Consider the following 57,671-nt stretch of genomic DNA (forward strand, 5'->3'; position numbering starts at 1 on the left):
GCTTGCACAATGCCGCTTGTCCCCCCAGTGCCATCAGCCCCTGACGACAAAGCTTTTTCAACATCGGCAGCACTAGATATACCAGCTGCCTGCAGAATTAGGATTTCTGGATCAATTTCACGAACAACACGATTTGTTTCCGTCATGTATTGAAGATCACTGGTTTGTCCTGTCCCAATTAGTTCTGTTGGCTCGCAAACCATCACATCGGGTTTTAGGGAAGCTGCGGCTCTTGCTTCAGTCAATGAATTCGCACAAACAATTGTTAAAATTCCCAATTCATTTGAGCGTTGCATCGCTTTAGTCAGTTCTTGCAATGTCATGGGGTGTTCAGCATGGTTTAAAAAGGTAGCTTCAGCACCGGCTTCTGCCACTGCTTCGGGTAAAACATAACCCATTCCTCGACCGATTTCGATTCCGTCTAAATGTTGAACAGTGATGAATAAATGTGTTGTTGCCTGTTTAATTAGAGAAACGTCTGCTTGTTGCACAGTAAATAGAATGTCGATGTCATATAAAGACGACAACTCATCAGCAGCTTTTGCCAATGCCAATGCTTGTTTTCCATAAAGATAGGCTTTGGGATTGACGACAAAGAATGGCGTTCTTAAAGTTCTTTTTTTCATTAGCTTTCTCCTTCACGATAAGATTTGGTATGAAAGACTGTAAAATAGTGCTCGAGTGTCTTGGACATTCCATTGCTTGCTGAGTGAAGTAGATCGAAATAGTCATTTGGTTGATTTTTGTGAATTTCATTCATAGCAGCAGTGACGAAGTCCGTAAAAATATTTATTTTACGGATACCTTCTAAGGCACATTTTTCAAGGTTTTCATCGCCAGAAGAGGATCCGCCATGCAGAACAAGAGGAACATTGACGGCATGGTGTATTTCATTTAAAACGTCAAAATTTATTTTGGGTATCCCTTGATAATGTCCGTGAGAGGTGCCAATAGAAACTGCCAACGAATCAACACCGGTTAATTTGGCAAATGCAACAGCCTCAGAAGGTTCTGTGTAAATAGATTGACTATTTAGGGCTGATTCCAGACTGTTTTCCGACCCAACGTGCCCGATTTCCGCTTCAACAACGACACCATTTTTATGAGCGTAATCGGCGATCTCCTTTGACCGACGGACATTTTCTTCGAATGACTCCTCAGAAGCGTCAATCATTACGGAAGTAAAACCTAAATGAATGGCTCTTTTGATGACCTCTTCATCGGTACCGTGATCTAGGTGCAGAGCGATAGGTGTAGTGCTTTTTTTTGCTAAAAATTTTCCAATCATGGCAGCCTCTTCTAAAGTCAACATGTTCATATGGGATTGAGCGAAGGCCAATATCAAAGGTTTGTTCAAACTTTCAGCAGTTTCCGCGTATGTTCTTGCACTAGTTAAGTCGAAAAAATTTGCTGCGGGTAATGCATAGTTGTGTTTTTCTGCATGTGCGAATAGTTCTTTTGTTGTGACCAACATAGGGCATTCTCCTTACTCTTTGATTTTCTTTTCGATTTCCGCGTACATCTCTTCTGTACCAATCCCTGTTAAGAGCGGTAGCCCCATAATTACACGATCTTTGATTGAGTCTGGAACAACCGTTGTACTCACCACGATGTCATAGTTATCAATTTTATTCATCTCATCTGCCACTTTGGATTGATACAGTTTCACTTGATCAGTTAATCCTTTTTCTTTCAGCCATTCTTTTACCTTATTTGTTACAATCGTTGAAGTTGCAACACCTGTGCCACACATAATCAGTAATTTTTTCATTATCATTTCCTCCTATTATTTCGATGTTTGTTTCTTGGGACGAATTTTATTTACATAAATCAATCCAAACAAAACAGAGACGCCAATTATGGCTAAACCGCCCCAGCTTAATATTTTGGTTAAGCCGACATAAAGGAATGTGGTCCATAAACCACCTTCAGCCATAGCAGTGATCATAGAGTTTCCTTGTAGATCAAAGTTTGCGGATCGAGCAGCAGTAGTGACAAGCGGTGCTGCCCACGAAGTAATATATAGAATGCTTACCATATAAATCGTTCCAGCAATTACTGTTCGAATGATGTTTCCTCCAAAAATAGCAGCCATCAAGCAAATCAGAAAGGGAATAGTTGCTAAATCACCAAAAGGCAAGGTCGTATTGCCTGGTAGAACTACGGCTAACAAAATAGTGATCGGAACTAAAAGCAATGAGGAAGATAGGACAGCTGGATGACCAACCGATAATGCTGCATCCATACCGATGTAAAGCTCTCTTCCAGGAAACCGTTTTTTGACGAATTCATTTGCAGATTCAGAAATAGGCGTTAGACCTTCCATCAGTAAAGCCACCATTTTGGGCATCAAAACCATCACAGCGCCTGTTTGGACGGCTAATTGGCCGACCCCTGCTGTGTCATATCCGGCAAGTATTCCCATGATGAGACCAATCAAAAAGCCCATAACAGTAGAGTCGCCAAAGACACCAAATTTTTTCTGAATGGTTTCTGGATCTGCTTTCCAATCTTTTAGTCCTGGAATATGATCAAAGAGCCAATTCATCGGTAGTGCAAAGATGAATCCTGGTGCGGCGGTACCATGAGGAAAAGTAATATTAGGAAACCCGTAGAACTTATTAATGATCGGACCTAAAATATCTCCCATTAAAAGAATCATCATCAAATAGATGACGGTCGCCGCGATCCCCATTGCAAAATCTCCAGTGAGGGCATAAATCAGAGAAGAGATGAAGGCTGCGTGCCAAATATTCCAAATATCTACATTCAATACTTTAGTCAGCCCTAAAATGATGAGTAGAACATTTAGGACCACACCAATCGGAATCGCAAGACTTCCTAAAATCGTCCCGTAAGAAATTGCCGCTGCGGCAGGCCATCCGACATCAATCGTTGTCAAATTTAATCCTAAACGTTCGACCATATGCTGTGCTGCGGGACCCAAACTGCTGCTTAGAAGGTCAATCACCAAATTCAATCCAACAAACCCAACACCAACAGTTAAAGCTGAAGTAAAGGCTTTGCTAGGTTTTGTCCCCAAAATTATTCCAAAAATAAAAATTAAAATCGGCAAAACAACGATTGAACCTAGATCAACGAACCACTGTAATGCATTTAACATAATTGTTCCTCCTTTTTATTGCAGTCCATTTTTTTCAATAATCGAAAGATACGCTTCTTTAGTCGTTACTGAGGATAGGGCTTCCAAAACCCCTGGTGTTTGAAACATAGAGATAAGATTTTGCAGCATACCCAATTGCTCATGTGGTTCCTTCAGTGCAAGCATGAACAACAGGGATACATCGATTTTCTTTTCTTGTGAACCCATTTCAATAAATGAAAGGGGAGAGGCAAGTGACATAAAAGCGACTTGGGATCGTAAAACAAATTTGCTGTCCGTGTGTGGGATCGCTACCCCAATGCCGTTGATTTTTAAACCTGTAGGAAAGGTTTCTTCTCGCTGTACGATATTTTGATAGAACTGATCATTTACACAATGAGTTTTGATGAGTTCGTCTGCTAATAGTCGAAAAGCTTCCTCTTTTGTTTTAGAATCTTTTTCAAGTAACACGATTTGGTGATCAAAAAACATGATCAATTTCCTCCTCTTAACAATCTTTGATACAGTTCTTCTTGCGTTTGACTATTAACGATCCATTGAATTTCTTCGGCTGAGTTAAACAATCCGTAAATCGAAGCGATCAACTCTTTTGCCTCGATCATGTTTTCTTCAGCAATCGCAAGCAAAACAATTAGTTGGATTTTTGTGTCTCCCCAAGTAATTGGCGCATCGAGGGTGAGAAAAGCAAGTTTTGTTTCTTTCACTGTATGTGGATCAGCATGTGGAATGGCTACTCCCGTCTTTAATCCAGTGCTTCCTAGTTCCTCTCGTTCAAATAGAGAATGCTTAAATTTTGTTGTAACAAGCTTTTTTTTCAGATAATCATCTGCTAAAAAATCCAGTACATCTTTTTTTGTTCGAAACTTTTTTTTGACAAAAAGGAAAGTAGGATCTAAATATTTTTGTAATAAAGTCGTTTTCTGGTATTTTTTTGAGTAAAAATTTTTCTCATTCTCATTAAGATTAGATATCTTTGCTGAGATTCTTCCTATTTCTTCGGTAGTAGGAAGCGGCGAAATATAAATAACTGGCGGTGCTGTAATGTCCAATGGAATAGTTGATATGATCAGATCAACAGTCTCAAGAGATGTACTGGCCAGTTTACTTAAAGGAATGATCTCCAATACGGTATCAGCAGCGATCGTCTGTTTGATACGGTTAAAAATCAACTCCGATGTAGCAAAACCTGATTGGCAAACAATTAGTATATGGTTAGTAATTTTTATCTTTTCAAAGGCTAACTGAAAATGGATCGTCAGAAAAGAGACTTCGTCTTCTGTTAATAAGATTTGAAATCGCTCCTCCAAATCTCCAATTGCATATTTGGTCAATGTATACATTGTTGAGTATTGTTTTTTGATACTTTTTATCAGTGGGTTTTTCAATAAAATGCCTGTCTTTGATCGATGGATCATGGGAACGATATGAGCCAATAATGTTTGCAGTAATAATTTATCTTGTGTCAGATCTGCGTTTAACATATGTGACATTTTTTGAATAATTTGTTTCGTACAATTTGTGATAATAGATTCGTGAGGCTCATCCATTTGTCCAAAAGGTTCGATACCGTGTGCTAATAACAGGGAACATACATATTGAATATCTGTATCACTAAATTGAACAGGTAGTTGCTGTTGGATCATTTCAGAAAAATCGACCGCGATCATATAGAATTTCATTCGTCTAAGTTCGTCAAATACTAGATGCTCTTGTTTTTCAATGTGTTTATCTATAAGAAGTCTTGAAAGAAAAATTCGCAATGAAAGCTTCAAGGATTCAATAGAATAATTATTGACTGGATGACCGATTGTTTGAGTCATATCTGAGACAAATTTCTTCGTTAATTCAAGTACCTTAGAGTCAAAGAGATTGCTCACCAAAAGATTTTCACTGGCTTTGGCGTCGGTATACTGCTCTAAAAAAGATTTGAATACGTTTTGAGTAGCAGATTCAACTGAGGTTAGCTTGAGTCCACTAGTAGTCATTTTTGTAGATACGTGATGGAATCGACAGAAAGCAACGATTTCATCAACATCTTTCTTTATTGACTGGTTGCTAATATAAAAATATTCAGAGAATTCCTGATAGTGCATTGGCTTTACTGAAAACAGATAGTTAGCGAAAATAAAGATTTTACGATAATTAGGTGAAAATAGTTCGAGTTTAGTCTCTTTTTTTGCTAACAATCGATAACCATTCTGTTTCGCTGATTCAAAACCAGATAAAAAGATTCCTTTTCTTGGTACTTTTTTGATAGCTAGTCCCGAATCTTTTAGTTTCTTTTCTAAAGTCGTTAAATTGTTATAAACCGTTTTTTGGGATACATTTAACTGCTTTTGAAAAAAAGATGCAGGGCGAAACTCCTTTTGTTCTAATAGCAATTGCAACAGTAGCTGTTCTCGATTACTTAAAATCATTGGTTCACCTCCGGAAGCGCTTCCTTAATTGTATTCTAGTGAAATTATATGGTGGCGTAAATAACATTTCATTACCACATTAATGTGGTAAATACGATTGTCGTATATCAATTTATATTTTGTAAAAAGTAGTCATTTGTTGCTATTTATTTGAAACGAAAACTAGGCGGGGATCTATCATGGAGTTAAAGTTGCTTTATTCTGTTACATAGAGCAAAGATTTATCAAAAATAAAGAAGAATACATAGAATAAGGTATTTGATTAATAAGAAGAATGGACGAATTCAGCGATTATTTCGTTGTAATTCTAAACAATTTTGGATTGTTTTTAACCCTCTTTTCCCGAAAATCATTAAAGTTTCTAAATTTTTTGTGAATGCTCATGGACAATCCTTTCTTTTCTCCTCAATTATCACTATAATGGATAAAGATTCTACAGAAGAGAGTGTGGACATGGAAAATTCACGAATAAAAACGAACGATAATCGAATTGACTACGGTGTGATTCTACCCGTATTTTTATTATGTCTGATTGGTTTGGCGTCCCTGTATGTGGCGCTGACACACGATCCGAATAACCCGAATATGCTGCGAATGTTAGGGTTTCAAGCTTTATGGTATGTGTTAGGCGTTGTTGCCGTGATCATTATCATGCAGATCAAATCAAAATGGCTCTGGAAATTGACGCCCTATATTTATGGGGCTGGGCTAGCCGTTATGCTGGCGCTGCTGAAATTTTACAACCGGACGATGGCTGCCTCGACAGGGTCGAAAAACTGGTTTAGTTTTGGTCCTTTTACCTTGCAGCCTTCAGAATTGATGAAGATCGCCTATATCATGATGTTGGCGTTAGTCGTCACGCAGCACAATGTCAAGCATCGGGAACGGGATCTGAAAACAGATGGGTTACTGATTGCAAAAATGTTGGCCGTCACGATCCCAGTCCTGATCCTGATCACCTTACAAAATGACTTTGGTACGATGTTGGTCTTTCTAGCGATTTTCGGTGGGGTCTTCTTGATGTCAGGAATCTCATGGCGAATCATCGTGCCAGTGATTGCGGCATTTGTGATTCTCGGCGGTGGAACGATTTTCTTAGTGACTACCGATGTTGGTCGCGAGTTTTTGTACAATACAGGAATCTTTAAAGAATACCAATTCGCCCGTATCGATTCGTGGCTAGATCCTTTTCATGATACCCAAGGGCAATCCTTCCAATTGGCGTATGCTCTGATGGCGATCGCCTCTGGTGGGATGTTCGGGAAAGGATTTAATGTCAGCGATGTGTATGTACCAGTCCGAGAATCCGATATGATTTTTTCGGTGATCGGTGAGAATTTTGGGTTTATTGGCAGCGCGTTTGTCATTTTATTGTATTTTATTTTGATCTATCGAATGATCCGCGTATGTTTCGATACCAACAATGAATTTTATGCCTACTTGGCAACTGGGATCATTATGATGATTCTCTTCCATGTGTTTGAAAACATTGGCGCAAACATCGGTCTCTTACCGTTGACGGGGATTCCACTGCCGTTTATCAGCCAAGGAGGATCTGCCCTATTAAGCAATATGATTGGGATCGGTTTGATTTTATCGATGCGCTATCAAGCTGAGACCGCACCAAAAACACTTTAAGGAGTTCACATGATTACATTTTATTGGTACCCAAAATGCAGTACATGCCGAAATGCGAAGCGTTGGTTAGAAGAGCACGAGATTCCCTTTGAAGCGATCGATATGGTAGCTACACCGCCTCAACCGGAACAATTGCTGGCTTGGATCCAATCAAGCGAAGCACCGTTAACCCGTTTCTTTAACACAAGCGGCATGAAATACCGTGAATTACAATTAAAAGAAAAAGTGCCGACCATGACTGCCCAAGACGCAGCCGATGTGCTGGCAACCGATGGTATGTTGATCAAGCGCCCACTGCTGGTTAGCGGCGACCGCTTTTTGATTAATGGATTTAAAGAAAATGAATATGAAGGAGTCTTACTAGAATCATGGAAAAGAAATGCTTAAGAAAAAAAGATAATTTGTGGGTTTTGTTTAACGGGAAAGAATATTGTGTCGGTTTAACAAAAGAAGCGCAAGAAGAACTTGGTGCGGTCACGTTTGCTTCGATTCAAAAAGCAGGAACTGCTTTAAAACAAGGAGAGACCCTTGTTGAGCTGGAAGCGGAAAAAGCAGTCAGTGAATTTCCAAGTCCTTTGACGGGCGTGATTTCTTCCGTAAATGAAAAAATCGATCAATCGATTGATACCTTAAATGATGAAGACGAAATGAACGCTTGGCTGGTCAGCTTCAAAGAGGTTGACCCAAGTCAATTTGAAGCCTTGTAAGTCAAAGCTGTAAAAACGACTATTTTTTCAAAAAGAATTGACAGTCGGATAAGACGTTGCTATAATTTGCTCAATAAATGAATGCTTTGAAAAGAAGAGTACATGTTCTTAACGTACACAGAGAGCCCTGTTTGGTGCAAATGGGCAACGGAGAGAGGATGGAAGATGGTCTTTGAGCATGATAGGTGAGTGGAAACAAGCCTATCACGGGAGGCACCCGTTACAGTGCAGCAGTATGCGAAGCAATTCAAGTACTGAGCGAGGCTGTTGATGCGAATCGACAGTAAATCAAGGTGGTAACGCGGAAGTTGTGCTTTCGTCCTTTGTAACAGTATAATGTACAGAGGATGAAAGCTTTTTTTGTGTTTAACCAACCAAAGAGGAAAGATGGGAATAACATGGCATTAATCGAATTGTCGCATGTAAAAAAGTCATTCGGCAAAAAGCAAACGGCTGTCCACGCCGTCAATGATGTTTCACTGCAAGTGGAAAAAGGCGATATCTACGGAATCGTCGGTTACTCTGGTGCTGGGAAAAGTACATTAGTACGTTTGTTGAACGGCCTAGAATTGCCGACAGCAGGAGATGTAGTCATTAACGGTCAAAACATTTTGGCATTGAAAAATAAAGAATTGAGAAACTTCCGCAAAAAAATCGGCATGATTTTTCAGCACTTTAATCTTTTATGGTCTCGAACGGTGGCGGAAAACATTGAATTGCCATTGGAGTTGGCTGGCGTTGAAAAAGCAAAACGCCGTCAACGAGCGCAAGAGCTGATTAAATTAGTTGGGTTGGAAGGACGGGAGAATGCCTATCCGGCACAATTGTCTGGCGGACAAAAGCAAAGAGTCGGGATTGCTCGTGCACTAGCGAATGAACCAGAAATTTTGCTGTGTGATGAAGCAACGAGTGCGTTAGATCCACAAACAACAGAAGAAGTGTTGGATCTCTTGCTTTCCATCAATAAAAAATTGCATTTGACGATCGTCCTGATTACCCATGAAATGAACGTCATTCGCAAAATCTGCAATAAGGTCGCGGTGATGGAGCATGGGCAGATCGTGGAAGAAGGGTCAGTGCAATCGGTTTTCCGTAACCCACAGCAGGAAGTGACCAAACGTTTTGTTCAGCAAGATTTGGAGCCAGAAGAAGATGCTGAAGAATTACGGCAAGCCTTCCTACGAGAAAATCCGCAAGGGCATTTAGTGACCTTGACTTTTACACAAGACAACGCCAATGAACCAGTGATTTCACAAGCAATCCGTCGCTTCCAGATCGATGTCAATGTCGTTTACGGAAAGATCCAACAAACCAATGAGGGATCCTTTGGCGGCTTGACGGTTTTATTGACAGGTGAAGCAAGTGAGATCGAAAAAGCGATCGCCTTTTTCAAAGAGCAGCAAGTAGGCGTGGAGGTGATTGAACGTGGATAAGTCATTTGTAGAAACCTATTTTAATTTTGAAAAGGTCGACTGGACCAATATGCAGCAAGCAACCCTAGACACCTTGTTTATGACTTTCTTCTCCATGGTTTTAGTGGTCGTGATCGGTTTGCTTCTGGGATTGGCGCTTTATTCACTAGGGCGTAAACAAACAGCGGGAGCCAACATTTTCTATAACGTGGTTTCCATCATCAGTAACGCCTTTCGTTCAACGCCATTCATGATTTTGATGGTCTTGATCATTCCGTTTACAACATTATTAGTCGGTTCATTCCTAGGGGCAAAAGCAGCGATCCCAGCATTAGTTTTATCTGCGGCACCGTTTTATGCTCGGATGGTGGAAATTGCTTTTCGTGAAGTCAATCCTGGTGTGATTGAAGCAGCGGAAGCGATGGGTGCTAGTTACTGGGAGATCATCTACAAGATCGTGATTCCCGAAAGTGTTCCAGCATTGATTTCAGGACTGACGGTCACAACGATCTCAATGATTGGTTATACTGCCATGGCAGGCGCGATCGGTGCCGGTGGGCTAGGCGCTTTGGCTTGGCAAGAAGGATTTCAACGTGGGAATTACACTGTTACGCTTGTTGCAACAGTGATTATTTTAATTATCGTTTTCATTATCCAAGGAATCGGCGATTTCCTTGCGAAAGCCACCGATAAACGGTAAATGAAACGAAGAACAAAAAGTGGAAAATATGGGAGGAAATGGATATGAAAAAGATTTTTGGTATTGCAACAACCTTATTGTTAACTGCCGCTTTAGCAGCTTGTGGGACAGGCTCAAATTCAGGAAGCTCTGACTCATCTGCGGCTGAGGGAGAATCAACAAAATTAGTGATCGGTGCATCAGTTACGCCTCATGCGGAAATTTTAGAACAAGCCAAACCTTTACTAGCAGAAGAAGGCATTGATCTTGAAATCAAAACCTTCGATGATTATGTGTTGCCAAACAAAGCATTGGAAAATGGCGATATCGATGCCAATTACTTCCAACACATTCCTTACTTGAACAAACAAATCGCAGACAATGGCTATGATTTTGTCAATGCTGGTGCGATCCATATCGAGCCAATGGGTCTTTACTCAAAACGAATCTCTGATATTTCAGAACTAGAAGATGGTGCAACGGTTCTTACTTCCACTTCTGAATCTGACTGGGGTCGTATCCTAACGATTTTACAAGATGCTGACTTGATCACTTTAAAAGACGGCGTTGATACAGAAACGGCAACCTTTGATGATATTGCTGAAAATCCGAAAAACTTAGAATTTAAACATGACGTCGATCCATCTCTTTTGGCGACTGCTTATCAAAACGACGAAGCAGACCTAATTGCCATCAATGCGAACTTCGCATTCGGGATCGATTTGAACCCAGCGGATGATTCTGTTTTATTAGAAGCGGATAATTCGCCTTATGTCAACGTGATCGCTGTCCGCAGTGGTGACGAAGATAGCGACAAAATCAAGAAATTGATCGAAGTGCTGCATTCAGACGAAATCAAAGACTTTGTGGAAGAACAATGGCAAGGTTCAGTGAAAATCGTTGATGCTGACGCTAAATAATTCACTGCCAACTAAATGAACCTCAAAAGAGCGTGTCGCTACTGAAGCGGACGCTCTTTTTTTTGCGGAAAGGCAATGATCGGTTGGAAAAAAGAGAGCTCTTGCCAAATGCATTCATAGAGTAAGGGTAACTCGGGATGCTTTTTTAAGAGTTTTTCGTAATGGGGAAGCTGAGTCAAAAAAGCCTGGACCAAGCGTTGGGAACGTTCAGATAGGCAAGAATTTAGTGGCGGATAGACAAATAAATTGCCTTCCAGTAAGGCGCCCAAAAGATGGGCTTGGAAAATTTTCGACAAAAGCACTTCTAATGGCTGCTGGAGCGGATGCTCCGACAAAATCGGCGTGATGATTCGTCGCAAAAGGAAGGCTTCTTCTGTTGGCACATAAAAAGGCTCCAGTGCTAGCAGCTGTTGCCACAAAAATAAATAGCTGCGTTCACCAACTAAATAAAAACGCGGCACAAAACATGTTGGATAAACTTGCTGAGTAAACGTGGCGGGGGTGTTGGGATAAAAAGCGTTTGCCCGCAACTGATGAATCTGCTTCAGTTCTTGAAACGCTTGATTAGAAGAAAGCGTCGGGCTTGCTAAGAGGGTGAGTCGAAAAATCACATAGCGCTGCTGTTGCCGTTCATTACCAGTAATCAAAGGAAAACTGCGACGGTCGATCCTTAGATGATAAGGTGCCAAAAAAAAAGAAAAGGACAAAAAGCGCCGATGCAAACTGGAGGGGCTCAGGTAATACCGCTTGTGGAGGTCTGCAAAGGAAATGGTCGGCATTTTTAACAGTAACAAGAGCAACTGATAGTTTGTACTTTTATTAAACAATGCAGCAAGCATTTCTGTATGGGGGAAGTTTTTGCTGGCTAGGGGCTGCTGCAAATCATGAAAGGCACGAATGTGTCCTTGCTGCACATCATAATGGAAGGAAGGGTCCTCGTTTAAACAACTGGACAGTAGCCGACGGAACGTTTTGACGGAAAGATTTTGATCGGCAGCAGCTTTATTCAAAGGAAGGGGATTTTCGCTCAAGAGCATCGTGGACAGACGCAGCATTTGCATAATATCTTTTTCAAGGATATTTTTCAAAACTAGGCACCTCTTTCAGCTGAATTTTGCAACTGTCCTTATTATAAGGGAACTTCACACGTTATTTTAACACACAAAAAATAGTCAATAAAACGTAATAAAAAACGGGGGATTCATTGGTTGCTTGCTCGAACCCTGTATAATATAGAATTAAATGAGAGGAAGGAATCAAAAAAAACCACCTTTTAAAATAAAAAGGGTGGTTTTTTATGTAAGTATCGTTATAAAAAGAGAAACACGAAGCGCTGTTAACGAGTCTCGCTAGGCAATAAAATCGTTTGCCGCTGCCCATCGTCATACACATAGACTTTTTGGGGATAGAGGTCGGAATAACGGTAAGGCAGATCAACGCCGAGTTCGATTTGACTTTGTGCTTGAGAAAAAAGCAGTGTGACACGACCGTGATTGTTTTGGACTTCAAAGGTGAGCAGATTTGTCAACGGAATAAACCCTTTTAAATCGAGATCGATGATTAACCAAATACTATCGATCAGTTCGCCAGGCAGTGTTTGAACAATCCCGCCAGAAGCGTAGCGGCTGCGGTGATCATCAAATGTTTCAAACATAAAAACCCCTCCTTCAAGTAGGCTTGCCAATAACATCAAATTTGTCTATTTATCATAATGAAGAACCGTCAAAAATGCAACTACTTCTGCTTTTCTTTTTGGGCAGCGACGCATTTTAACTATTTTCTTAAAAATTTGTTGGGTTGGCTGGACCAAGCTTTCCCATGGCGTCTTTCAGTGGAAAATAGTCAGTTGCAGCTCACCAGCTCTTCGTAAGAATGAAAAAGACTCTTAAAGGAAAAGCCCTTCAAGAGTCTTGCATTTCTTAGAAGTGTCTGTTGATTGAAGACGCGATCTTAAGAACGATGTTCTATGATTATTCTTCGTCTTCACCGATAACTGCTGGTTCAGCAGCTTCGCCAGCTTCTTCATCTTCAGAGATTTCTTGTGGTTCAGTAACCGCAACGATTTGTTCTTCTGGATCGGTCACGATCGTGTACTCGTCGTTCTTAGGCAGATCAGCCACTGTTAATGAATCGCCGATCTCTAATGACGTTACATCGATCTCAACACGTTCAGGCAATTTGTCTGGTGTTGCTGATACAACGACTGTATACAAGTTTTGTGCTAGAACACCACCAGCTTTGACACCAGCAGATTCGCCAATTAAGGTTACTTCTGCTTCTACTTCTGTTTCTTCATTCATATCGACAGATAGGAATTCAACGTGGGTTAAATTGCGTGTGAAGGTATCTGATTGATACTCTTTGATCAGTGTATTGACTTTTTTGCCTTCTAAACTGATCGTGATTACGGTATTCAATCCATTTTCACGCAAGATTTTTTCTAATTCTGCTGCATTGACAGCAATCGGTGTGCTTTCTACTTTGTACCCATTGACAATTGCAGGTACTTTTCCTTCGTGGCGCAACTTGTTCCGTAAAGAACGTGGGCGAACTTCTCTTTTCGTAACTTCTAATGATACTGACATAACTCAATTCCTCCTAAAATTTTCTCGTTAATAACGAGATTTTTTAAGCAAATTTTGTTAACTCTGCACATTAAGTGGTACGTGAGTGAAAACACGCAAAAGGGCAGTTGTGTACACAACTGCCCCAGAAAGTTTTGGTTCAACTTTTCTCCACCAGGTCATAACGCTGTGTATGAGAAACTATATTTACTTTACTCTTTAACCTTACGCAAAAAGACAAAGAAAGTCAAATCATTTGAAATCCTGGCAGTTTTCTTTCGCTAGATCCTGAGCTATAATAGCCACTATGGAGAAAAATTTATGCGTTTAGATAAAGTGATCGAGCAACAATTGAATACTTCTCGTAAAGAGATGAAACGGTTGTTTCAGCAAGGAAAAGTCCTCGTGGATCAAAGGATTGAAGGGCGACCTGAGCGCAATGTCGATAGCGCCATCCATCAAATCATCGTTGCGGGACGTCAGTTGGAGACGCAGGAACGCTATTATATCGTCAACAAGCCCAATGGTGTCGTTACAGCGAATGTTGATCAACAGCACCAGACAGTGATCGATTTGATTGCACCAAAGGACCAGCACCCAGATCTTTATGCCGTCGGTCGATTGGATCGGGACACGGAAGGGTTGGTATTAGTTACGACGAATGGTCAGTTAGGCTATGACTTGCTGCATCCTACGAAAAAGGTGACCAAGCGATATGAAGTGGTGGTCAATGACTTGGTGACTCCTGAAGATGTGGCGGCATTTGCCACAGGGATCACCTTTCATGGTGGTGTCACTTGCAAACCAGCTGCCCTAACGATCATCGATGCCCGAGCGGCTCGTTCCTTTGTTTCGTTAGAAATTGCTGAAGGCAAGTTCCATCAAGTGAAAAAGATGTTTTTAGCCCGAGGGAAAAAAGTCATTCAGCTGAAACGAACAGCGATGGGTTCGCTGGTTCTACCAGATGATTTAGCAGTGGGGAGTTATCGCTCGCTGACGCAAGAAGAATTAAAAGGACTGGCGGCGCATTTCCGCTGAGAAAGAGGGAGAAAATGAAGTATAAAACATTATTATTTGATGTCGATGACACGATCCTCGATTTTCAAGATACCGAAGATCAAGCCTTAAAAGCACTATTTGAAGCTCATGGCTTGGAAATGACCCCAGAGCGCAAACAAAGCTATCAAACGATCAATCATGATTTGTGGCAGCAGTTTGAGCAAGGGAAAATCACGAGAGACCAAGTCATCAATGAGCGTTTCGGTTTGTTTTTTGAAACGCAAGGCATTCAGGTCGATAGTCCAGCAGTTGAATTGGCCTATCGGGAATTTCTAAATGAAGGACATAAACTGTTAGACAACAGTGATGAGATCTTAGCGGAGTTGGCGCAGCATTTTGACCTATATGTGGTGACGAACGGGGTTTCTGAAACCCAATATCGCCGCTTGGAAGATGCCAAATTAAAGCCGTATTTCCGTGATATTTTTGTTTCAGAAGATACAGGGTATCAAAAACCAATGAAAGAATATTTTGACTATGTGTTTGCTCGCATACCAAACGTTAAAAAACAAGAAACAGTCATCATTGGCGATTCACTGACTTCAGATATCTTAGGCGGACAACTGGCAGGGATCGATACGATTTGGTTCAATCCAAAGAAAAAAAACAGTGGTGAGATTCAGCCTACTTATGAGATCGAACGTTTGCAGCAATTACTTCCTTTATTGCAGCACTGATTCTACAGAAACAGTAGTAATTTGCCGAATTTTCGCTATAATAGAACCAGTGTGAATTTTTTAAGATGAAAGAGGTTAATTGAATGACGAATGGCAAGCCCATTATTATTGGTGTGACAGGTGGATCAGGTAGTGGAAAAACAAGCGTGAGTCGGGCGATCTTTAATCATTTCCCCAACCATTCTATTATGATGCTTGAACAAGATTCCTACTATAAAGACCAAAGTGATCTGAGCTTTGAAGAACGGTTGAACACCAACTATGACCATCCTTTTGCATTTGATACTGATTTGTTGATCGATCACTTGCAACAGCTGCTTGCATATCAAACGATCGAAAAACCCGTCTATGATTATGTTGCGCATACCCGCAGCGAAGCAACGATCATTCAAGAACCCAAAGAAGTCATTATCTTGGAAGGGATCTTGATTCTAGAAGATGAGCGATTGCGTAATTTAATGGATATTAAACTTTATGTTGATACAGACGATGATATTCGAATCATTCGCCGAATCAAACGTGACATGGAAGAACGTGGCCGGACATTGGATTCTGTGATCGAACAATACTTGACGGTGGTAAAACCGATGTATCATCAATTCATCGAACCGACCAAACGGTATGCCGATGTCATCGTACCAGAAGGCGGCGAAAACCACGTAGCCATCGATTTGATTACGACCAAAGTAGCGACCTTCTTATCCTAAGTTTTTTTATCCATCAATTGGAATGTTTCTATTTGAAAAGTAACAATTGATTCATGAAAAACTGCTGATAGGCACTCTTTCTTGAGAAATGCTTATCAGCAGTTTTAATTTTATAAAAAACAGTAGTATTCCGACTAAATTTATGGTAAAGTAATCCTCATGCGACGAGTCGAGAAGGTCTAGCATTAGCTGACCAGATTGATAGCAGAGGCACACCGCGTAAGCAACCTACCGGATTTGTAGGGTGTCGGAATATTCCTTTTGTGGAGATAGGGTATTCTACTAGCAATAGTACTGTGAGTGAAGAAAGCTGTGAACATTTTTGTTCACAGCTTTTTTTTGTTCATTTAGGTGAGAGAACAGCGATAGATGGTGGAAGACTCTCCCCAAGGATGGTAGCCTGTTCCGATCGGTTCAAAAGCAAATTTCTCATAAAAAGTAGAAAGATCCGTACATAGATACAGAGAATCAAAACCAGCTCCAGCAGCACGTTGCTTGGCTGTTTCGATCAAAAGGCGGGCACCGCCTTGGCCACGCCACAAAGGGTCCACATACAAGGCGCAAAGCCAAGGGGTCAAATCCATCCGACTGATGAAGTCGTTGGGGATCAAGCCACCGCAGCCGATGATTTGATAACGTCCGTCTGCTGCGATTTCTTCGTTGACCAGCAGCAGCCATTGCGGCAAAGGATTTGCTGAAAAACTATGGGTCAGGCTATCCTCATAAACCATGAGGGAGTCGGGACCAGCCCACTGTTTTTGGAAGTAACGAATGGCTTCTGCTAAGTAGTCAGGGTGTTCTTTAAGGGTGATGACCTGCATTTGTTTTTCTCCTTTATCCTTCTTTAGGTAAACGAATCTGAAAAATAACCCCTCGTGGCTGCAAATCTTTGACCTGGATTTGTCCCTTGTGCTCTTCAACGATTTGCTTGGCGATCGCTAAGCCTAAACCATAGCCGCCGGTCTCTTTGGAGCGGGAACGATCCTCGCGGTAGAAGCGGTCAAAGATACGGGCTTTTTCTTCATCGGAAATGGCTGGTCCTGTGTTTTTGACCTCGATCAGCCATTGCTTGTTAGAAATCTCCGATAAGAGGGTGATTTTATCACCACTGCTGGTATATTTTAAGGCATTATCTAGGAGGATCACGAGGACTTGATGGATTTTCTTTTGGTCAAAGCAAGCGGTCGTTTTGGCAAAGTTTTCGACAACAAAGTGTTTTTGATCCAATTCGGCAATTTCTTTGAAAGGTTTGACTAAGTCATCGATAAAAGGAGCTAGCTCGATGGTTTCTTTTGTCAAAAGCAATTGATTGGAATCACTGCGGGCGATCGTCAGCAAATCCGCCGTTAATCCAGTCAGCCGCCGAGTTTCCGCTAACGCTTGTGCGATGCTTTCAGATTCTTCAATGATCGTATGATTGGGCTTGGTAAACAGGCGTTCCAGACTGTTTTGAATGATCGTCAATGGTGTGCGCAGCTCATGGGATGCATTTTCGACAAATTCCTGCTGTTTTTTCCAGGAGGCTAAAATGGGGCGCATGTTCAAGCTGGAAAGCAAATAGCTGATCCCGATCGAAAGAATCCAGAAAAAGATCATCGATAAAATCAAAATCGTTTGGAAATTGTTCATCGCATTTTTGATTTGGTTAGTGTTCGCCAAGACTTGGATATAGCCGACACCAGCATCATTTGTTGGTGCTTTGGTGGTGATCGAACGAAACAAAAGGGTCTCTTCTTCCTCTGACAAGGACTGATCCACCACTGAAAAAGATGTGATACTGTCTAAGTGGCTTGTATCTAAAGATAAACTTGCCAGTTGTGAAAAGCGGCCGCCCAAGGTCTGCTTGTTTAATATCTCACCGTCTTCAGACCAGAGAATCAACTGGGTATTGAAGCGATTGGTCCCAGGGATCTTTGGCATGGCACTATCTGGTGGCAATACCTCTAGATTGGATTGCGAAGCGCTGATCTCTGCTTGGATCAAGCGGGTATCTTTGACTGCTTGTTCCAAAGAAATGTCGGTTTGCCGATAAGCCGATTGGTTGAACAATTGGAGGACGATGGTTCCTAAAAGTAAGAAAACCAACGCAAAGGCACTGACATTTAGGAGAAAGGAGTGCAGCCGTTGTCTCTTAGAGCGTTCTTTATTCATAGACTAGGCTCCTTGCATAATATAGCCGACATTTCGCAACGTACGGATCTCTTTGTCGATCCCTGTCTGGCGCAAGTGTTTCCGCAGATTGCTCATATAGACTTCGACGACAGTCAAGGTCGTTTCTGAATCAAATCCCCAGATGCGATCAAAAATCTGTTCCTTAGTCAAAATAATGTTTCTATTTTGTAGAAAATACAGCAGCAGCTCAAATTCTTTCCCTTGGATCGGCAAAAGCTGCCCTTGGTAACTGACCTCATTGGTGCCAAGGTTGCACAGCAATCCGTTATATTCCAGGGTATTTTCATTGAACAAACCTAAGGAGCGTTTTAGCAACGCTTTGATCCGCATCAATAATTCTTCCCGATAAAAAGGCTTGGTCAAATAATCATCTGCCCCTTTTTGAAAACCAGTCACTTTGTCTTCTAAGCCGTCTTTGGCTGTTAAAATCAGGACGGGTGTTTGGAGTCCTTTTTTTCTTAGGGCAGAAAGCACCTCATAACCGTTCATCTCTGGCATCATTAAGTCGAGAATAATCAAATCATAGATCCCCGTTTCTGCCTCGTATAAGCCTTCACTGCCATCATAGGCTTGTGTGACGTCACCGATCTCGCTAACGATTTCTTTCATATTATCAGATAATGTTTTGTCATCTTCGATCACTAATAGTTTAATCATGTTCCCACCTCTTTAAGGATAAGAATAGCACGAATAGCATAAAAAATGCTTAAAAAAACTGTTTTGCCTTAAGCTGCATTTAAGATAGCTGCCGTAAATTCAGTGCATGGATTTCAAGGGAGGAATATTTTTATGAAATTGAAAAAAGTCTTTCAAAGAAAAGAGACAAAATATTTAATAGCCAAGGAGCAATTTCCTGCATTTCTTGCTGAGCTGCAGCAAAGAATGGCGATCGATGAATATGGGCAGCACACGATTATGTCCTTGTATTACGATACCCACGATTACCGCTTTATTCGTCATTCGATGGACAAACCGAAATACAAAGAAAAATTTCGGGTCCGCAGCTATGGCATACCGACAGAGCAGCAGTTGATTTTTTTAGAGATCAAAAAGAAAGTCAATGGCGTGGTCTACAAACGCCGAGTCCCGCTGCCCTATGCTGACTATTGTCGCTGGTTGCAAACAGGGGGCTTGCCGTCAATGGCAGAAGCACCGCAAATCGCTGCAGAGATCCACTGGCTATTTAAGCAAAACCCAGACTTGCTGCCGAAAGTGTTGATTGCCTATGATCGCTTGTCGCTGTTTATTGATGATGATAGTGAATTTCGCGTGACATTCGACCAAAACATTCGCTTTCGCACCTATGATCTTATGTTCGGTTCTGGCAGTGAGGGGGCGCTGGTAGCACCTGAAATCGGGGTGTTGATGGAAGTGAAAGCCCTCGGCGCTTATCCGTTATGGTTTGTGGAGCTGTTGAACAAATACAGCGTGCGCAAAGGTAGCTTTTCGAAATATGCCCAAACGTATCAACGGCATTTGTTCAAGAAGGAGGAATGGTTACATGTTATCTAGTCTATTTTCTGGCGATACGAGCACTCTGGAATGGCGTAGCTTATTGATCTGTATCGCCGCCTCATTGCTTTTAGGAATATTGGTAGCTGCGATCCATATGATCCGCAATGTCTACACAAAAAACTTCGTCATTACCTTGGCGGTCTTACCGATCCTCGTTCAATCCGTGATCATGCTAGTCAACGGCAATCTTGGCACAGGTGTGGCGATCTTAGGCGCCTTCAGTTTGATTCGTTTCCGCTCGGTTCCAGGAGGGTCTAGAGAGATCACCAGCGTCTTTTGGTCGATGGGGATCGGTCTGGCAACTGGGATGGGCTATGTCGGCTATGTCGTGATTTTTTCCATCATCGTGGCGCTTTTCTTGACCCTTTTATACACGGTACCCTTTGGCGATCGCCAAGCCACGAGTGAACGAGAACTGAAAGTCACGATTCCAGAAGATTTGGATTATCCGCAACTATTCGATGATCTCTTTGAAAAATATACGCATTCTGCCAAACTGACATCGGTTCGAACGACCACGATGGGGAGCTTATATGAGTTGCGTTATCAGTTGCTGTTAAAAGACCAAGCGCAAGAAAAACAAATCATTGATGAAGTTCGGGTTCGTAATGGCAATTTACCCGTTGTTTTAGGCAAGCTCACCGCTAACCGCGATGAGCTGTAGAAGGAGGAACCTCTTATGAAAAAACTCATTTATCCGCTCTTACTCTCATCGCTGCTCCTAGGCGCTTGTGGGCAAACCGATAGTAGTAGCACGAGCAGCAGCTCCAGTTCTGCAGCGGCTGTTTCAGGTTCTGCCGCAGTGACCAACGTTGCAACGACTCTTGATGATGCTACGGACTATTATGGCAGTTACGAAGAAGAAGACGTGGATGCCTCCTACGATGAGGCGACCGCCACGCAACTTGAATTGAATGACGGCGATACGACGGCTGTTGATGGCGTTGCAGTGGAAGACCAAACGGTGACGATCACGCAAGCTGGTACCTATGTCGTCAGCGGTTCCTTAAGTAATGGTCAACTGGTTGTCAACGTCAATAAAGAAGAAAAAGTCCATCTGATCTTTGCGGGTGTCACGATCACCAATGAAGACGGGGCGGCAGTCGTCATCGAACAAGCAGAAAAAGTCATCACGACCTTAGCCAGTGATACGACAAATACTCTGATAGATGGCAGCAGCTACACCTTGGCGGAAGGTGAGACGGAACCAAATGCCGCTTTTTATAGTAAAGAAGATTTGTCCATCAACGGTGATGGAACGTTGGTGATCACAGGAAATTACAGCAACGGGCTGCGCAGCAAAGATGATTTGGTTTTAGCTGGTGGCACGATTGAGATCACAGCGAAAAACAATGCCATCAAAGGAAAAGATTCCGTGTCGATCTTGGCAGGGAACTACACACTGAACACCACTGAAGGAGATGGCATCCAAGCGAATAATTCGGAAGATGCGGAAAAAGGCTACGTTGCGATCGATGGCGGTACCTTTACGATCCAAAGTGGGCGTGATGGCATCCAAGCAGAAACAAATTTAAGCATCCAATCAGCCGATCTCACGATCAAAACGGCTGACGGGGCACAAAGTCAGTCGCTAGTGACGGATGAAAGCTACAAAGGATTGAAAGCTGGCGGTGTTATGACCATCAGCAGCGGTACCTTTGCGATCGATAGTGCAGATGATAGCCTGCATGCCAACGATACCATCAACATCACAGGTGGTACGATCACTGCCAACAGTGGTGACGACGGCATACATGCGGACAATGAATTGACGATCTCCGATGGGACGATTGCTATCGAAGAATCCTATGAAGGACTAGAAGCAAGTGTGATCACGATTGCTGGTGGTACGACACACGTCGTGGCTAGCGATGACGGGATCAATGCCGGTGGCGGCAGTGATACAGAGGAAACCACTGGCCAATTTGGGCAAGACAGCTTTGGTGGCGGTCCTGGCGGTGGCGATACCGCAGATGACAGCAAACAAATCACAATCACTGGTGGGACGTTGGTGGTCGATGCCGAAGGGGATGGCCTGGACAGTAACGGCAATGTCACTATGAGTGATGGGGTCGTCATCGTAAATGGTCCAACGACCGGTGGCAATGGCGCTTTGGATTATAACGGGACGTTTGAAATCACTGGCGGTGTCTTGTTAGCTGCTGGTACGACCGATATGGCCATGAATGTCAGTGGGGGAAGTCAACAGTCGATCGGGATCAGTTTCGATCAAATCCAAGCAGCAGAGACCCTTGTGACCTTAAAGGATAGTCAAGGACAGACGATCTTGTCCTATGCACCAAGTAAAAGCTACCAACATGTGGTTCTTTCTAGCCCAGATTTGACGGATAGCAGCTATACATTGGTCAGTGGGGGAACGAATGATGCGCAAGCTGTTTCTGGTTATTATGCTGGTGGGACCCTTAGTGATGGGACGGAATTAGGAACGTTGCCCGTCACGGAAACGATCGCCAACTTGACCCAATCAGGAGCGACAGCGACAACCAATCAAATGGGCGGCGGCTTTGGCCGTTAGTTGAAGATTCCTCGATCATTCCCTTGGGGTCATCAATAAAACGTGCAGATCGCAGAAGACAGCTGCGGTCTGTTCCAACGTTTTGAAAAATTAGGGGAAGATTTAAGTTCAATTTAAGCTAAGGTTCTTATAGTCGAAATACAATAATTTGCCATTCAGGAGGAACAAAGATGAATTTTTTGAAACGAGGGCTCCAAAGTTTATGGGCGAAAAAAGGCCGGAGTCTGCTGCTGATCGCCGTATTTTCTGCAATCTTGATTTTTGTATTGGCGGGTTTGACGATTCGCAGTGCAGCGCTAGTAGCGACTGAAAATGCTCAGAAAAGTGTCGGCGCAACCGTGACGTTGCAAGCCAACCGTGAGCAGGCTTTTCAGCAAAGAAGTTCTTCATCTGACAGCGATGACCAGAGCACACGTCCAGATCCAGGGAGTTTTCAATCGACACCCGTAGCGATCACGGATGCCCAAGCAATCGCTGATTTAGACGGGGTTGCTTCATATAGTTTTGAAGTCAGTACCTCGGCTGATGCCGTCAGTGGGATCGAACCGATCTCTAGCAGTGACTCCTCGACAGAGTCAGAAGCAACCGATAGCAGCGAGTCGGGGCAAATGGGCGGTATGCCAGGAGGTATGCCTGGTGGGAGTATGAGTACAGGTGATTTCCAAATCACTGGTGTATCAACCAGTGCGGCGTATACGACTTTTTCGGAAGGAACAGCGACGATCACGGATGGAGAAGGAATTACTTCTGAGGACGAAGGCACAAACCAAGTCTTGATTGAATCCTCACTAGCTGAAGCGAATGATTTAGCGGTCGGAGATACGTTTTCAATCACTAATGCAGAGGACAATGAAGTAGAAGTGACGGTCAAAGGAATCTATGAAACGAGTGAAGTTGGCAACAGCATGAGCCAAATGTTTAACTTTCTCAACCCAGCCAACACGATCATTGCCTCTTATACCCTTGCCAATACGTTGAGCGGCAATGAGGACACCATTGATTCAGCAACCTATACCTTGAGTGATCCGTCTGAAATGACAGCATTCGTGGAAGAAGCAGAAGGATTGATCGATACAGAAACCTACAGCATCCAAACCAATGATCAGATGTATCAATCGATGCTGACACCGTTGAATAATGTCGCGAGCTTTGCCAAAAATATTATTGTGTTAGTTGCTGCTGCCGGTATCATTATTTTGACGTTGATCGTGATGATGTCGATTCGGGAACGTCGCTATGAGATTGGCGTATTGCTCTCTTTAGGCGAGTCACGAGCCAAAGTGATCCTACAGTTTTTCACAGAGATTTTTGTCTGCATGGTATTTGCTTTAGGGATCGCGGCCGCTAGCGGTAATCTAGTCGGTAATGCCGTCGGAGAGCAATTATTGGCACAGCAAACCGAAACGACGACGGATCAGGCAGCTGCTGAAAACGCTGGACCTGGAGGCGGAGAAATGCCGCAAATGGGCGGCAACCGTGGCGGTTCTTTCCCATCCTTCACCCAATCAGCAGAAGTGGAGTCCTTAGAAATTACCGTTTCCCCTCAACAAATTGGTCTATTGGCATTACTCGGTCTAGGGATCAGCTTTGGCTCGATCTTACTCTCGTCGGCGGGCATTTTGCGGCTGAACCCGAAAAAAATCTTGGTTTCTTAGGAGGAACGACATGACATTACGAACAGAACAATTAGGCTATTGGTATCAAAGCGAAGCAGAAGCCCTGTTTCGTGGCGTTGACTTGACCTTCGAGCCTGGCAAGATGTATGCGATCTTAGGTTCCAGCGGATCGGGGAAAACGACCTTCCTGTCACTGATCACAGGCCTAGATACCCCGAAAGAAGGAAAGATTTTCTACAACGAAGAAACGTTAGCAAAAATCGGGCTGCGGGAGTACCGCCGCAAAGATGTGTCCATCGTGTTCCAAGCCTATAATCTATTGCCTTATCTGTCGGCATTGGACAATGTGGTGACAGCGATGGCGATCGCGAAGTCGCAGCAAGCCGATAAAAAGGCCTACGCTTTAGCAAACTTAGCCAAAGTTGGCATCACGGAAGAGCTGGCACTGAAAAAAGTGACCCAATTATCGGGTGGGCAGCAGCAGCGGGTGGCGATCGTTCGCGCATTGTGCTGTGAGCATGAGCTGATCGTAGCCGATGAACCGACTGGAAACTTGGATGAAACGACGTCCAAAGAGATCGTCAAACTATTTCAAGAAATTGCTCATGAGCAAAAAAAATGTATTATCTTAGTGACCCATGAGCAAGAAGTAGCCAAGGCTTGCGATGTCGTTTATGAGCTAAAAGAGAGAGCATTTTCTAAAGTTGAAGGATAAGCTTTGCTTAGGGTAGCTGCTAGTTATTAGGGCGGAGGCAGTTGCTCTTCCTGAGGCTTTAAATACATCCTCAAGGAAACGGCTGTAAAGTCTGCTTGCATCTTCGCCTTGCTCCTCTTACAATAGAAGTAATTGTAAACGAAGAAACTTGTGAGGGGAGTGTGGAGATGCGACTTTTTATTGACGGCGATGGATCGCCAGTGAAAAACGAAGTGATTGAGCTGGCCCAGCAATATCAGCTGCCGGTGGTGATCGTCACCAGTGTCGATCATTACACGACCAAAGATTATCCTGCCCATGTTCACTTTGTCTATGTCGACAAAGGCTCGGATCGTGCGGATTATGAAATCGTGAAGGAAATAGAGCCCGGTGATTTTCTTGTTACCCAAGATTATGGGTTAGCCTCTTTGGTCTTGCCGAAAAAAGCGCGGGTTTTTCACCATAACGGCACAGAGTATTTGCCAGAAACGATCGATTTTTTACTTGGACAACGCTACTTAGGTGCGCAGATGCGTAAAGCAGGCAAGCGTACAAAAGGACCGAAGCCCTTTACGAAAGAGGATCGGGAAGCCTTCAAACGAATCTTTGAAAACGAATTGCGACAGACCCTTGCAAAATAAGCACCCTCAAGACCCAGCTTCTGCATGAGCCACGGGAATTGAAGGTGCTTATTTATTTCTTGCGAAAACGATCATAGAAGTATTTGCTGACTAAAGACACAATCGCGAAAAATGCTAAGGTATATCCGAAGATCCCCATCTGATGGACGAAGGCTCCTTGTTGCGGGCTGGCGACCACCAATAAGGAAGAGCCAAGGATGACCGCAGCTAGAATAATACCGATCACCAGTCGATTGACCATCTGATCAAAGCGGTCCAATAGCTGTTTTTGTTCGCGGATCTCTAGATTCAATCGGTGTTTACCAGTCGCAAACGTGTCTAAGACAGCCAAGGTCCGATCGGGAAGATGGCTAAGTGCCCGCAAGCTTTTTGCGGTTGCCAAGGCGCTTTTTTTCACCTCGTCTTCAATACTCAGCTGCTGCAGGAAATATTTTTGTGCAAAAGGCTGAGTGACTTCCATCATTGATAATTCGGGATCTAAGGCTTTGATCACACCTTCCAAGGTACCAAAAGCCTTGATCAGCAAGGTGATGTCTCGATGCATCTGCAGTTGGTTATCATGGCAGATCGTGATGACTTCCGCCATCACTTTTTGCAAGTCGATATCCTTTAGCGGCATATTATAGTAGTTTTCAACAAATTTTTGCAGGTCTTGGTAGAAGGCGACTTCGTCAAAGGAACTGCCGCTGCTGTTGCACAACCGCAAGACGGCTTTGCCGACTTCTTGGGTGTCTTGGGTATAAAGAGCAATCAACGCATCGGCTAAACGGCTGCGTAAAGACTGATCCAAATGACCCATCATCCCAAAGTCCAAGAAAATCACTTGGTAAGGCGGCATGACAGCTTCTTCTTGCCATTTCAACGAGTAATCGACCCCGCCGAGGACACCGACGCGCTGCTTGACTTGAAATGGTTGTGGGCGGTTGGCTTGATCCGTGAAGACATGCAAGAAAAGATTGCCAGGATGTGGATCAGCGTGAAAGAAGCCATCTTCAAAGACTTGTTTCATAAAGTTTTCGACTAATAGCGTCCCCACTTGTTTTTTCACGGCTTTCACGGACTGATTGTCATAAACGATGTCTTGATTTTTGCGGGTCAGTAAGCAATTCAAGCTTTCACCTGCCATGTAATCCATGACTAATACTTTTTGGGTACACCATTCGGGATAAACTTTTGGCAATGCCAACTGCGGGTCTTGGTGATTGTTGCGGTAGAATTCCTGTGCATTTTTCATCTCTTGCAAAAAATTCGTTTCATTGGCAAGTGATCGTCGGACTTCGCTTAGCACGCTTTTTAAATCCACCACATTGGCTTCTGGAATTGCGCGAACCAACGGCAGGGCTTTTTCAAAAAGATCGAGATCCACTTGAATTGCCGCAATGATCCCTGGATGCTGTACTTTGACGATCACTTCTTTGCCGCTGAGCAAGTTTGCTCGATGAGCTTGTCCGATGGAAGCTGAGGCGACTGGAATTTCATCAAAAGCGGAAAAAACTTCCGTTAGCGGTTGATGCAGTTCTGTTTCCAGCAGTGCTTTGACCTTGGGAAATGGATCGCTTTTGACATTGTCCTGCAGCTGCTTGAATTCATCGACAAAGGTGCTGGAAAGCAGATCATTGCGGACCGAAAGCATCTGCCCGATTTTGATAAATGTTGGTCCTAATTCTTCAAACGCTTGACGCACCATTTCGGGGTGCTGCTGTTTGCTGATATTTTGAACGACTTTGTATTTCAAAAAGACTTGAACGATTTGTTTTAATCGTCCTTTTCTAGAAGGAGCGGTTTGTTCTGTCATAGGTCCCACCTCTTTAAACGTGCCGTGATATATTCATAGTACTGACAAAATGAAAAACATTCAACTAACGACTGTGTAAGCTTAAAGAAATTTCTGCAAGATTTAATGCCGGTTGGTCGATTTTGTGCTAAAATGTGGAAGACTTAGTTTGGTAGAATCAATGAATACAGGAGGAAATTCTTTTGAAAATCATTTTATTATACGGGGGACGCAGTGCAGAACATGAGGTATCACTGTTATCCGCTTTTTCAGTTGTTAATGCTGTATATTATAATTACTACCAAGTTCAATTAGTAATGATCACCAAAGAAGGACGCTGGTTAAAAGGCCCATTATTGACTGAGGCACCAACGTCTCCAGATACTTTGGCATTGACCAATGAAGAAACCAAAGGGGAAGAAATTTCACCTGCGGCAATCTACGAAGAAGACGCGATCGTCTTTCCTTTACTTCACGGACCAAATGGCGAAGACGGCACGATCCAAGGGTTTTTAGAAACCATCGGAATGCCTTATGTCGGAGCCGGTGTCTTGACTAGTGCCTGTGGGATGGACAAAATCATGACCAAGTATATCTTGCAAGCTGCGGGGATTCCGCAAGTTCCCTATGTACCAGTCTTGAAAAATGCGTGGAAAGAAAATCCGAAAAAGATTTTCGATCAATGTGAAGGCAGTCTGCTTTATCCAATGTTTGTCAAACCTGCCAACATGGGCTCAAGTGTCGGTATCTCGAAAGCCGAGAACCGTGAAGAACTGCAAAATGCGCTACAAGAAGCGTATCGCTACGATACCCGAGCGATCGTTGAACAAGGAATCGAAGCCCGTGAGATCGAAGTAGCCGTTCTTGGAAACGAAGACGTTCGGACCACAATGCCGGGAGAAATCGTAAAAGATGTTGCCTTTTATGATTACAATTCCAAATACATTGACAACCGAATCGAGATGCAGATTCCTGCACAAATTCCAGAAGAAACACAAGCCAAAGCTCAAGAGTTTGCGAAAAAAGCCTATACGATGTTAGGCGGCAGCGGATTGAGCCGTTGTGATTTCTTTTTGACCAATAAAAATGAGCTCTTTTTAAATGAGCTGAACACGATGCCAGGGTTCACTGAATTCAGCATGTACCCACTGCTATGGGAGAAGACCGGCTTGCCTTATGGGGATTTGATTGAAGAATTGATCCAATTAGGGATGAATCGTTTCAATCAAAGACGTTCGTTCTTGACCAATGTAGAAGCAACAGAAAAAGAAGCAGAAAGCGAAAACGAAGCAAAATAAATAGCAGGAAGAAAGCCAGCTCAACTCAAGGAAAATACTTGAAGCGATCTTGTGCTTTCTTTTTTTAGGAAAAAGGAGCGAACCTGATGAATTTTACTGTAAAAGAAGCCGCTGCCGTATTTGGTCAGCAAATTGAAAATGAAACACCACTTGCCTCTGTGGAATTCGACAGCCGTCTGATCAAAGAAAACAGTCTTTTTGTTCCCTTAGCGGGGACCCGTGACGGACATGAATTTGCCCAACAAGCCAAAGACAATGGTGCGATCGCCACACTGTGGAGCCACCCTACGATCGAACCGCCGCAAGACATCCTTGTGATTCCTGTCACGGATACCGTCAAAGCGTTCCAACAATTGGCACGAGCGTATAAAGAAAAGCTTGCACCGAAAATCATCGGTATTACTGGAAGTAACGGGAAAACGACCACCAAAGATATGGTGGAAGCGGTCATGGCCCAAAAGTACCAGACCTATAAAACCCAAGGCAACCACAACAATGAACTAGGCGTGCCTTTGACTATCTTGCATGCGCCAGAAGATACCCAAGTGTTGATTTTAGAAATGGGAATGGATCATGCAGGAGAAATCGAAGTCCTTTCGCGCTTAGCAGAACCTGACGCTGCCGCTATCACGTTGATAGGCGAAGCCCACATTGAAAACTTAGGGTCCAGAGAAGGGATCGCCAAAGCGAAAATGGAGATCACCGCAGGATTGAAAAAAGACGGCTTCTTTATGATGCCAGCTGATGAACCATTGTTAGAGCCCTTTGTTCCCAATTTAACGCAGACCATTGAAACTTTTGGCTTAACTGAGGGAGATCTACAAGGAGACATCGTGGAGGAATCGCAAGATCAGACGATTTTTACGGTTGCAGGTACGACCTTTACCTTACCGGTCTTAGGCGGCTATAATGTCAAAAATGCCTTGATCGCGATTGGGATAGGACGTCATTTTGGTGTAGCAGATGAAGCGATCAAGGAAGGCTTGGCGCATTTTCAATTGACGAAAAATCGGACCCAATGGGTGACTGCTGGTAATGGGGCAGCGATTTTGAGCGATATTTACAATGCCAATCCGACGGCCATGGGTCTTGTATTGGATAGCTTCCGCAAACTGCCCTTAGCAGGACGACGGATCGCCGTATTGGCAGATATGCTTGAATTAGGACCAGATTCTGCACAAATGCATGAGCAGATGGCCGCACACTTGGATGACTCGTTCCAGCTAGTTTTCCTTTATGGCAAAGAAATGCAGGCATTGCAAAAACGACTAGCGAACACTGCCCTTGCTGACAAGGTGCGCTATTTTGCGATCGATGAAAAACCACAGCTGATCGCCTCCTTAATAGAAACTTTAGAACCTTCCGATAGCTTAGTGATCAAAGGCAGCAATGGCATGGGCCTGAGTGAAGTCGTTGATGCACTAAAAGGAATGTAAAAGGGAGTTGAAATCTTGCTGAAACTTTCAAAGCGTGTTATACTTATCTAACGCCGAAAGATGAAGCACAGAATGATTACTGTAAAAAACATTGACGTTTTGAGATAAAATGATGGCTGAGACAAACAACACTTGTTTTAGCCTTTTATAATGCCTTCGTGAAGCGGTTTTTCGGTACCGAGAGAAAGATAAGAGTAAATGGGACTACTCTTGTGTTTCTGAAGAACTAACCTACGCTTCGATGATAGAAAAACAGGCATCGAAAAGATGACCAGCCTAGGAGGATCCATTTGAAATTTAAAGATCTAGAATTATCCAACGAATTATTGACTTCTGTTGAGCGTGCCGGCTTTGAAGAAGCAACACCCATCCAAGAAGCAACGATTCCATTAGCCTTAGCAGGCAAAGACGTGATCGGTCAAGCACAGACCGGTACTGGTAAAACCGCCGCATTTGGTTTGCCAATGTTAGAAAAAATTGACCCAACGAATCATCAACTACAAGGATTAGTGATTGCCCCGACCCGTGAATTAGCGATCCAAACCCAAGAAGAATTGTACCGTCTTGGTAAAGACAAAAAAATTCGTGTACAAGCAGTTTACGGTGGAGCCGATATCGGCCGTCAAATCCGTCAACTAAAAGATCGTCCCCACATCGTAGTTGGTACACCAGGTCGTATGTTAGACCATATCAACCGCCACACCTTGAAATTAGGCACCGTTGAAACGCTTGTATTAGATGAAGCGGATGAAATGTTGAACATGGGCTTCTTGGAAGATATTGAAAAAATCATCAGCCAAGTACCAGATGTTCGTCAAACATTGCTATTTTCAGCAACAATGCCGCCAGCAATCAAAAACATCGGCGTGAAATTCATGAAAGAGCCTGAACATGTACAGATCAAAGCCAAAGAAATGACCGCTGATTTGATTGATCAATACTATGTTCGTTCAAAAGATTACGAAAAATTTGATATCATGACTCGCTTATTGGATGTGCAAACGCCAGAATTGACCATCGTTTTCGGTCGTACGAAACGTCGTGTCGATGAATTGGCGCGCGGCTTAGAAGCCCGCGGCTATAAAGCAGAAGGCATTCATGGAGACCTTTCTCAACAAAAACGAATGAGCGTTTTGCGTTCATTCAAGAGTGGTCAACTAGATATCTTAGTTGCCACAGACGTTGCAGCTCGTGGATTAGATATCTCTGGTGTTACACACGTTTATAACTACGATATCCCTCAAGACCCTGAAAGCTATGTTCACCGGATCGGACGTACTGGCCGTGCTGGAAAAGGTGGAATGTCTGTGACTTTCGTTACACCAAACGAAATGAGCTATCTGCACGTCATTGAAAACTTAACGAAAAAACGGATGACACCAATGCGCCCACCGACCGAAAAAGAAGCGTTCAAAGGTCAATTAGGTGCCGCAATCGAATCTGTTGAAACCAAATTGGATGAAAATGGCTTAGATAAATACTTGCAAGCAGCCGACGATCTTTTAGCACGTTATTCTGCACAAGATTTAGCAGCATTGCTTCTAAAAACTATGGCGAAAGATCCTGCTGATTTAGCACCAGTGAAGATCACACCAGAGCGTCCATTGCCTCAAGGGAAAAAATCATTCAACAAAAATGGTCGTCGCAGCAACAATAGCAACGGCAATCGTAACCGCAAAGAAAACGGTGGGAACCGTGGCGGCGGCAACGGCAATAAAGCCCGCGGCAACTATTCAAAAGATGGTGCCCGTAAAAACAATCGCCGCAGCAACGACAAAAAACGCGGTTTCGTAATCAGAAATAACCAAGACTAATTAAGTTTGTGGACCTTGTAAGGAAACTTGCAAGGTCTTTTTTTATATAAAAAACAAATACGAACGATTAAAAATCTTAATCTCCGTATAAAATCGTCAGATTTGAATGGTAATTCGCCATTTTTTTGGTAGAATGGTAACTAGCTGAACAAGGGGTATTTCCAATTTGGAAAACCCTATCTTAGGTGAAGGTAGAGAAAAGAATGATCAAAGGAATCGGGATCGATGCAGTCGAGCTGCCTCGAATGAAAGAATTAATTGAAAAAAAACCTCAGTTTATAACGCGTATTTTAACAGAGAAGGAAGCAAAATTATTTGCACGCTTGCCTCTGAAACGTCAGGTAGAGTTCCTTGGCGGGCGCTATGCCTGCAAAGAAGCGTTCTCGAAAGCTTGGGGGACAGGGATCGGCAAAGTTTCTTTTCATGATATTGAAGTCTTGACCAATGAATTCGGTGCCCCGATCGTTACTAAAGCACCGCATCCTTTAGAAAAAACGTTTGTCAGTATCACCCATACAAATGATACTGCTTTTGCACAAATTATTTTAGAAGTACTAGATAGTGAATAAACCAAGTTGAAGGAGTCTGTCAGTCAAGAAGACGTTGATACTTCATGGACGAACAGCCGACTACATAAAACCAACTTAATTTGTTCGTCTGATCAAGCACTAGTAGAAAGAAGGAACTGGAAATGGTGATTGCTTACCATAGACCAACGAAAGCGATAATTGATACAACTGCGATTACCGAAAACATCAAACATGAGATTGCTCACTTACCAAGCGAGACATTTCTTTTTGCGGTGGTCAAAGCGAATGGTTACGGACACGGAGCGGTTCAAACCGCTCTTGCAGCCAAAGAAGGCGGCGCAGATGGTTTTTGCGTTGCGACGATCGATGAAGCGATCGAATTGAGAGAAGCAGGGATTACTGACCCGATTTTGATCTTAGGTGTCGTGAACGTGTGTGATATTGCCTTGCTGACGACCTATGATTTGTCATTTCCAGTCGCTTCGATGGACTGGCTGCTAGAAGCAGGCGCTTATTTAGAGGAGAACCCTCTAAATAAGCCGCTTAAAGTGCATATCAAGGTGGATACTGGTATGGGGAGAATCGGCTTTTTGACTGCCGAAGAAGTGCGCCAAGCCGTTCTTTGGTTAGAAGATCACCCCTCTTTTGATTGGGAAGGGATCTTTACCCATTTCTCCACAGCGGATCAAGCAGACACGAGCTATTGGGAAACCCAGCACCAACGTTTTAAAGAAGTCTTAACTGTTTTGCCCTATTTGCCGACATATATACATACAGGCAATAGCGCAACCTCTTTATGGCACAAAGAAGCAGTAGGAAATATGGTCCGTTTTGGGATCGCAATGTATGGGTTGAACCCATCAGGTCATGCGCTGAGCGAACCATTTTCCTTAAAACCTGCGCTTTCGCTCGTTTCTGAACTGATACAAGTGAAATTACTTGAAAAAGGAGCGGGGATTGGCTATGGTGAAACATATATCACTCCACGTCAGGAATGGATCGGCACCGTGCCTATCGGTTATGCTGACGGCTGGTTACGAAAAATGCAAGGCTTCTCGATCTTAGTAGAAGGCGAGCGTTGTGAGATCGTCGGTCGAGTGTGTATGGATCAATTGATGATTCGTTTGCCGCAGGCATTTGCTGTCGGTACACCAGTCACCTTGATCGGTGAGAATCATGGAGAACAAATTACGATGCAGGATGTTGCAGACCAGTTAGAAACGATTCACTATGAAGTAGCGTGTACCCTTTCAGCAAGGGTTCCGCGAGAATATAAAAGTTAGGGTGGTCCTATGGTAAAAAGGGGAGATATTTATTTTGCCGATCTTTCACCAGTGGTTGGATCGGAGCAAGGCGGGATACGTCCAGTCTTGATCATTCAAAATGACTTGGGGAATCACTTCAGTCCCACTGTGATCATTGCGGCGATCACGGCAAAAATGGCGAAGCCGAAATTACCAACGCATATTGGGATTTCCGCTTCTTGCACAGGGATTGGCAAAGACTCCGTCATTTTGATGGAACAGATTCGCACGATCGACAAAAGCCGTTTGAAAGAAAAGGTTTGTCACTTAGACGATAAAGTGATGTGTGAAGTCGATGCTGCCTTGATGATCAGTATTGGTGTTGAGCCGACTTTTGCCACATCAACGATCGAGGTATAAATCTGTCAATGGGGTATGTAGTATTAATAGCAGTTGTCATTTTATTGAGTTTCTTTACGTATAAACATATTCGCCGTTTTCTTTCAGAAACAAAAAAGCGCAACGAAACCATGGAACAAGGATATTATCTTGTGAGTCATACATATGAAGAAAAGCGGGAACAGACACATTATTACGGCGTTTTTCAGCAGGGAGACAAAGAGCTGATACTAGAAATGTCGCTACAACTTTATTTGCAACTGCAGCCGCCGCAACGGGGCATGTTGACCGCCAAAGAAGGCAGATTGCTTTCTTTTGAAATGTGATCATGTAATGAAAGTAATGCGCACGAGGAAACAGCCCCCTCATGAAAACAAGCAGGAAAGAGCCGCTTTGTTTCGTACATCGGAGCAGGTTCTGTCACTGCTTGTTTTTTTTATGCAGGTCTTTGTGAGAGGTTTCCTATGGCCAAAGATTCAATGAATGGAAGAAAGAGCATCTAAAAAAAGTGAAATACCACAAAAGCGTGGGACTAGAATGCTTTGAAGAACAGCCAATGTACGGTTGCTTTTCACAAAGAATTCAGTTATAGTATGTAGCGACTAGTTTGAAAAGAGGGAAAAAAGTGAACCCATCGATTTATGGACTTACCAAATCAGATCTATCTTTGTGGATAACTGAACAAAAAGAAAAGAAATTCCGTGCCAACCAAGTGTGGGAGTGGCTCTATGAAAAACGAGTAACCAGCTTTGAAGAAATGACCAATCTACCGAAACCTTTGATTGAGAAACTGTCGGCAGCCTTTGTGATCAATCCCCTGAAACAGATGGTGGTACAAGAAGCCAGTGACGGAACCGTCAAGTATTTATTCCAATTGCCAGACAATCACATGATCGAAACGGTCTTGATGCGTCAAGAATATGGCATGTCCGTTTGTGTGACGACCCAAGTCGGCTGCAACATCGGCTGTACGTTTTGTGCCAGTGGGTTATTAAAGAAGCAACGAGACTTAACGGCAGGCGAGATCGTGGCTCAAATCATGTTAGTACAACACTATTTTGATGAACGCAATGAGGGGGAACGAGTCTCTCACGTGGTGGTCATGGGGATTGGCGAACCCTTTGATAACTATGACAATGTGATGCATTTCTTACAGATCATCAATGACCCGAAAGGCTTAGCGATCGGCGCGCGGCATATTACTGTGTCAACCAGCGGCTTAGCGCATAAAATTAGAGAGTTTGCGGAGAACGGCTTGCAAGTGAACCTAGCGATTTCGCTGCATGCCCCAAATAACGAAGTCAGAACCTCCATGATGCGGATCAATCGGAGTTTCCCGATTGAAAAGCTGATGGCAGCAGTCGATTATTATTTAGAAAAAACCAATCGTCGGATCACGTTTGAGTACATCATGCTGGATCATGTCAATGACCGGCCAGAACATGCCCGTCAGTTGGCAGCTTTATTGAAGGATAAAAAGAAATTGTCATACGTCAACTTGATCCCATATAACCCAGTGAGTGAGCATGACCAATACGCTCGAAGTAAAAAAGCGGATGTGTTAGCCTTTTATGACATTTTAAAGAAAAACGGCATCAATTGCGTGATTCGTAAAGAACATGGGACAGATATCGACGCAGCTTGCGGACAGCTGCGAAGCAAACAAATGAAAAAAGAAGCCTCCGCTTCTTAAACGCAAAAAGCAAAAGAAGGACTGCACAAGCGCAGTTCTTCTTTTTGTTATTTACTATCTAAGTAATTAAAAAACGCATTAAAGAAAGCGCATTCCTCGAAAGAAAATTCAAAAAACATTGTTTTACAAGAAAAAAATAGATTATACTAAAAGCTGGTATCCATTAAAAATAACTTATCGTGAAAGGATGATTTGATGGAATGGATTAAATTAATTGGTATTCTAGTTATTTTAGTCGGCTTTTTGCTGAAGCTAGATACTATTGCTGTCGTAATCGTTGCTGGTTTTGTCACCGCGCTTGTGTCGGGGATTTCTGTTGTTGATTTTTTAACAATGTTAGGAGAAGCGTTTGTCAATAATCGACTCGTTACACTGTTCTTACTGACACTACCGATGGTCGGCTTGTCAGAACGTTTTGGCTTGAAGCAGCAAGCAGTCATATTGATTGAAAAGATCAAAGGCTTAACACCAGGGAAGTTCTTAAGCTTGTACTTGTTTATTCGAGAACTTGCTGGCTTTTTCTCTATTCGGATCCAAGGACATACACAATTTATCCGCCCGATCGTTAACCCGATGGCGCAAGCTGCTGGGGAAAACAAATTTGGGGAACTGGATGAAAAAGATCAGGAAAAAATCAAAGCTCGGGCTGCCGCTAACGAAAACTTCGGGAATTTCTTTGCGCAAAATACCTTTGTGGCTGCTTCTGGTGTGCTATTGATCGTAGGAACATTGCAATCTCTTGGCTACGATGTGGCAGCTAGTTCGATCGCGCAAGCCTCATTGCCGATCGCATTGATCGTCTTAGTCATTGCTACATTGTCGAACTTGCTCTTTGATCGTAAATTAGCAAAAAAATATGGCAAGAAGGAGGACAAATAGATGGAAGGAATCGTTAACGGATTACTGGAATTCTTTTATATCTTGATCGGATTGCTGTCGATCATGACGGCTGTACGGGTTTTTCGTGAAGCGGATCATCCCACCCGATTAGGCACCTCTGCTTTTTGGTTACTGCTAGGGATCGTCTTTGCTTTCGGGAATTTCTTGCCGTATCTTGTGGACGGTATTTTGATCGTTTTGATGGGCTGTTTGACCTTCTTCAAACAAGTGCAGATTGGTAAAATCGTGGACGTGGATGATGAAAAAGCAGAAGCATCGGCTAAACGGATCGGTAGTACGATCTTCGTGCCATGTATCAGCTTAGCATTGATCGCTGTGGTGATTTCTTATACACCATTAGGAGGCCAAGTTGGAATCGGGATCGCATCGATCTTAGCGCTCTTGTTGGCAGTCGTGTTGACTTCCGCTAAACCGAAAACAGTGCTGGACGATTCCGACCGGATGCTTCGTCAAGTCGGAACTGCCGGTATCTTGCCGCAGTTATTAGCAGCACTAGGTGTCATTTTTAACGCTGCTGGTGTCGGTGATGTGATTTCTCAAGGAATCTCTGGTGTCGTGCCAGAAGGCAATCGTTTTATCGGTGTCGTGGCTTACTGTTTAGGAATGATGATCTTTACTATGATCATGGGAAATGGCTTTGCGGCATTTACCGTTATTACCGCAGGCATCGGTGTACCTTTTGTGATGGCTCAAGGCGGCGACCCAGTCGTTGCTGGTGCGTTGGCTATGACCGCTGGTTTTTGTGGCACATTGCTGACTCCGATGGCAGCCAATTTCAACGCACTGCCAGTGGCCTTGTTAGAGATGAAAGACCCCAATGGTGTCATTAAAGCACAAGCCCCAATTGCTTTATTATTGTTAGTGATCCACATCGCTTTAATGTACTTTTGGGCATTTTAGTGGTAAAACAAAGAGGGAAGGATGATGGAAATGAAACTACTAATTACCGGATTTGATCCATTTGGCGGAGAAGCAATCAATCCTGCCTTAGAAGCAGTGAAATTACTGCCAGATACAATTCATGGTGCACAGATCGTGAAAGCAGAGATCCCTACTGTATTTGGGAAATCAGCAGCGATCGTCGCAGAGAAAATTGAAGAGATCCACCCAGATGTCGTTTTAAACATTGGCCAAGCGGGTGGACGGTTTGCCATCTCACCAGAACGAGTGGCGATCAATGTAGATGATGCCCGGATTCCTGATAACGAAGGCAATCAACCCGTCGATGAAGCGATCCAAACAGAAGGGAAGCCTGCTTACTTCACACAACTGCCGATCAAAGCAATGGTAGAAAACATGAAAAAAGCAGGAATACCGGCAGCCGTTTCTAATACTGCTGGAACCTTCGTCTGCAACCACATCATGTATCAAGTACAATACATGATCGATACAAAATACCCTGAAATGAAGGGTGGTTTTATCCACGTGCCGTTTATTCCTCAGCAAGTCGTCGATAAAGCAGGACAGCCTGCAATGAGCATCGAAGACATCGCCAAAGGATTGACTGCAGCGGTGGAAGCCATCGTTGATTATGCCGACAAAGAAGATCTAAAAGCAATTGGCGGCGCGATCCATTAATCATTGAAGGACATCCTTTCGGGGATGAAACAAATGTCTTTAAGGCGAGAAGACCTGATCAGCAAGCATGCGATCAGGTCTTTTTTTGGTCTGTTCTGATAAAAATCATTGGCGATTTCTGTATATTTACCCTTCTATCAGACATTTCTCATTTTGACGGATCAAATGAAAAAGAAAGACAGAAAATGAATGTAAGTTACATTTAACCATGTTTTTTTATTATTTTTTTTGCTTTATTTCTTATAAATAAAAAAAGGAAAAATAGCATTTAACGAATGTTTGATGAGAGTAAGGTAAGTAAATACCAAGAAAACTTTCTGTCAGAGGTGTTTTTTATCGAAAAAAGGATTGCTTTTTTAATAATTATTAATTAAAATCTTATCTAACTTCAGAAATCGCATGATTATTCTGAAAATTAATTCAATTAAGGGGTAGGACAGGATGAAGAATAAATGGGCCTATGGTTTAGTGGCTGTGTGTGGCGTGGCGTTAGCCGGTTGTACAACGGGCGGAACAAATAGTTCAAGCAATGACACAGCAGCAAGCGGTGACAGCAGTGCAGAACAAGTGTTTAACATAGTGGTTTCACAAGAAATGCCAAGTGCGGATCTCTCATTAGCAACCGATACGATCAGCTTCAGTGCATTGAACAATGTATATGAAGGACTGTATCGTTTGGATGCTGACAGTACACCACAACCTGCTGGTGCAGCTGAAGCAGCTGAAGTTAGCGAGGATGGACTGACTTACAAGATCAAATTACGTGAAGATGCGAAATGGTCAAATGGTGACCCTGTTACAGCAGCGGATTACGTCTATGGCTGGCAACGGACAGTCAAACCTGAAACAGCATCAGAATACGCGTATCTATTTTCACCAGTTAAGAACGCAGATGCCATCACAGCAGGCGATACGGATCCATCAGAGCTAGGCATCAAAGCAGTGGGGGATTATGAATTAGAAATCACCCTAGAAAAAGCAACACCTTACTTTGACTACTTATTAGCATTCCCATCCTTCTTCCCACAAAATCAAAAAGTGGTAGAAGAAAATGGCGATCAATATGCGTCAACCAGCGACAATGCCGTTTACAATGGACCATTTGTCTTGACTGGGTTTGATGGACCAGGAACGGATACGGAATGGGCTTATGAAAAGAACGACCAATATTGGGACAAAGATACTGTTAAATTACAAACGATCAACGTAAGCGTCGTGAAGGAATCCTCAACTGCCTTGAACCTTTTCCAAGATGGTCAAGCAGATGATGTCATCCTAACAGGTGAATTAGCGCAACAAATGGCTAACGATGAAGCCTTTGTTTCTCAACCAGAAGCAACGACTTCTTACCTAGAATTGAACCAACGTGATGAAGATTCACCTTTCCGTAACGAAAACTTACGTAAAGCGATCTCTTATGCGATCGACCGTGATGCCTTAGTGACATCGATCTTAGGGGATGGTTCGATTGCTTCAACTGGGTTGGTACCAGAAGGCATGACCTTCAGCCCTGGTGATCATACAGACTTCACGGAAGCAGCTGGCAGCGTCATTGAATACAATGAAGAACAAGCCAAAGAACATTGGGAAAAAGCCAAAGAAGAATTAGGGATCGATTCATTAGAATTTGATATCTTAGCTTCTGATACAGACTCAACGAAGAAAATCATTGAGTACTTGCAAGATACGATCGAAAAAACATTGGACGGTGTGAAAGTCACGTTAAGTCCAGTACCATTCTCTGTTCGTTTGGATCGTTCAAACGCTGGTGATTTTGATACAGTAATGGGCGGTTGGGGTGCTGACTATGCCGATGCAAGTAGCTTTACAGACTTGTTTACGACAGGCAATTCATACAACCGTGGGCAATGGAGTAACGAAGAATACGATGCAGCCGTTGAAGCAGCGGGTACAACCAATGCCAATGACCCTGACAAACGTTGGGAAGATCTAGTCAATGCAGAAAAAATCATTATGAATGAACAAGGTGTCATTCCAGTTTATCAAAAAGCGGAAGCACACTTACGTGCAACAAAAGTCAAAGGTGTTGTTGCTCACGCAGCGGGCGCACAATACGACTACAAGTGGACATCAATCGAATAATCACGAGTAGTTGACTTGAAATGCCGAAGAAAAGGCTGGGACAATTTCTTGTCTCAGCCTTTTGCTTCTCATTTCAATGAGTAAAACTATAAGAATGAAATTAACTAGTAGCAATCATTAAAAAGAGCAATGAAAGGAATAACAAGAAGACACCAGGCCATAACCAAAAGGCGTAGCTCTGTTTGCCGACTTGGGATAATTTCAGATAATCTGTTTTATTTTTGGAAAAAGCTTTCTTCATGGAGTATTGAAAATGGTCAAAGAAACCAGAAGCAAATACCCATAAAAAACCGCCAATGATCAAAAAGAACAGCGCCCACAAGAAAAGGGCATCTGAAAGAGCTGCTATGGAAAATTCATTTTTTATGGCTAACCATCCGCCAGAAATTGCGAGGCATAGGAGGGGTATGAGCCCACTACTTTTTTTTATTTTCATGATCTGACTCCTTTTTAATGATTCGTACTATGTTAATTTACATAATTATTGAATAGAAGTCAAAATACTTAAGGGGGAAACTGCGTGAACAGCTTTTTGAAATATTTATTGAAACGAGTGTTCTACATGGTCTTAACATTATGGCTGATTGCCACGATCACCTTTTTCTTGATGCAATTTTTGCCAGGAACACCATATACGAATGCTGAAAAATTAAGTCCAGAACAAATTGCCTTGCTAAATGAGCAAGCAGGATTGGACAAACCGATCATTACCCAATATTGGCTTTATTTGACCAATTTACTAAAAGGTGACTTTGGAATCTCTTTCCAATTTAAAAACCAGCCAGTAGCGAATTTATTATCAGGAAGAATCGGACCTTCACTGCAACTAGGGCTACAAGCGATCATCTTTGGTACGTTCTTTGGGATCATTTTAGGAACGATCTCTGCGATGAAACAAAATACTTGGATCGATACAACGTCTACCTTAGTGGCGATCTTAGGACGTTCGATCCCTAACTTTGTCTTTGCCGTGTTGCTGCAATACATTTTTGCCATCAAACTAGGGATCTTACCGATTGCTAAGTGGGAGACTTTTGCCAGCACGATCCTACCGACCGTCGCCTTGGCGATGTCGCCATTAGCGGATTCCGCCAGGTTTATTCGAACCGAGATGGTGGAAGTGCTGCATAGTGATTATGTCGAGTTGGCACGAGCAAAAGGGTTGAGCCGCTGGGAAATTGCCTTCAAGCATGGTTTGCGGAATAGTTTGATTCCGTTATTGACGCTGTTAGGACCGCTAGCTGTCGGTTTGATGACGGGTTCTCTTGTCGTAGAAAATATTTTTGCGATCCCAGGTATCGGTGAACAGTTCGTAAAATCAATCATGACCAATGACTATCCAACGATCATGGCGGTAACAATTCTTTATTCCGCGATGTTGGTCTTTGTTATTCTTGTTGTTGATATTTTATATGGAATCGTTGATCCGCGGATCCGAGTTTCAGAAGGGAGTCGTGGCTAATGGCAGAGAAACCTTACACAGCAAATGATGTTGCTGCCATCGATGCAGCCAAATTTCAACCGTTACAAAAAAATACCAATGAAGAGCGTGAAGCGATCGCAACCCCTTCATTAACGTTTTTCCAAGATTCATGGCGTCGTCTGAAAAAGAACAAAGCCGCTGTTTTCTCAATCATTTTGCTGCTGATCATTATCGCGATCTCAATCATTACGATTTTTGTCTCGCCACATGATCCAACTGCGCAAAATGTGACCTTTACAAATCTGCCGCCGAAAATTCCTGGTATCAACATCAATGGCTTAAACGGCTATGCGATGGTGGGAGGCGAGCTAGTAGATAAGTATGCAGCTGCCAATGTTCCTGACGGGACGTATTTCCTTTTAGGAACGGATGGCTTGGGTCGTGACCTATTGAGTCGTCTATTTGTAGGAACACGTATTTCCTTGTTGATCGCGTTTATCGCGGCAATGCTTGACATCATCTTTGGTGTAACCTATGGCCTGATCTCTGGTCTTTTAGGTGGACGGATCGATAATGTGATGCAACGTTTTCTAGAAATCTTATCTGGTATTCCCAACTTAGTGGTAATGATCTTGATGTTGGTGGTTTTTGAACCTGGGATCTTCTCGATCGTGGCAGCAATGGCGATCACTAACTGGATTCCAATGGCGCGGATCGTACGGGCCCAAACGATGAAACTAAAAGATCAAGAATTCGTTTTAGCCGCAACGACGCTGGGGGAAAGTCGCCTCAAGATTGCGATGAAACACGTATTACCGAATATTTCCAGCGTGATCATCGTACAAATGATGTTCAGTATCCCCTCGGCGATTTTCTTCGAGGCCTTCCTAAGCTTTATTGGGCTAGGATTAAAACCACCTTCAGCATCTTTAGGGATGTTACTAAGCGATGGCTACAAAACCTTCTTGTTCCTGCCTTACCAAATGTGGGTACCAGCTGTGACCTTGTCTGTGATTATGATTGGGTTCAACTTGCTGGCAGACGGTTTGCGTGATGCCTTTGATCCGAAAATGAAAGAGTGATTGCTATGAAAAAAGTCTTAGAAGTGAAAAACTTAGAAATTTCTTTTGACACCTTTGCTGGGAAAGTCCAAGCGATCCGCGATGTCAGTTTCGATCTATACAAAGGAGAAACCTTGGCGATCGTGGGCGAATCTGGGAGCGGCAAGTCCGTGACGACCCGCAGTATCATGGGGTTGTTAGCCAGCAATGCCAATGTCGATAATGGCCAGATCCTCTTCAATGGGACGGACATTTTGAAAAAATCCGAAAAAGAACTGCAAAAAATCCGTGGCAAGGAAATCGCCATGATTTTCCAAGATCCAATGACTTCATTGGACCCAACGATGCCGATTGGCAAGCAAGTGGCAGAATCATTGATGAAGCACAACAAAATCAGTAAAAAAGAAGGCTTGCGACAAGCGTTGGAACTATTGAACCTTGTCGGCATCCCGAATGCTGAGAAACGCTTGAAAAATTATCCGCATCAATTTTCTGGTGGTCAGCGGCAGCGGATCGTCATTGCGATCGCGTTGATCTGTTACCCGCAGATCTTGATTGCAGATGAACCAACGACTGCATTGGATGTAACGATCCAAGCACAAATCTTAGAGTTATTAAAAGATATCCAGAAGAAAATCAATTCGTCCATCGTCTTCATTACCCATGACTTAGGGGTCGTTGCCAATGTGGCGGATCGGGTGGCCGTGATGTACGGTGGGAAAATCGTCGAAGTGGGGACCGCAGAAGAGATCTTCTATAACCCACAACATCCATACACTTGGGGCTTGTTAGGTTCGATGCCGACGTTAGAAGGAACAGGCGATCGCTTGTACGCGATTCCTGGTTCACCTCCAGATTTGTTAGATCCGCCAACAGGTGATGCTTTTTATCCACGGAACGAGTTTGCCTTGCAGATCGATGCTGAACAGCAACCGCCATTCTTTGACGTCTCACCGACGCACAAAGCGGCCACTTGGCTGTTAGCGCCACAAGCACCGAAAGTGACTCCGCCGGATGAGATCTTGATTCGCTGGAAAAAATTCCAAGAAAAAAATACTCAGGCATCTGTCTAAAGGAGGAGAAACGGTTGGAAAAAGTTTTACTTGAAGTAAAGAATCTCAAACAATATTTTAACGTTGGCCACAAAGACGAAGTCAAAGCCGTCGATGATATCTCCTTCCAAATCTATGAAGGAGAAACCTTTGGTCTAGTCGGTGAATCTGGAAGCGGAAAATCGACGACTGGACGGACGGTGATTCGCTTGAATAACCCTACCGGAGGCGAAGTTCTTTTTGATGGACAAGATGTTATGAAAATCAAAGGCAAGAAACCGCTGGCTGATTTTCGCCGGGAAGTTCAAATGGTCTTCCAAGATCCTTATGCTTCCTTGAATCCACGGATGAAAGTTCGGGACATTATTGCCGAAGGGATCGATATCAACGGATTAGCCAAAAATGAAAAAGAACGCAATGATCGGGTGGATGAACTTTTGCGAACGGTCGGACTAAACCCAAGTCACGGGACCCGTTATCCCCATGAATTTTCAGGTGGACAACGTCAGCGGATCGGGATCGCCCGCGCGTTAGCTGTCGATCCAAAATTCATCATCTGTGATGAACCGATCTCGGCATTGGATGTTTCGATCCAAGCCCAAGTCGTCAACTTGCTGCAAGATTTGCAAGAAGAACATAAATTGACGTACTTGTTTATCGCCCATGATTTATCGATGGTCAAACACATCAGCGATCGGATCGGCGTGATGCACAACGGCAAACTGCTAGAAGTAGGCACCAGCGATGAAATCTATCATTACGGGGTCCATCCGTATACTGAAAGTCTTTTATCAGCGATTCCGCTGCCAGATCCTGACCATGAGCGTCAACGCAAGCGGATCAAATACGTCAGCGAACCAAACGATAACCAAGAACGAGCAATGGAAGAGATCGCACCAGGACATTTCGTTTATGCCACGAAAAAAGAAGCCAAGATCTATCAAGAAAAGTTAGCACAAAAAAAGGGGAACTAGCGTCAAAGGTATAGGGAGTGTTAGGAGGAGATGAAACTGGGTGTTTTAAAAGCATACAAATTTCGGATCTATCCTAATGGACAGCAAAAACAGTTTTTCATCGAAACCTTCGGCTGTGTACGTTTTACGTACAATCAACTGCTGGAGGCAAAGATGGAGGAGCTGGCCAACAATGAAGCAAAGCAAGGGTTGACGCCAGCCAAACTAAAAAAGGAGTATCCTTTTTTGAAGGAGACCGATAGTTTGGCATTGGCGAATGCACAACGGAATCTGGACCGAGCGTTTCGAAATTACTTTCAAAAGCGGGCTGGCTTTCCAAAAATGAAAACCAAAAAAAGTATCTGGCAATCGTATACCACCAATAATCAGCAGCACACCATTTATTTTGAAGACGATCAAATCAAGCTGCCAAAGCTTAAAACATTGGTTCCCGTAAAAAAGCATCGGGCGATCAAAGGCAAGATCAAATCGGCAACGATCTCAGCAAAAAACAACGAAGAGTTTTACATCTCGATCCTTTGTTTGGAAGAGATCCCGCCATTGCCGAAGCAGCAAGCCTCTGTCGCTGTTGTTTATGATCCGCAGCAGTTGGTCAAAGCCAACCAGCCGATACCCATAACCTGTGAGCATGCCATCCAAACGAAGCAAAAGCTGACGCGAGCAGAACGCAAACTTCAGGTGAAAGCGACGGCGGTCAAACGGAAGAAAATCCTTTTGACCCAGGCGCGAAATTATCAGAAGCTAAAAGGAAAGGTCGCTCGCCTTTATCGTTTTCACTGCTGTCAAAAGCGGGAATTCATCGATCAAGTCAGCTACCATCTCGTAAAACAGTACGATACGATCTATTTGGAACAAATCGCAGAAGATACGGTTTTAAAAGCTGGTCATTACAGCATCAGTGATTGGCATCAATTCGTTCGCAAAATCCAGTACAAAGCGCAGTGGTACGGCAAAGAACTGCGGTTTGTCACGTTGGATACGCAGGACCAACAGAAGCTAGAACGGCTCTCAGGCGAAATGAGCAGCTGAGCCGCTTGAACTGGAAGGAACGCCAGGGATCGCCTAGGGTATAGAAAAAATCTTTCTGATTTTTGTTTCTAGGAACCACGTTCACTAATTATGATTAACCAGCAACCCCCTGCCAAACTACGGTCTGACAGGGGGTTGTATTTTTTTACATTTTGTCACCTAAAAATGCGTCATTTAAGCGATAGATCTTTGAGGGACGCCCGATGCCGACGGGCTTTTCGCCAACTTCCGTAAAATATTGGAGCATGGATTTTTTGAAGTTGGAATGATCGATCATTTTAAAATCGATCCCTAAAAACTTGGCGAATACTTTACGGGCTTCCGTGATCGTAAAGTCTTTGCCTAACACGAGCAGCACTTGTGGCTCGTGTTCCATCTTGTTGGCAACCCGTTTGAAAGCTTTGAGGATGATCGCGCTGTGGTCAAAAGCCAACGTATCTTTTCCAACAGAGGCGCCAGTCACTAGGTCAAGAATGATCTCGATCTCGCCGCTGGTCAAATAAATTTGATTGGCTTTTCTTTCTAAAGAGAACCAGCGTACTTGGTTCGCATCGTCACCGGCACTTAAGGGTTCTTCACCGATAAAAGCCAAATAGCTGACGGTTATCACCCAACCGCGAGGATCGCGATCTGGGGTGCTGAAGGTATGCAGCTGTTCGATGTTTTGCTTGGAGATGGTGACCCCGATCTCTTCTTGCGTCTCACGGATCACACTTTGCCCCGTCGATTCATTGGGATTGACGAAGCCTCCCGGCAATGCCCAAGAATTACGGAAAGGGTGGCCTTTTCTTTGGATCAGCGCAATTTTTAATTGTTCTTCTTCTTTGTTGTAACACATCAAAACCATATCGACGGTTACGGAAGGTTTCTCGTATTTCGGCTGATCTTGCGCCTGATACCATGTAAGAAACTCTGCTTCTGACGCTTCTTTTTCATAGTAGTGTTTTTCAGCTGATTTTGAGGTAAATTCTTTCATTGGTTTCTCCTGCCTTAGATAAAGTAAGTAGCTGAACGCGACGGTTTTCCTTAACGGAAAAAATAAGGAACGATCAAATTAAGGAAAAATAATGCGAGATAAAGCCAAGAAGACGGCGGGTGTTCTTTGAGTGCTGAATAGCCCCAAAGAGCGATCCAGAGCAAAAAAAGCACACGGAGGACTGCCACCGCTGTTGCAAAGAGCGCAGCATAATCATGGCTATTGAAGTACGCAAACAAAAAGGGGTAACTTGTGGTTGAAAAAAGCAAGTGTCCCACAGAAAGCACAGTTAAAAGCAAAAAATGCTGTTTGTTTTTTCGAGTCATAGCGTTCCTTTCTATAAGTGAAGTCTTCCTCATTATAGCAAAAGAAGCACCTGTTAATCAAAGACCGTCTGCAAGAAGCTTTTTCAGATCCTTTTTCTCAAAAAAAGCAATAAATGACTAGAAATGCTGCTGAAAAGGCACGAAATAGGTATACTAGAGGAAAGAAGGCGAGCCGCAGAGAATTCTTTCGAGAGGGGGAAAAGAGGTGAAGACGATCAAGTTTCTCGTTTTTCTATTACTGTTGTTGATCATTAGTGGCTGTACCGGTTTCCGTCAGCTGCAAGAGCAGCCGACGGATTTGATGGTTGGGCAAAGTGTCAATCGAAGCCCTGCCGATACGTTTATGGGGCCCCCATCCCCTCAACAAGCAACCCTTCGTCTGGAAGTGGAAACCAGCACAGCAACATCCGGACGCTTCAAACTGTACAATCATTCCGATCAGAGGGTGATCTACGACAACTATTTTGCAGTGGATGTTTTCGAGGGGGATGAATGGCGGGAGCTCCTTTTTAAAGAAGACGTGGTTTTTCAAGACATCGGTCATTATGCCTCTGCCCACAGTCAAACAACTTTACTAATCAATTGGTCGAAGTATTTTGGCACCTTGCCGAAAGGAACCTATCGCTTGATCAAAGAAGTGACGATTGAAGAAGAGGGACCACAAACGCTGATGGTAGAATCTATGATCGAATAAGCGCTAGTTGCCGCTTGTAAGACACAAAACGATCAGAAAAAAGAAGCAACTCCCTCACTAGCACCCTTTCTATCTAAGCAAGATTCTTCCCCTAGAACATTGAAGTGAACGGCTATCTGCGCTATGATAACTAGTAGAAAAGAAATGCTCAAATCTGCTGGTTTATTTGCTGCGTGTTAAGGACCAAAACGATTCCTTTGTTCCTTGTAGACCATGGAAAAAGGTCTTAGGTTATCCGCTTTTTTGATTAAAATTATAGCATTTTTGGGTTGCGAACTGTATACTACCTAAGTATACACTTTACTAGTGAAAAGGAGGACTTGCGTCCATGGCTGAAAAAGAAACATTCTATATTACGACGCCAATTTATTATCCAAGCGGCAAGCTGCATATCGGGAATTCTTACACGACGATCGCTTGTGATGCGGTAGCACGATACAAACGATTGATGGGCTTTGATGTCTTTTATTTGACGGGTGTCGATGAGCACGGTCAAAAAATCGAGAAAAAAGCAGAAGAACTTGGCGTAGATCCGCAAGAATACGTCGACAAAATGGCAGCTGACGTCAAGAAACTATGGAACACACTAGACATCAGTTACGATAAATTTATCCGCACAACGGATGATTACCATAAAAAAGCCGTTCAAAAAATCTTCCAGCAATTGCTTGATCAAGGAGATATCTATCTTGGTGAATATGAAGGGTGGTATTCCGTTTCTGATGAAGAATACTTTACTGAAACGCAATTAGCAGAAGTTTACCGAGATGAAGAAGGCAAAGTCATCGGCGGTAAAGCACCAAGCGGTCATGAGGTAGAATTGGTGAAGGAATCTTCTTATTTCTTCCGCATGAGCAAATATGCCGATCGTTTGGTTGAATACTATGATGAGCACCCAGAGTTCATTCAACCAGAATCACGTAAAAATGAAATGCTGAATAATTTCATCAAACCTGGCTTAGAAGACCTAGCTGTTTCCAGAACGACCTTTAAATGGGGTATCCCAGTCACTGCTAGTCCTGAACACGTGGTGTATGTGTGGATCGATGCGTTATCCAACTATATTACGGCATTAGGCTATGGCTCAGACGACGATTCCTTGTTCCAAAAATACTGGCCAGCTGACGTGCATATGGTTGGGAAAGAAATCGTGCGTTTCCATACGATCTATTGGCCAATCATGCTGATGGCATTAGACTTGCCATTACCGAAAAAAATCTTTGGCCATGGCTGGTTGATGATGAAAGACGGCAAGATGTCGAAATCTAAAGGCAATGTCGTTTATCCAGAAATGTTAGTGGAGCGCTACAGCTTAGATGCGTTGCGTTATTACCTCTTACGAGCGGTTCCTTTTGGCAGCGATGGTGTGTTTACACCAGAAGATTTCGTTTCTCGTTTGAACTACGATCTAGCCAATGATTTAGGAAACCTGTTGAATCGGACGATCGCTATGATCAATAAATATTGTGATGGCTTAGTGCCAGATTATGCCTCAAAAGTGACGCCTTTTGATAGCGAGCTGTCAACGACTGCTGCCAATGTTGTTGGTCGTTACCATGAAGCCATGGATAAAATGGAATTCAGTACGGCATTGTCAGAAGTATGGACGTTGATCTCCCGTGCCAACAAATACATTGACGAAACTCAACCATGGGTGTTAGCCAAAGAAGAAGAAAAGCGCGCGGAATTAAACAGTGTAATGGTTCATTTAGCGGAAAGCTTACGCATCGTTGCGATCTTATTGCAACCGGTGATGACAGAAACACCAGCCAATATTTTCCAACAATTAGGATTGGCTTCTGTTGCCATGGATCTGAAAGATTTACGCTTTGGTGAATTTCCAAGCGGCACGAAAGTCGTTGCCAAAGGCACACCGATTTTCCCTCGTTTGGAACTTGAAACAGAAGTAGCCTACATCCAAAAGAAAATGGCTGAAGGGACGCAAAGTCCAGAAGAAACAGTCAAATGGAATCCAGAAGAAACCACATTGCAATCCGAAAAAGCCGAGATCAAATACGAAGACTTCGACAAGATCGAATTAAAAGTGGCAGAAGTCGTTGACTGTCAAAAAGTCAAAGGCGCCGACAAGTTGCTGCAATTCCGCTTAGCTGCGGGAGATGATCAAGATCGTCAAATTTTATCGGGGATCGCTGAATTTTATCCAGAACCGCAAGATTTGATCGGTAAAAAAGTCGTGATCGTTGCTAACTTGAAACCGCGGAAAATGCGGGGACAAGTCAGCCAAGGAATGATCCTTTCAGCAGAAGACAATGACGGTCGTCTGCAAATCGTGGAAGCACCAAAAGGCATGCCAAACGGCTCGATCATCGCCTGATTCTTAGGAGAAATCCTTCTGCTAGTTTCAGCAAAATTAAAATTGCCAGACCTGAAAAGTTTTTGTATAATGTAGGTTATTGACATGAACATGAGGGAGTAATTGGCGGATTTTATCTGCGGCAGTATCACCATCCTGAAAGAAATTTCTGGTGCTGTCTTAAACAGTGAGACTTATGTATGCTTAGACAGTGCATACATAAGTCTATTTTTTTTCATATCATGTACAATAAAGGAAGAGTAAATATAAAAGGAGGAGAAACATGTCAGAAGAAAACAAAAAGGAACAGCTATCGCAGGCGTTTTATGCGCAAGAAGCGCAGCATGTTCTGGAAGAAATGCAAACAGATGCCAATGGATTAACGAACGATGAAGCACAAAAACGCTTATCTGAGTACGGTCCCAACGAATTAGAAGAAGGCAAAAAGAAATCGATGGTACAAAAATTCTTTGAACAATTCAAAGATTTGATGATCATTGTTTTGCTAGCGGCGGCGATTATCTCAGCAGTCGTTTCCCATGAAGTCGTGGACTCAATTATTATTTTAGCAGTTGTCATTATCAACGCGATCATGGGTGTCGTTCAAGAGGCGAAGGCGGAGCAAGCAATCGAAGCACTAAGAGAAATGTCTACACCAAATGCCAATGTGTTGCGTAATGGTCATACCGTCACCATCAAGAGCGATGAATTGGTGCCGGGGGATATTGTCCTATTAGAAGCTGGCGATGTCGTACCAGCAGATTTACGCCTTTTAGAAGCAAGTTCTTTAAAAATTGAAGAAGCTGCTTTGACCGGTGAGTCCGTACCAGTCGAAAAAGAATTGACCGTCATCGAAGGGACGGATGTCGGGATCGGCGATCGCGTCAATATGGCATATTCAAACAGTAATGTGACCTATGGCCGCGGCAAAGGGGTCGTGGTCAATACAGGGATGGGAACTGAAGTTGGGAAAATCGCTGGCATGCTGGCTAGCGCCCAAGAAACCGAAACACCGTTGAAGCGTAACTTAAATGAACTAGGAAAATTCCTGACGATCGCCATCATTATCATTGCAGTGATCATGTTCTTTGTTGGAACGATCTTTAACAATACGTCATGGGTCGACATGCTATTGACGTCGATCTCATTAGCAGTAGCGGCGATCCCAGAAGGGCTGCCAGCGATCGTAACGATCATCTTAGCCTTAGGTACGCAAGTAATGGCGAAACGAAATGCAGTGATCCGTAAATTGCCAGCGGTTGAAACCCTTGGGGCAACCGATATTATCGCTTCTGATAAAACTGGTACGTTGACGTTGAATCAAATGACCGTGGAAAAATTGTATGTCAATGACAAGCAACATGCTGCTTCAGAAGATATTCCGTTAGATAACATGGCATTAAAAGTCATGAACTTTGCCAATGATACAAAATTTGGTGAAGAAGGCAACTTGATCGGTGATCCGACCGAGACCGCATTGGTGCAATTCGGGATGGATCAAGGATTCCATGTGCGTGATCTTGTCAATCAAGAACCACGGGTAGCAGATCTGCCATTTGATTCTGACCGAAAACTTATGAGTACGATCCACCAACAAGAAGACGGTCGCTATTTAGTTGCTGTCAAAGGCGCACCAGATGTCTTGCTAGGCAGAACCTCAAAAGTATTATTGGACGGCCAAGAGCTGCCGATGACCAATGAAGAAAAAGAAAAAATCTTATTCAACAATACCGATATGGCAAAACAAGCACTGCGGGTATTGGGGATGGCCTACAAATATGTAGACCAAGTACCAGAAAACTTAGAATCAGAAATCGTCGAAAATGATTTGGTCTTTGCTGGCTTAGTCGGAATGATCGACCCAGAACGGGCAGAAGCAGCCGATGCGGTACGTTTAGCCAAAGAAGCTGGGATTCGTCCAATCATGATCACCGGAGACCACCGCGATACAGCTGAAGCCATTGCGGGACGTTTAGGGATCATCAAACCGGGCGATGATGATGCCGTCTTGACTGGCGCTGAACTCAATAAAATGAGCGAAGAAGAGTTTGCCCAAAAGGTAGCGAACTACTCAGTCTATGCACGGGTATCACCTGAACATAAAGTTCGGATCGTCAAAGCTTGGCAACAAGAAGGCAAAGTCGTTGCCATGACTGGTGACGGGGTCAACGATGCACCGTCACTGAAGCAAGCCGATATTGGTGTCGGCATGGGGATCACAGGTACCGAAGTTTCTAAAGGTGCTTCCGATATGGTCCTAGCAGATGACAACTTCGCTACGATCGTCGTAGCAGTGGAAGAAGGACGAAAAGTCTTCTCCAATATTCAAAAAGCGATTCAATACTTGCTAGCCGCTAACCTAGGGGAAGTTTTGACCTTGTTCTTAGCAACCTTGTGGGGTTGGGACTCGCTATTGCCGATCCACTTGCTTTGGATCAACCTAGTAACGGATACATTCCCAGCAATTGCTTTAGGAATGGAGCCTGCTGAAAAAGATCTAATGAAACATGCACCGCGGGGACGCAGTTCCAACTTCTTCTCTGGTGGTGTGATGAGCAGTATCATCTACCAAGGGATCTTAGAAGCGGCAACCGTGCTGTTCGTTTATTGGTCAGCGATCCAATGGCCCGTTCACAATACGTACGATGCGATCCATGCCGATGCCTTAACGATGGCCTTTGCCACGTTAGGATTGATGCAGTTGTTCCATGCCTTCAACGTCAAATCGATCCATCAGTCGCTCTTTAAAGTAGGGGCATTTAGAAACAAAGCCTTCAACTGGGCGATCCTGTTGTCCTTTGCGTTGATGCTGGTGATCTTCATCGTGCCAGGATTAAATGATATCTTCCGTGTTGCACACCTTGACTTGTATCAATGGGGCATCGTTTTAGGGGCCTCCTTTGCGATCATTCCAGTCGTTGAGATCGTCAAAGCGATCCAACGAGCAATGGGACGCAAATAAGCCAAAAATAAACGGAAAAACAATCAATGGTCTGCTGTCCTTCTCTCTGGGCAGCAGGCCTTTTTTTGCTGGCTTATTTTCGATAAACCCTGCGGCTGTTACTTGACCTTTTCATTTGCAGTAAGAAACGGTAAAATAGGAGATAATAACAAAGAAAGTAGGGGACCCACTGTGCGACCAAACTTAGGTTTTTATGTACAAACAATCAACGATCTTGTCAAAGAAACAGAAGCGATCGGGGAGAAAATGAATCCCAATTATGAAGAGATCCGCAAAGCGATCGACGAGAAGAAAGAAGCCGAGGTAACACCTGAGCGGCTAGCTGAGATTACCAGAATTTTTAAAGAAGGCACGGACAAATACCGCTTGATGCTGGAAAAAATCAGCAAATTACGTCCCCCAGCGAATGTGATGGGGATCCATAAAAAATTCGAGCGGGCGTATATGAAATATGTTGCTGGCTGTGATGAGATGATTTTGAGTCTCGATAACAAAATCGACCAAGAAGCCTTTGATGCGGCAGAAGCCAAGCAAGATGAAGCAACCGACGAAATTTCTTTTGCCATTCAACGGATGACGGCTTTATTGTTAAAAAAATGATAAACATTCAAGTTAAACAAGAGTTATTTAATTTAACTGTTATGTTTTTCACATGTAAAGTTTTTTTATCGGAGGTATAATGAATTCACAACCAACAACCTTTTTATTTTTCATTTTACTCCTTTTGCCATCAGGACTAACCAACCTGATGGTTTTTTTGTGTTTCAAGTGTTTTTTAATGAAACGTTTCCAGCAATAACGGGTTTAGTTTGTGAATAAAATATAAAGGAAAAGCAGCAGGGGGTACTGAACTTGCGCTTTTTTGCCGATCAATGCTATACTTAGGGCACTATTAAACGAAATGAGGGATCCTCCATTGAAAAATTAACCAATTTGTTGAAAGCTGCATGAAACTGTTCCTCCAAGGGGATAGTCTGCAGATTTTCAGGATTGGTTGACTTTTTCGATGGGGGATCTTTTTGTGTACCTCTAAAAACTGATTCTGAAAATAGCTTTAGGTCTACTCTATTCCGTGAATAGAGACGAGGTATATTTATGTCGAATATCAGTATTAATCATTTAACTTTTGGCTTTGACAGCCAGGAACGGTTGCTTTTTGAGGATGCCAACTTGAACCTTGATACACAATGGAAATTAGGGTTGATTGGTAGAAATGGTCGCGGCAAAACGACCTTGCTGCGTCTGCTGCTCAATGAATTGCCTTATAGCGGCTCGATCACCCATGAGCAGCAATTCGTTTATTTTCCCTTACCTGTCGCTGACGATAAGCAACTGACGCTTTTTGTTTTACAGGAATCTGGCGAATTTGAGCAGTGGCGTTTGGAACGGGAATTGAACCTGCTGCAGCTTGATCCAGAAGTTCTTTGGCGGCCCTTTGCCACTTTATCTGGCGGCGAGCAAACGAAAGTCCTGTTGGCGCGGTTGTTCGTTGATGAAGAGAATTTTCCTTTGATCGATGAACCAACCAACCATTTGGATGTGACCGCTCGCGAACATGTTGCCCGCTATTTGCAGCAAAAAACCGGGTTTATCGTTGTGAGCCATGATCGACAGTTTGTCGATGAAGTCGTCGATCATGTATTGGCGATCGAAAAAAGCCGCTTGGTGCTGTACAAAGGGAATTATTCAGTCTATGAGCTGCAAAAGCAGCAAAAAGATGCGTATGAGCAAGAACAAAACAGCAAGTTGAAAAAAGAAATCGGTCGTTTGAAGCAGACGGCAGCCGAGAAAGCGGAGTGGTCCCGAGGACGTGAACGGGACAAATTAGGGTCGCCGACCAAAAAAGGCAGCGGGGCAATCTATGATACGGGGGCGATCGGTGCCCGAGCGGCACGGACCATGAAGCGCTCGAAAGCGATCGTTAAACGGATGGAAGATCAAATTCAAGACAAGTCTGCGTTGTTAAAAGACATTGAGTGGATTGATCCTCTGAAAATGACTCCGCTTGTTAGCCATCATGATGTGTTGCTGGAAGCAGAGCATTTTCAGCTTGGCTATGAGCAGCCTTTGTTTAAACCGCTGACGTTTGCGATCCGTCAAAAAGAGCGCTTGGGGATTCAAGGGGCCAACGGATCTGGCAAGTCCAGTTTGATTGCGAGTATTTTAGGTACTTTCGATGGACAGCAGACTGGGACGATCAAAACAGCCCATGGGATCACCATCAGTTATGTCCGACAAAACTACGAGGACAACTGTGGGATGCTGACAGAATTTGCCCAAGAGCATGGCTTGAATTATCAAGATCTGCTAAATAACTTAAAAAAGCTTGGCTTGGAAAGAGCTGTCTTTCAAACGCCGATCCAGCAAATGAGCATGGGGCAGCGTAAACGCGTGGAACTAGCCAAATCATTAGCGACACCAGCAGAATTGTTTATCTGGGATGAACCGCTAAATTATTTGGACGTCTTCAATCAGAAGCAATTAGAGGAAGTGATCCATTTGGTGGAGCCTTCTATGCTAATCATTGAACACGACCGTTATTTTCTTGAGCAAGTTTCAACGAAATTGCTGACGCTGACGGGTGACTGAGGCGAAGGATAGAATGAAAAAGGATGATTGTTTTTTAAATAATCATCCTTTTTTTTGTTATTTTAAAAGAAGAAATACTGATGGTCTTAGTAAACAATTACTAAAGGTGCTTTTGGACAAAAAGTCGCGTAAAAATAGTGTTAACATCAATGGATACTAAAGGATTGATAATTTTTACCCGTTTTTCATGAAAATTTTCTAAAAACGTTAAAATGTTCGTGTTTACTGGCTAGAAACTGCGTTGTTTGGCTCATTGTTTTCTCATTAAAAGGTAAATTAATTAAAAATTCTTTCATAATTCCCAATGATTTTTACAAAACATTTACAATAATGGTATCGAATAAAAACATTCGTTTGTTATGATTAAAATCGAATTTCTTTGAGCGTTTGACCGAAACATCAAGAGTTCGTTTTTTTTGTGACTTGAAATGCCAGTCAACTATTCGGAGGAAAAAGAGAAAATGGAGGGGCAGTTTTGATAGAAGTAGTCGGGTTGAAGAAGGTTTTCGATAATAAGTTTGAAGCCTTGAAAGCAGTAGATTTTACAATAGAAAAAGGCGATTTGGTTTGTTTGTTGGGACCAAGTGGTTGTGGGAAATCGACGATATTGAATTTGATCGCGGGGTTGTTGAGTCCCACCGATGGTGATATCCGCTTTAATGGTTCTTCCGTTGTTAAGACCGAGCCAAAAGACCGCAATATCGGGTTTGTTTTTCAGAATTATGCCCTTTATCCCCATATGACTGTTTTAGAAAATGTCATGTTTCCACTGACAGTCGGAGAGAAAAAGATCAAGAAAAACGAAGCACAGAAAATTGCTGAAAAGTTCATGAAACTGACCAATATTGAAGAGTTAAGTCAGAAAAAACCAGGAACCCTTTCTGGGGGACAGCAGCAACGGGTAGCGATCACGCGTGCCTTGGTGCAAAGTCCAGAAGTCTTACTACTGGATGAACCATTAAGTAACTTAGATGCCCGTTTGCGCTTGAAGATCCGTGAAGAGATCCGTCGGTTAGTCAAAGAAGTGGGCATCACCACGATCTTCGTGACCCATGACCAAGAAGAAGCTCTTTCTATCAGTGATAAGATCATCTTGATGAACGAGGGGATCATTCAACAAAATGATGATCCGCAAAACCTTTACTTAGAACCAAACAATCTTTTTGTAGCGAAATTCATCGGTAATCCAATCATCAACATCTTGCCAGTAGAAGTCAAAGATGGCCAAATGATCCATCCTGCCTTCACTGTACCAGTTGACCGTTTTACTGACCTTCGCTTCAAGAAACCATTAACAGACGGCCAATACACGTTAGGCATTCGTCCAGAAGATGTGCTGACCACCTTGCAAGCAGGTTTGTTCCAAACGGAAGTCAAGAGTGTGGAGCTGATCGGACGAGAACGAATCTTGAACTTTGATCTGGCTGACAAACATATGAAATCGATCGTTAGTATTGAAGAAATCATTGAAGAAGGCGCGCAAGTGTCATTTGATTTTCATTACAAAAAAGCCTTTATCTTTGATGAAAAAGGAGAGCGGGTCTACTAATGTTCAAAAAAAATTATAACCCTGAGAACCAACCGAAAGCATGGCTGTTTTTACTGCCTTCATTGGTCATTATTTTCTTATTCAGTGTATATCCGCTGTTTCGTTCCTTCATCATGAGTTTCCAAAAAGGAACCTTGATTAACCAACAGTATGCTGGGCTTGAGAACTATCAAAGGGTTTTAACGGACCCAGTCTTCTTTCGAGCACTGCAAAATACGGCGCTCTTTGCTTTTGCGGTCGTACCGATCGCGTTGATCCTTTCTTTAGCGATTGCGTGGATCATTTTTGAAAAAGTCAAATACAAAAGTTTTTTTGAAACGATCTTTTTTATGCCTTATGTCACGAGTACGATTGCCATCGGGATCGTGTTTCGCTACTTTTTCAATGGCTCTTACGGGATCATCAACTATTTGTTGAGTCTTGTCGGCATTCCACCAGTCAACTGGCTGGATAATGTCAATATGAGTATGACGACCTTGATCATCTTTGGCGTTTGGACGAGCCTCGCCTTCAACATTATTATCTTGTTGGCAGGAATGCGCAACATCGACAAAGAACACTACAAAATCGCAAAAATGTTTGGCGCCACCGATGGCGAGATTTTTCGGAAAATCACCTTTCCGCAGTTGATCCCGACTTTTGCCTTCTTGTTAACGGTCAATCTGATCAGTGCCTTTAAAGTCTATACTCAAGTATATGCCTTGTTTGGCGGACAGCCAGGGATCGCCCGCAGTGCAACCACGGCAGTCTTTTATATTTATGACAAATTCCATATCGCCGGACGTCCGGGGATTGCAATGGCGGCAACCGTGATCTTGTTCATCATTATTTTGCTCGTCACCTTTATCCAAAATAAACTTTTGAAGAAAGTGGGC

At 43.2% G+C, this 57,671-nt stretch carries 55 protein-coding genes and 1 other annotated feature (2 of these 56 only partly in view); of the genes, 39 read left to right on the forward strand and 16 right to left on the reverse strand.

Going from position 1 to position 57,671, the window contains the following annotated elements; genetic code table 11:
* The 6 genes in view from IGJ05_RS15435 to IGJ05_RS15460 are tightly spaced (at most 15 nt apart) and all read right to left on the reverse strand, a layout consistent with a single transcriptional unit that may run on beyond the window.
* Nucleotides 1-626, reverse strand: the 5' portion of a protein-coding gene (locus tag IGJ05_RS15435) for a triose-phosphate isomerase (protein ID WP_249850389.1). It extends 67 nt beyond the left edge of the window; the window shows 626 of its 693 coding nt (coding positions 1-626); it begins with the start codon at nt 624-626; the stop codon falls past the left edge of the window.
* Complete coding sequence (locus IGJ05_RS15440; RefSeq protein ID WP_225001289.1) at nt 626-1,474, reverse strand: class II fructose-bisphosphate aldolase; 849 nt, start codon at nt 1,472-1,474, stop codon at nt 626-628. Before IGJ05_RS15440 ends, IGJ05_RS15435 begins: the two co-directional genes overlap by 1 nt.
* Before the next feature lie 12 nt (nt 1,475-1,486).
* A complete protein-coding gene (locus IGJ05_RS15445; protein WP_015510443.1) occupies nt 1,487-1,771 on the reverse strand; it encodes a PTS sugar transporter subunit IIB in 285 nt (94 codons plus the stop codon).
* A gap of 15 nt (nt 1,772-1,786) precedes the next feature.
* Nucleotides 1,787-3,124 carry a PTS galactitol transporter subunit IIC gene (locus IGJ05_RS15450; protein ID WP_225001290.1) on the reverse strand — a complete coding sequence of 446 codons (1,338 nt, stop codon included), beginning with the start codon at nt 3,122-3,124 and terminating at the stop codon, nt 1,787-1,789.
* A 15-nt stretch (nt 3,125-3,139) separates the two neighbouring features.
* On the reverse strand, nt 3,140-3,595 hold the full coding sequence (locus tag IGJ05_RS15455; protein WP_005233600.1) for a PTS sugar transporter subunit IIA: 456 nt from the start codon (nt 3,593-3,595) through the stop codon (nt 3,140-3,142).
* A 2-nt stretch (nt 3,596-3,597) separates the two neighbouring features.
* Nucleotides 3,598-5,541, reverse strand: coding sequence for a BglG family transcription antiterminator (locus tag IGJ05_RS15460; RefSeq protein ID WP_270286829.1), 1,944 nt, complete (start codon nt 5,539-5,541; stop codon nt 3,598-3,600).
* A gap of 453 nt (nt 5,542-5,994) precedes the next feature.
* Between IGJ05_RS15460 and IGJ05_RS15465 the strand changes: the two genes are divergently transcribed.
* The 6 genes from IGJ05_RS15465 (at nt 5,995) to IGJ05_RS15490 (ending at nt 10,897) form a co-directional block, all read left to right on the forward strand.
* Nucleotides 5,995-7,179: an FtsW/RodA/SpoVE family cell cycle protein gene (locus tag IGJ05_RS15465; RefSeq protein WP_010749084.1), complete on the forward strand. Its 1,185-nt coding sequence runs from the start codon at nt 5,995-5,997 to the stop codon at nt 7,177-7,179.
* 9 nt (nt 7,180-7,188) lie between these two features.
* Nucleotides 7,189-7,566 (forward strand): arsenate reductase family protein, encoded by a 378-nt coding sequence (locus IGJ05_RS15470; RefSeq protein ID WP_010749085.1) that lies wholly within the window; start codon nt 7,189-7,191, stop codon nt 7,564-7,566.
* A complete protein-coding gene (locus tag IGJ05_RS15475) occupies nt 7,548-7,886 on the forward strand; it encodes a glycine cleavage system protein H (RefSeq protein ID WP_010749086.1) in 339 nt (112 codons plus the stop codon). The genes IGJ05_RS15470 and IGJ05_RS15475 overlap by 19 nt, the downstream gene beginning before the upstream one ends.
* Before the next feature lie 77 nt (nt 7,887-7,963).
* Nucleotides 7,964-8,213, forward strand: a binding site (T-box leader).
* A gap of 71 nt (nt 8,214-8,284) precedes the next feature.
* Complete coding sequence (locus tag IGJ05_RS15480; RefSeq protein WP_005227918.1) at nt 8,285-9,319, forward strand: methionine ABC transporter ATP-binding protein; 1,035 nt, start codon at nt 8,285-8,287, stop codon at nt 9,317-9,319.
* Nucleotides 9,312-9,998, forward strand: a complete 687-nt coding sequence (locus tag IGJ05_RS15485) for a methionine ABC transporter permease (protein WP_081116877.1) — start codon at nt 9,312-9,314, stop codon at nt 9,996-9,998. The genes IGJ05_RS15480 and IGJ05_RS15485 overlap by 8 nt, the downstream gene beginning before the upstream one ends.
* Nucleotides 9,999-10,042: 44 nt before the next feature.
* The gene (locus IGJ05_RS15490; protein ID WP_010749087.1) at nt 10,043-10,897 is read left to right on the forward strand and encodes a MetQ/NlpA family ABC transporter substrate-binding protein; all 855 of its coding nucleotides are present in this window, start codon (nt 10,043-10,045) and stop codon (nt 10,895-10,897) included.
* Nucleotides 10,898-10,935: 38 nt separating this feature from the next.
* Here the strand turns inward: IGJ05_RS15490 and IGJ05_RS15495 are convergent, their stop codons facing one another.
* From IGJ05_RS15495 to IGJ05_RS15505, 3 genes are all read right to left on the reverse strand, one after another.
* Nucleotides 10,936-11,985: a helix-turn-helix domain-containing protein gene (locus IGJ05_RS15495; protein WP_438725348.1), complete on the reverse strand. Its 1,050-nt coding sequence runs from the start codon at nt 11,983-11,985 to the stop codon at nt 10,936-10,938.
* 248 nt (nt 11,986-12,233) lie between these two features.
* The gene (locus IGJ05_RS15500) at nt 12,234-12,551 is read right to left on the reverse strand and encodes a DUF960 domain-containing protein (RefSeq protein WP_005227922.1); all 318 of its coding nucleotides are present in this window, start codon (nt 12,549-12,551) and stop codon (nt 12,234-12,236) included.
* Nucleotides 12,552-12,867: 316 nt separating this feature from the next.
* Entirely contained in the window at nt 12,868-13,482 is a 615-nt protein-coding gene (locus IGJ05_RS15505) for a 50S ribosomal protein L25/general stress protein Ctc (protein WP_005227923.1), read from the reverse strand.
* 300 nt (nt 13,483-13,782) lie between these two features.
* Between IGJ05_RS15505 and IGJ05_RS15510 the strand changes: the two genes are divergently transcribed.
* The 3 genes from IGJ05_RS15510 (at nt 13,783) to udk (ending at nt 15,904) form a co-directional block, all read left to right on the forward strand.
* Nucleotides 13,783-14,499 (forward strand): 16S rRNA pseudouridine(516) synthase, encoded by a 717-nt coding sequence (locus IGJ05_RS15510; protein ID WP_005227924.1) that lies wholly within the window; start codon nt 13,783-13,785, stop codon nt 14,497-14,499.
* A gap of 14 nt (nt 14,500-14,513) precedes the next feature.
* The gene (locus IGJ05_RS15515; protein WP_016609901.1) at nt 14,514-15,197 is read left to right on the forward strand and encodes a YjjG family noncanonical pyrimidine nucleotidase; all 684 of its coding nucleotides are present in this window, start codon (nt 14,514-14,516) and stop codon (nt 15,195-15,197) included.
* Nucleotides 15,198-15,280: 83 nt separating this feature from the next.
* On the forward strand, nt 15,281-15,904 hold the full coding sequence (udk, locus tag IGJ05_RS15520) for a uridine kinase (RefSeq protein WP_005227927.1): 624 nt from the start codon (nt 15,281-15,283) through the stop codon (nt 15,902-15,904).
* A gap of 347 nt (nt 15,905-16,251) precedes the next feature.
* On the opposite strand, the gene IGJ05_RS15525 is transcribed toward udk, so the two are convergent.
* From IGJ05_RS15525 to IGJ05_RS15535, 3 genes are read right to left on the reverse strand one after another with little or no spacing between them, the layout of a single operon-like run.
* Complete coding sequence (locus IGJ05_RS15525) at nt 16,252-16,725, reverse strand: GNAT family N-acetyltransferase (RefSeq protein WP_005227930.1); 474 nt, start codon at nt 16,723-16,725, stop codon at nt 16,252-16,254.
* A gap of 13 nt (nt 16,726-16,738) precedes the next feature.
* Nucleotides 16,739-18,055, reverse strand: a complete 1,317-nt coding sequence (locus IGJ05_RS15530) for a sensor histidine kinase (RefSeq protein ID WP_005227932.1) — start codon at nt 18,053-18,055, stop codon at nt 16,739-16,741.
* Nucleotides 18,056-18,058: 3 nt separating this feature from the next.
* Nucleotides 18,059-18,733, reverse strand: a complete 675-nt coding sequence (locus IGJ05_RS15535) for a response regulator transcription factor (RefSeq protein ID WP_005227933.1) — start codon at nt 18,731-18,733, stop codon at nt 18,059-18,061.
* A gap of 132 nt (nt 18,734-18,865) precedes the next feature.
* Here IGJ05_RS15535 and IGJ05_RS15540 point away from each other — a divergent pair, with 132 nt between their 5' ends.
* The 6 genes from IGJ05_RS15540 (at nt 18,866) to IGJ05_RS15565 (ending at nt 25,078) form a co-directional block, all read left to right on the forward strand.
* Nucleotides 18,866-19,588, forward strand: coding sequence for a polyphosphate polymerase domain-containing protein (locus IGJ05_RS15540; protein WP_081116881.1), 723 nt, complete (start codon nt 18,866-18,868; stop codon nt 19,586-19,588).
* Nucleotides 19,578-20,255, forward strand: coding sequence for a DUF4956 domain-containing protein (locus IGJ05_RS15545; protein ID WP_005227945.1), 678 nt, complete (start codon nt 19,578-19,580; stop codon nt 20,253-20,255). Before IGJ05_RS15540 ends, IGJ05_RS15545 begins: the two co-directional genes overlap by 11 nt.
* A 15-nt stretch (nt 20,256-20,270) precedes the next feature.
* Entirely contained in the window at nt 20,271-22,127 is a 1,857-nt protein-coding gene (locus IGJ05_RS15550) for a carbohydrate-binding domain-containing protein (RefSeq protein ID WP_081116882.1), read from the forward strand.
* Between the two features lie 170 nt (nt 22,128-22,297).
* Nucleotides 22,298-23,782 carry an ABC transporter permease gene (locus IGJ05_RS15555; protein ID WP_262119969.1) on the forward strand — a complete coding sequence of 495 codons (1,485 nt, stop codon included), beginning with the start codon at nt 22,298-22,300 and terminating at the stop codon, nt 23,780-23,782.
* Between the two features lie 10 nt (nt 23,783-23,792).
* The gene (locus tag IGJ05_RS15560) at nt 23,793-24,458 is read left to right on the forward strand and encodes an ABC transporter ATP-binding protein (protein WP_016609898.1); all 666 of its coding nucleotides are present in this window, start codon (nt 23,793-23,795) and stop codon (nt 24,456-24,458) included.
* Between the two features lie 167 nt (nt 24,459-24,625).
* Nucleotides 24,626-25,078 (forward strand): YaiI/YqxD family protein, encoded by a 453-nt coding sequence (locus IGJ05_RS15565; RefSeq protein ID WP_015510428.1) that lies wholly within the window; start codon nt 24,626-24,628, stop codon nt 25,076-25,078.
* A gap of 52 nt (nt 25,079-25,130) precedes the next feature.
* Here the strand turns inward: IGJ05_RS15565 and IGJ05_RS15570 are convergent, their stop codons facing one another.
* Entirely contained in the window at nt 25,131-26,873 is a 1,743-nt protein-coding gene (locus IGJ05_RS15570; RefSeq protein WP_266166513.1) for an ABC1 kinase family protein, read from the reverse strand.
* Between the two features lie 182 nt (nt 26,874-27,055).
* On the opposite strand from IGJ05_RS15570, the gene IGJ05_RS15575 reads away from it, so the two are divergent.
* The 12 genes from IGJ05_RS15575 to IGJ05_RS15630 all read left to right on the forward strand — a co-directional run bounded on the left by IGJ05_RS15575 (nt 27,056) and on the right by IGJ05_RS15630 (nt 39,847).
* Nucleotides 27,056-28,150: a D-alanine--D-alanine ligase gene (locus tag IGJ05_RS15575; RefSeq protein ID WP_266166514.1), complete on the forward strand. Its 1,095-nt coding sequence runs from the start codon at nt 27,056-27,058 to the stop codon at nt 28,148-28,150.
* A gap of 86 nt (nt 28,151-28,236) precedes the next feature.
* Nucleotides 28,237-29,586 (forward strand): UDP-N-acetylmuramoyl-tripeptide--D-alanyl-D-alanine ligase, encoded by a 1,350-nt coding sequence (locus IGJ05_RS15580; RefSeq protein ID WP_015510425.1) that lies wholly within the window; start codon nt 28,237-28,239, stop codon nt 29,584-29,586.
* 290 nt (nt 29,587-29,876) lie between these two features.
* Nucleotides 29,877-31,400: a degradosome RNA helicase CshA gene (gene cshA, locus IGJ05_RS15585; protein ID WP_081116887.1), complete on the forward strand. Its 1,524-nt coding sequence runs from the start codon at nt 29,877-29,879 to the stop codon at nt 31,398-31,400.
* Between the two features lie 203 nt (nt 31,401-31,603).
* Nucleotides 31,604-31,969 carry a holo-ACP synthase gene (gene acpS / locus IGJ05_RS15590; RefSeq protein WP_015510424.1) on the forward strand — a complete coding sequence of 122 codons (366 nt, stop codon included), beginning with the start codon at nt 31,604-31,606 and terminating at the stop codon, nt 31,967-31,969.
* 122 nt (nt 31,970-32,091) lie between these two features.
* Nucleotides 32,092-33,213, forward strand: coding sequence for an alanine racemase (gene alr, locus IGJ05_RS15595; protein ID WP_081116888.1), 1,122 nt, complete (start codon nt 32,092-32,094; stop codon nt 33,211-33,213).
* Between the two features lie 9 nt (nt 33,214-33,222).
* Nucleotides 33,223-33,594: a type II toxin-antitoxin system PemK/MazF family toxin gene (locus tag IGJ05_RS15600; protein ID WP_005227961.1), complete on the forward strand. Its 372-nt coding sequence runs from the start codon at nt 33,223-33,225 to the stop codon at nt 33,592-33,594.
* 8 nt (nt 33,595-33,602) lie between these two features.
* Nucleotides 33,603-33,899: a DUF2500 family protein gene (locus tag IGJ05_RS15605; protein WP_081116889.1), complete on the forward strand. Its 297-nt coding sequence runs from the start codon at nt 33,603-33,605 to the stop codon at nt 33,897-33,899.
* A gap of 299 nt (nt 33,900-34,198) precedes the next feature.
* Nucleotides 34,199-35,266, forward strand: coding sequence for a 23S rRNA (adenine(2503)-C(2))-methyltransferase RlmN (rlmN, locus tag IGJ05_RS15610; protein ID WP_231435901.1), 1,068 nt, complete (start codon nt 34,199-34,201; stop codon nt 35,264-35,266).
* Nucleotides 35,267-35,461: 195 nt separating this feature from the next.
* Nucleotides 35,462-36,145, forward strand: a complete 684-nt coding sequence (locus IGJ05_RS15615) for a DUF969 domain-containing protein (protein WP_010749105.1) — start codon at nt 35,462-35,464, stop codon at nt 36,143-36,145.
* Nucleotides 36,146-37,066, forward strand: coding sequence for a DUF979 domain-containing protein (locus IGJ05_RS15620; RefSeq protein ID WP_005227977.1), 921 nt, complete (start codon nt 36,146-36,148; stop codon nt 37,064-37,066). It begins immediately after the preceding gene.
* A gap of 30 nt (nt 37,067-37,096) precedes the next feature.
* Entirely contained in the window at nt 37,097-37,744 is a 648-nt protein-coding gene (gene pcp / locus IGJ05_RS15625) for a pyroglutamyl-peptidase I (protein WP_005227979.1), read from the forward strand.
* A 441-nt stretch (nt 37,745-38,185) separates the two neighbouring features.
* Nucleotides 38,186-39,847: a peptide ABC transporter substrate-binding protein gene (locus tag IGJ05_RS15630; protein ID WP_010749107.1), complete on the forward strand. Its 1,662-nt coding sequence runs from the start codon at nt 38,186-38,188 to the stop codon at nt 39,845-39,847.
* A gap of 100 nt (nt 39,848-39,947) precedes the next feature.
* On the opposite strand, the gene IGJ05_RS15635 is transcribed toward IGJ05_RS15630, so the two are convergent.
* A complete protein-coding gene (locus tag IGJ05_RS15635; protein WP_005227990.1) occupies nt 39,948-40,283 on the reverse strand; it encodes a DUF3899 domain-containing protein in 336 nt (111 codons plus the stop codon).
* A gap of 84 nt (nt 40,284-40,367) precedes the next feature.
* Here IGJ05_RS15635 and opp3b point away from each other — a divergent pair, with 84 nt between their 5' ends.
* The 5 genes from opp3b to IGJ05_RS15660 are packed head-to-tail and all read left to right on the forward strand — an operon-like array spanning nt 40,368 to nt 45,386.
* A complete protein-coding gene (gene opp3b, locus IGJ05_RS15640) occupies nt 40,368-41,309 on the forward strand; it encodes an oligopeptide ABC transporter permease (protein WP_005227991.1) in 942 nt (313 codons plus the stop codon).
* On the forward strand, nt 41,309-42,352 hold the full coding sequence (locus IGJ05_RS15645; protein ID WP_005227994.1) for an ABC transporter permease: 1,044 nt from the start codon (nt 41,309-41,311) through the stop codon (nt 42,350-42,352). Before opp3b ends, IGJ05_RS15645 begins: the two co-directional genes overlap by 1 nt.
* Nucleotides 42,352-43,404 (forward strand): ABC transporter ATP-binding protein, encoded by a 1,053-nt coding sequence (locus IGJ05_RS15650; RefSeq protein WP_216593164.1) that lies wholly within the window; start codon nt 42,352-42,354, stop codon nt 43,402-43,404. Before IGJ05_RS15645 ends, IGJ05_RS15650 begins: the two co-directional genes overlap by 1 nt.
* A 14-nt stretch (nt 43,405-43,418) precedes the next feature.
* Entirely contained in the window at nt 43,419-44,357 is a 939-nt protein-coding gene (locus tag IGJ05_RS15655) for an ABC transporter ATP-binding protein (RefSeq protein ID WP_266166515.1), read from the forward strand.
* Between the two features lie 30 nt (nt 44,358-44,387).
* Complete coding sequence (locus IGJ05_RS15660) at nt 44,388-45,386, forward strand: RNA-guided endonuclease TnpB family protein (RefSeq protein ID WP_010749109.1); 999 nt, start codon at nt 44,388-44,390, stop codon at nt 45,384-45,386.
* 145 nt (nt 45,387-45,531) lie between these two features.
* Here IGJ05_RS15660 and IGJ05_RS15665 read toward each other — a convergent pair whose 3' ends face one another.
* Nucleotides 45,532-46,362 (reverse strand): NUDIX domain-containing protein, encoded by an 831-nt coding sequence (locus tag IGJ05_RS15665; protein WP_005228002.1) that lies wholly within the window; start codon nt 46,360-46,362, stop codon nt 45,532-45,534.
* Between the two features lie 50 nt (nt 46,363-46,412).
* Entirely contained in the window at nt 46,413-46,688 is a 276-nt protein-coding gene (locus IGJ05_RS15670) for a hypothetical protein (protein ID WP_010749110.1), read from the reverse strand.
* Between the two features lie 205 nt (nt 46,689-46,893).
* On the opposite strand from IGJ05_RS15670, the gene IGJ05_RS15675 reads away from it, so the two are divergent.
* The 7 genes from IGJ05_RS15675 to IGJ05_RS15705 all read left to right on the forward strand — a co-directional run.
* Nucleotides 46,894-47,382, forward strand: a complete 489-nt coding sequence (locus IGJ05_RS15675; RefSeq protein ID WP_010749111.1) for an immunoglobulin-like domain-containing protein — start codon at nt 46,894-46,896, stop codon at nt 47,380-47,382.
* A gap of 328 nt (nt 47,383-47,710) precedes the next feature.
* On the forward strand, nt 47,711-49,717 hold the full coding sequence (gene metG, locus IGJ05_RS15680; RefSeq protein ID WP_005228005.1) for a methionine--tRNA ligase: 2,007 nt from the start codon (nt 47,711-47,713) through the stop codon (nt 49,715-49,717).
* 262 nt (nt 49,718-49,979) lie between these two features.
* Nucleotides 49,980-52,658, forward strand: coding sequence for a cation-translocating P-type ATPase (locus IGJ05_RS15685; protein ID WP_005228006.1), 2,679 nt, complete (start codon nt 49,980-49,982; stop codon nt 52,656-52,658).
* A 171-nt stretch (nt 52,659-52,829) separates the two neighbouring features.
* Nucleotides 52,830-53,258, forward strand: a complete 429-nt coding sequence (locus IGJ05_RS15690) for a hypothetical protein (protein WP_005228008.1) — start codon at nt 52,830-52,832, stop codon at nt 53,256-53,258.
* 495 nt (nt 53,259-53,753) lie between these two features.
* Nucleotides 53,754-55,247, forward strand: coding sequence for a ribosomal protection-like ABC-F family protein (gene abc-f / locus IGJ05_RS15695; RefSeq protein ID WP_081116890.1), 1,494 nt, complete (start codon nt 53,754-53,756; stop codon nt 55,245-55,247).
* 475 nt (nt 55,248-55,722) lie between these two features.
* On the forward strand, nt 55,723-56,796 hold the full coding sequence (locus IGJ05_RS15700; RefSeq protein ID WP_005228012.1) for an ABC transporter ATP-binding protein: 1,074 nt from the start codon (nt 55,723-55,725) through the stop codon (nt 56,794-56,796).
* On the forward strand, nt 56,796-57,671 hold the 5' portion of the coding sequence (locus tag IGJ05_RS15705) for a carbohydrate ABC transporter permease (RefSeq protein WP_005228014.1). It continues 6 nt past the right edge of the window; only the first 876 of its 882 coding nucleotides appear in the window; it begins with the start codon at nt 56,796-56,798; the stop codon falls past the right edge of the window. Before IGJ05_RS15700 ends, IGJ05_RS15705 begins: the two co-directional genes overlap by 1 nt.

This window comes from Enterococcus sp. AZ167, assembly GCF_051714025.1.
In the GTDB taxonomy this organism is placed as follows: domain Bacteria; phylum Bacillota; class Bacilli; order Lactobacillales; family Enterococcaceae; genus Enterococcus_D; species Enterococcus_D casseliflavus.

Coding starts and splice junctions, on each gene's coding strand:
- IGJ05_RS15465 (WP_010749084.1), top strand. CDS start 5,995: ATGGAAAATTCACGAATAAAAACGAACGATAATCGAATTGACTACGGT.
- IGJ05_RS15470 (WP_010749085.1), top strand. CDS start 7,189: ATGATTACATTTTATTGGTACCCAAAATGCAGTACATGCCGAAATGCG.
- IGJ05_RS15670 (WP_010749110.1), bottom strand. CDS start 46,688: ATGACTCGAAAAAACAAACAGCATTTTTTGCTTTTAACTGTGCTTTCT.
- IGJ05_RS15530 (WP_005227932.1), bottom strand. CDS start 18,055: ATGAATAAAGAACGCTCTAAGAGACAACGGCTGCACTCCTTTCTCCTA.
- IGJ05_RS15635 (WP_005227990.1), bottom strand. CDS start 40,283: ATGAAAATAAAAAAAAGTAGTGGGCTCATACCCCTCCTATGCCTCGCA.
- metG (WP_005228005.1), top strand. CDS start 47,711: ATGGCTGAAAAAGAAACATTCTATATTACGACGCCAATTTATTATCCA.
- IGJ05_RS15665 (WP_005228002.1), bottom strand. CDS start 46,362: ATGAAAGAATTTACCTCAAAATCAGCTGAAAAACACTACTATGAAAAA.
- IGJ05_RS15685 (WP_005228006.1), top strand. CDS start 49,980: ATGTCAGAAGAAAACAAAAAGGAACAGCTATCGCAGGCGTTTTATGCG.
- IGJ05_RS15660 (WP_010749109.1), top strand. CDS start 44,388: ATGAAACTGGGTGTTTTAAAAGCATACAAATTTCGGATCTATCCTAAT.
- IGJ05_RS15600 (WP_005227961.1), top strand. CDS start 33,223: ATGGTAAAAAGGGGAGATATTTATTTTGCCGATCTTTCACCAGTGGTT.
- IGJ05_RS15565 (WP_015510428.1), top strand. CDS start 24,626: ATGCGACTTTTTATTGACGGCGATGGATCGCCAGTGAAAAACGAAGTG.
- IGJ05_RS15490 (WP_010749087.1), top strand. CDS start 10,043: ATGAAAAAGATTTTTGGTATTGCAACAACCTTATTGTTAACTGCCGCT.
- IGJ05_RS15620 (WP_005227977.1), top strand. CDS start 36,146: ATGGAAGGAATCGTTAACGGATTACTGGAATTCTTTTATATCTTGATC.
- IGJ05_RS15500 (WP_005227922.1), bottom strand. CDS start 12,551: ATGTTTGAAACATTTGATGATCACCGCAGCCGCTACGCTTCTGGCGGG.
- IGJ05_RS15545 (WP_005227945.1), top strand. CDS start 19,578: ATGTTATCTAGTCTATTTTCTGGCGATACGAGCACTCTGGAATGGCGT.
- IGJ05_RS15445 (WP_015510443.1), bottom strand. CDS start 1,771: ATGAAAAAATTACTGATTATGTGTGGCACAGGTGTTGCAACTTCAACG.
- IGJ05_RS15455 (WP_005233600.1), bottom strand. CDS start 3,595: ATGTTTTTTGATCACCAAATCGTGTTACTTGAAAAAGATTCTAAAACA.
- IGJ05_RS15605 (WP_081116889.1), top strand. CDS start 33,603: ATGGGGTATGTAGTATTAATAGCAGTTGTCATTTTATTGAGTTTCTTT.
- IGJ05_RS15525 (WP_005227930.1), bottom strand. CDS start 16,725: ATGCAGGTCATCACCCTTAAAGAACACCCTGACTACTTAGCAGAAGCC.
- IGJ05_RS15550 (WP_081116882.1), top strand. CDS start 20,271: ATGAAAAAACTCATTTATCCGCTCTTACTCTCATCGCTGCTCCTAGGC.
- IGJ05_RS15555 (WP_262119969.1), top strand. CDS start 22,298: ATGAATTTTTTGAAACGAGGGCTCCAAAGTTTATGGGCGAAAAAAGGC.
- abc-f (WP_081116890.1), top strand. CDS start 53,754: ATGTCGAATATCAGTATTAATCATTTAACTTTTGGCTTTGACAGCCAG.
- pcp (WP_005227979.1), top strand. CDS start 37,097: ATGAAACTACTAATTACCGGATTTGATCCATTTGGCGGAGAAGCAATC.
- IGJ05_RS15505 (WP_005227923.1), bottom strand. CDS start 13,482: ATGTCAGTATCATTAGAAGTTACGAAAAGAGAAGTTCGCCCACGTTCT.
- IGJ05_RS15580 (WP_015510425.1), top strand. CDS start 28,237: ATGAATTTTACTGTAAAAGAAGCCGCTGCCGTATTTGGTCAGCAAATT.
- acpS (WP_015510424.1), top strand. CDS start 31,604: ATGATCAAAGGAATCGGGATCGATGCAGTCGAGCTGCCTCGAATGAAA.
- IGJ05_RS15535 (WP_005227933.1), bottom strand. CDS start 18,733: ATGATTAAACTATTAGTGATCGAAGATGACAAAACATTATCTGATAAT.
- IGJ05_RS15475 (WP_010749086.1), top strand. CDS start 7,548: ATGGAAAAGAAATGCTTAAGAAAAAAAGATAATTTGTGGGTTTTGTTT.
- IGJ05_RS15440 (WP_225001289.1), bottom strand. CDS start 1,474: ATGTTGGTCACAACAAAAGAACTATTCGCACATGCAGAAAAACACAAC.
- IGJ05_RS15615 (WP_010749105.1), top strand. CDS start 35,462: ATGGAATGGATTAAATTAATTGGTATTCTAGTTATTTTAGTCGGCTTT.
- IGJ05_RS15515 (WP_016609901.1), top strand. CDS start 14,514: ATGAAGTATAAAACATTATTATTTGATGTCGATGACACGATCCTCGAT.
- IGJ05_RS15560 (WP_016609898.1), top strand. CDS start 23,793: ATGACATTACGAACAGAACAATTAGGCTATTGGTATCAAAGCGAAGCA.
- IGJ05_RS15630 (WP_010749107.1), top strand. CDS start 38,186: ATGAAGAATAAATGGGCCTATGGTTTAGTGGCTGTGTGTGGCGTGGCG.
- IGJ05_RS15645 (WP_005227994.1), top strand. CDS start 41,309: ATGGCAGAGAAACCTTACACAGCAAATGATGTTGCTGCCATCGATGCA.
- udk (WP_005227927.1), top strand. CDS start 15,281: ATGACGAATGGCAAGCCCATTATTATTGGTGTGACAGGTGGATCAGGT.
- IGJ05_RS15480 (WP_005227918.1), top strand. CDS start 8,285: ATGGCATTAATCGAATTGTCGCATGTAAAAAAGTCATTCGGCAAAAAG.
- alr (WP_081116888.1), top strand. CDS start 32,092: ATGGTGATTGCTTACCATAGACCAACGAAAGCGATAATTGATACAACT.
- IGJ05_RS15460 (WP_270286829.1), bottom strand. CDS start 5,541: ATGATTTTAAGTAATCGAGAACAGCTACTGTTGCAATTGCTATTAGAA.
- IGJ05_RS15510 (WP_005227924.1), top strand. CDS start 13,783: ATGCGTTTAGATAAAGTGATCGAGCAACAATTGAATACTTCTCGTAAA.
- IGJ05_RS15450 (WP_225001290.1), bottom strand. CDS start 3,124: ATGTTAAATGCATTACAGTGGTTCGTTGATCTAGGTTCAATCGTTGTT.
- IGJ05_RS15540 (WP_081116881.1), top strand. CDS start 18,866: ATGAAATTGAAAAAAGTCTTTCAAAGAAAAGAGACAAAATATTTAATA.
- IGJ05_RS15570 (WP_266166513.1), bottom strand. CDS start 26,873: ATGACAGAACAAACCGCTCCTTCTAGAAAAGGACGATTAAAACAAATC.